This window comes from uncultured Chloroflexus sp., from assembly GCF_937951745.1.
GTDB lineage: Bacteria > Chloroflexota > Chloroflexia > Chloroflexales > Chloroflexaceae > Chloroflexus.
On sequence record NZ_CALFBQ010000073.1, the window covers coordinates 1 to 57,270 of the forward strand.

Consider the following 57,270-nt stretch of genomic DNA (forward strand, 5'->3'; position numbering starts at 1 on the left):
CGACCGCGTCTTTTTTGCCGAACTCAAAGCCCGCCTAACGGCAAACGACGCCCTGCAAGCCAGCGCTCGCATCAATCCACCCGAAAGTGTGCGATTACTCCACGATACTCTCTTCGATAGGGTACTACAGACCATGATTGAAAGTAATTTTGAGATGTTTCGACGTATCAATGACGATGAGTCATTTGCCCAAGCGATACGGGAGAAAATTTTTAAGATAGTATATCAAGAGTTACAACAACAGTATCAAAGACGGTAGAGGTGTAGCATTGCCACGCCTCTACCACGTTCACGCGGCTTTGAGGCGATCAATGTCGCCGGCGGTATGCGCGCATGGAAGGCCGCCGGCTATGCGATGATGGTTGGCCCGTAACCGGTAGCGACGCACGGTTGTGCGTTTCTACCGGTTGTGCGTCTCTACCGTTATCGAATACAGGGACGGAACTTATACCCGTACACCAAAACCCCATCCTCGCCGGTATCCATCAACCGGCGGGTGACCATCTCAACCGGCATGCCGATTGTGAGATCGGCTTCGTCGCAATCGGTCAATTGGGCAGTCACCATTGGTCCTTCTTCTAACCGAACCAGCGCGACCGGGTAGATGCCGAGGCTCTCATACCCCGACGGTACTTGCCGGATCACGCTGAAACTGTAGATTTCGCCGCGTCCGCTCAGTTGATACGGTTCCCAGTCATTCGGGTCTTCATCAAGGGTAGGCGGCTGGGATGGGAAACGCACCTCGCCGGTGTGGCGATGGCGTTGCCCTTCCAACCGATAGCGGGTCGTCCGTTCCCGCCAGTGTCGAGCAATATTCATGGTGCAAAACCTCCACCAAGTAAGATTGCAATCGTAGCTAGTCCAACGGTCGCACAGACAATAAGTATGCCAATGACGGCTAAAATGATGGCAATGTAGAGCGCCTTCTGGGCGGGCAAGTTCATGCCCGACTGAATAGCCAGATAGGTAAGATAGACGCCATAGAGAGTCAGTGCGAGCGAAATGATCCCGCCGATGAAGGGAATGACAGTGGCAATACCTTGACCGACTGCTAATGGTGAAGAGAAGAGGGAAAGTCCCCACGCCAATTCGCCAAAGCTACCCGTGCCGCCAAAAGCGCGACCAAGGAGATAAATGATACCCCACCCGATCAACGAACCGATAATGGTACTGAGGACAGCGCTGAGAATGATGGCGATCAGTTCGCTGATTCCGCCACCGCTTAACAGTGAGGAAAAGGCTACAATAACTCCATTGATCACGCTGGCAATAACGGCGTAGATCAATGCCCACACTAAATTGTCGCGCTCGTGACGCTCGAAGGCTTGTACCGACGGTTGAGTAAGGACTGCGATACTGCCGTTGACCATCTCCTGAATCACAGGAATACTCCTTTGGTTATCCAAAAAGGCGGAAAGCAGCCTTATTGTACCTTACGCAACTACCGGCGTAAAGGGGTAATCACGCTTCCCGAATCAGGACATGGCTCACCGCAGTTGCACCGATCCCGCCGAGTGACTGAGCTAACCCAACGCGGGCATTGCTAACTTGGGTCGCGCCAGCCGTACCGCTCAGTTGGCGGGCAAGTTCGATGATCTGATAAACTCCGCTTGCTCCACCAACATCGCCACGCGCCTTGTAGCCGCCGGCAGTAGCAATTGGCGTCTTGCCGGTTGGTGTGATCGCGCCTTCGGCAGCGTGGCGCGGGGCCGTGCCGGGTTCGTAACAGCCAATCGCTTCTAACGCCAAGGTTGCAGCAATGCCGTGCGGATCGGTCAGCTCCCACACATGCACATCGCCAACGCCAAGGTGGGCACGACCAAGGGCAATGTGGGCACTGGCGCGGGCCGCGCTTAGTTCGAGCGGGTTGCGCCGGCGATGCAAGGCCGGGGTGTCAGTGGCGACAGCAGCGCCGGCGATGCGGATGCGCGGGCCGTCAAGTTCGCGTGCCAACTGCTCGCCGGCAATGAGGAGAGCGGCAGCGCCATCGGCCAGCGTGCTGCAATCGAGCAGGTTGAGCGGCGAGGCGACCATAGCCGCTTTGCGATACTTGTTGGCATCAATGGTAAACCGGTAGAGCGCCAGCGGATTTTTTGCCCCGTTGGCATGGGCATTGATCGGGAATGGCGCGAAAGCGTCGGCAGTGTAGCCGTACTCGTGCATATAGCGGCGCATGAGCATCGCCCACTGCGCAGTAAGGGTGATGCCGTGCAACGCTTCCTCGTTGCTGTCTGCGGCCATAGCCTGCGCGGCCTCGATCACGTCTTCGAGGTGGTCGGTGACCTTCTCAACCCCGATCACCAGCGCAAGCGGCAGGCCGTGCTGTACCGCTTGCACCGCTTGGGAGAGCGCCATTGCGCTGCTAGCGCCAGCGGCTTCAATGCGGAAGGCCGGAATCGATGGCGAGAGGCCGAGCATGCTGGCGAGATACGCACCAAGCTGGCCCTGCCCGTAAAGTTCTTCGCTGTAGGCGCTGCCCACATAGAGCGCACCGATCTGGTGTGGCGCCAAACCCGGCGCGCTCGCGAACGCGGCTCGCGCCGCTTCACTGGCCAGATCGGCTAGATCACGCCCGTAGTGCTCGCCGACGGCAGTCGCGCCCATGCCGGCAATATAGACGTTGGTCATAGTGACTCCTTACTCTTACCTTCCCTATTCCTTACTTCCCTACCCCATCACCAACTTACCGCGCCACTTGGCATAGATCGCGTAATCGATCATCACAGCGCGCTTGAGGTAGGCTGCGGTCAAGGGCGCTCGCTCGCGCCGCTCCAGAATCGCGTCGGTGACTGTGAGCGCATAGGCGTCAGAACCGGCTCCGCTGCCGTAGCTGGTCACGAAGATGGTGTCACCCGGTTTGGCTATATCGAGAATGGCGCACAGACCGATAAGTGCTGCGCCCGAATAGGTGTTGCCGATCTGTGGACTGAGCAATCCCGGTGCGATTTGGGCGTCGGTAAAGCCGAGCCGTTTGGCAACTACTTGGGGGAATTTGGCGTTTGGCTGATGAAAAACGGCATAGGTAAAGTCAGCAGCCGTGCAGTTCAATTGACGTAACAATTCGGCGGCTGCCGATTGAATCTGGTGAAAGTAGGCCGGCTCGCCGGTGAAGCGATTGCCATGCACCGGGTAGGGCCGATCGGCGCGGCGGTAAAAGTCGGGTGTGTCAGTGACATACGAGAGGGTGGCGTCGATGGTGGCCAGCGCCTGCTCGGCAGGGCCGACGATCAACGCTGCTGCACCGGCTGAGGCGGTGTACTCCAGTGCGTCACCGGGCCGGCCTTGGGCCGTATCGGCACCAATTGCCAGCGCATAGCGCTGCATCCCGCTGCCGACCAACGCCATCGCTGCCGTCAGCGCCTCTGAGCCGGCTTTGCAGGCAAACTCCCAGTCGGCGGCGCTGACCCACGGGCCGGCACCGAGCGCATCGGCGACTACTGTGCCCGATGGTTTGACACTGTACGGATGGCTTTCGCTGCCGATCCAGACCGCACCGAGATCGGTAGCAGAAATGTCAGCGCGCGCCAGCGCGTTGCGCGCTGCTTCGATCGACATCGTGATGGTGTCTTCATCGGGACCGGGGACGCTTTTGGCTTCCACCGGTACCCCGTTTTGGCCATCGGTCCAGATGCGGGCAATCTCACGGGCCGCGATCCGGTAGCGCGGGATGTACACGCCGTAGCCGATGATGCCAACCGGTTGCTGAGGCTTCATCATAGAATGGTTCTCCACTTTTGTAAGACACATAGACCCATGCTCGGCGCAGTGCGACGAACTGACTGTCGACAGCAAACGGCTGCCAAATAGGCCCACGCTTTAGTTTGGAAGACAAAAATCTCGCCCCACTGCGCAGATCGTTCGCAGTAAGGCAACACTAGCGGCGGCCTGTCTCAACGACGAACAGGCCGCCGTAAGTTTGGGCATTAGTTCTTGGCGGGGTCGCCGACGACACGCCGGCCTTCGAGTTCGGCGATAATCTCTTCGGCGCGAGCCGGTTTGATGTTGCGCTCGGCCACCATGCGGCGGGCAACTTCATCGACCAGCGTGCCGGAAGCGCCGGCAGCCATCGCAATCTGGCGGGCATGCAAACCCATGTGGCCCTGCTGGATGCCTTCACACGCTAGCGCGCGCATCGCAGCGAGGTTGTTGGCCAAGCCGGCAGCGACGCAGACTTCGGCCAGTTCGTTGGCACTCCGCACACCGAGCAGTTTCAACGCGGCTTGGGCCGTCGGGTGTACTTTCGTGGCCCCGCCGACAATCCCGACCGAGAGCGGCATTTCGAGCGTGCCAACCAGATTGCCCTGCTCATCACGCTCCCAGTGCGAGAGCGAGGTATAGTGACCGTTGCGGCTCGCATACGCATGGGCGCCAGCTTCGACCGCACGCCAGTCGTTGCCGGTGGCGACGAGCACCGGATCAATGCCATTCATGATCCCTTTGTTGTGTGTCGCCGCTCGGTAGGGATCAACCGCGGCAAAGGCGTAGGCCCAAAGAATACCTTCCACCACCTCTTCGCCGGTGAGGCCGTCGCGGGCCAATGAGGCTGCCGGCACAACGCAGCGGGCACGCGCCAGTCGGCGATCGGTCAGATTCGAGAGGATGCGCAAATAGACGCGCCCGCCAGTCATCTCGGCCAAGAGCGGCGCTACCGCTTCGGCCATCGTGTTGACCGCATTGGCACCCATCGCGTCGCGGCAATCAACGATAAGATGGACGATCAGCATCGGCCCCATCGGGCTAGTGGGAAAGAAGCGCACCTCAACATCACGCGCGCCGCCGCCGAGCGTCACCAGTGAACGGCTTTGGGCATTGGCTAGTGCCAGAATTTCTTCCTTGCGAGCGAGAATCGTCTGGCGAGCCTGATCGGGATCGGCGACATGCACCAACTGCACCTGCCCAATCATCAGCGGTTCAGTGCTGCTGGTCTGAAACCCACCGCCATCCCGCACCATGCGAGCGGCATAGCTCGCACCGGCCACAATTGATGGCTCTTCCACCACCATCGGGATTAGGTAATCGCGCCCGTTGATGCGGAAGTTGGTGGCAATACCGAGTGGCAAATTATATGTGCCAACCACATTCTCGATCATCTTGTCGGCGCGCTCAATACTTAATGCGCCGCCACTGCCGCCATGCAGTGCACGTAAATCTTCATCAACCAGTCCGTCGAAGGACTTTACCATCTGGAGCCGCTCAAACGGATTGAGTTGGTAGAAACCTTGAAGTCGTGAATTTTTGGTCCCCATGAGAGGACACCTCCTTAACCGTACACGAGTGTTGGCATCTGCTTCCCTTACTACGATACCACGATGCTAGTGAAAAACGGTTAATAACAACTCTCAAAACCTATCATGCGCCTGTCTGGTGGCTGTCATAAGAGGACTTGAACACCATTACGGGGGTTGTGATACAATAAGCAACGTGATGTACAAACGTTTGTTCGTATTATTCATCTTGCTGTGGGTAAGCGCATGCGCTTCACCGACGGCGTTGCCGTTACCGACTGATGTCGTCGCGACGGCGGCGCTGGGCCAGCAACAGCTCATCGCCTTCTTGTACCGTGATGAGCAAGGGGTGAGGTTGGTCAACGGTCTGAGTGTCAGTACCGCTCGCCCCATCCCACTTGATCCACCCGACCAGCAAGTCTGGATCGGAGAGGTTGCGCTACCTGCCAATTTGGCGCTCACCGAGGCTGGCGATGTGCAATATGGGATGGTCATCGCGCAGGGAGATTGGCAGCCTACCGGCCAATATGGGCCGGGCGGGTTATGGCCGCACGCGCTGGCTTCGCCGCGCCTGCAACCTTTTACGCCGGAAACGGTGGCTCTCGCGGACTTGCTGAGTGATACCCGCTACGAAGGGCAAGTGGTTCGGCTGCGTGCAGCATTGATCGTTTCTACCGGCACCAGTTTGCTGGTCGAAGCGATCGGTCCCGGTGGCGTGCCGGCGGCTGATGCGCGGCAAGTGAAGCTTTGGCACGGCGATCGCGATCAGGCGTTGATCGAGCGCTTGCAGGTGAGCGGGGCTGTACGGTTTGGCTATGTTGAAGTGGTTGGACGGTGGCGGCAAGGGCGGGTTGAGCCATTATTGATTATCCTACCGTAAGCACAGCTCGTACCCGTTGTAATAACTGTTGCAGGGTAAATGGCTTGGTCAGTAAACGCTCGCTAGACACGCTGATTGGCTCGTTGCCGGCATACGCTGACACGTAAAGAACACGCATTCCCGGCCGTTGCGCAGTGAGGCGGCGATACAGCTCGTCACCGGTCATCATTGGCAGCGTGACATCGCTGATCAGCAGGTCAATCGCGCCTTCGTAACTGTTTGCTATCCCCATCCCGCGTTGTGGATCAAGCGCCTCAAGCACTCGATAGCCGTAAAGGCGTAGCGCACTCGCAATCAGGTGCAGGACTGCCGGCTCGTCTTCCACAACCAACACCGTCTCGTGCCCGATCAAGCGTTCACCGGTAAACGGCTCATGAGCGGCAATTGGTGCGACATCGGCAAACGCCGGCAGGTAAATGGTAAATATGGTTCCTTCTCCTAATACGCTCTGTACATCAATATGACCATAGTATTGCTTGACAATGCCGAAAACAGTTGCGAGGCCGAGACCGGTACCTTGACCTTGCGGTTTGGTCGTAAAAAACGGTTCAAAGATGCGAGGGAGAATAGCCGGGTCAATCCCGCAACCGGTGTCTTGCACCTGTAACATCACGTATCTGCCTGCAGCAAGGTTTGGCACGTGAGGGACGGCATTCTCATTAATCTGGACGAGCGCCGTGGTGATGGTCACCGTACCGTTGCCGCTGATGGCGTCGCGGGCGTTAATGACTAAATTGAGCAGCACCTGCTCGATTTGACCAGCATCGGCCATGATTGGCAAAAGGTTCGGACTCAGATGCAGATCAATCGTGATCCGTTTGTCAATGAGTCGGCGCAAAATACCGGCAAAATCGCTGATCACCTGATTCAGGTTAATCAGTTTTAGCTCCAGCCGTTGACGACGGCTAAAGGCCAGAATTTGGCGAGTCAAGGCAGTAGCACGGATGCCGGCAGCGCGAATCTGATCAAAATTCGCGTACAGTTCCCCTTCAGGCGGTGCTTCGAGCATGCCTATCTCGGCAAAGCCGATGATTAGTACGAGCAAATTATTGAGATCGTGGGCGATACCGCTAACTAACGATCCGATTGCCTCAAACTTTTGGGCTTGGAAGAGCTGTTCGGTAAGCTGCCGTTGCTCCTCTTCCATTTGCTTACGCGCAGTGAGATCAACATGCGCGCCGAGCATGTGGGTAGGTCGTCCGTGCTGATCGTAGATCAGCGCTGCTTGTGACTGTATCCAGTGGTAACTACCATCTTTATGCCGTAGACGAAACTCGAGGGTAAAATCGGGCCACGGTTGACGCAGGTAGCGGTTGATCGTGTTCAAGCATCGCTCGCGATCATCGGGATGCAGCCGCTCTTCCCATGCTTCAAAGGTATCGATAATCTCATGAGCTTCGTAGCCAAGCTGTGCTTTCCATTCCGGAGAAAAGAAGACCCGGTTCGTGGTCAGGTCCCATTCCCACAAACCAATATGGGCCGATTGCACCGCCAATCGCAGCCACATCTGGATGTTTACCAGCAGCGACTGCTGTAACTGATTAACCTCCAGTGCCAGCCGGCGGGCGCGGAGCAGGATCTCGATGCGGGCGTGCAATTCGACTTTCTGAATAGGACTAATGACCAGTTCATCGATGGTGCGCCAGAGGTGGCGTGTATGCAGTTGTACGTCACGCCGGCTGGTGATCAGCAAAAATGGAAGAAACAGCGGGTGATCGATGGAACGACGTTCCTGAATTGCCGCTTCGTAGCGATCAAGTATCTGCCCATCGATGATGCAGAGCTGGAACGGTTGCTGGAGATCGGCGATGCAATGACCTTCAATAATCTGATACCGCGATTGCAACCAATCACGGAGCTGGTTCTGATTGGTGGTGTTGGCGAGGAAGAGCAAAATCGTATTGTCCGCCATGCGGTGTATCCTCACGATTGGTCAGTCCATGTCGGCATGCCAATAAGAATACCACGCAGGTTGGTGAGCGGTTTACCGACCTTGATTCCGTAGCGTGAAATCGTGAACTCGCGCAGCGTCTTCTCAAAATCGCTCAATCGTTTCTTCAAGACGCCGATAGCTTTGCGTAATTCACCCTCTATTTCCAAAAAGCGTAAGAAAATGATGTTATCACCCAAGTAACTAGCACCAATGTCAGTGACTTGGAAATCGCCAACGATACTATTTGTGTCCATAATAAAAATAACAGTAACACCTTTACTCTGTAAATACTTGCCCAAGGCGTGTAGTTGACTGATAAGGTCTTCACCCTGCATACAGAGCCGATAACCGGTGACACTATCGATCATCACCATTGTTACCTGTTTGTGTTCCACCCAGAAACGCACGTATTGGGCAAATTCGTCCGGGTTATACTGCAACGGTTCGATCTTTTCGACCCTAAGCAGGTTGTTGGCCTGCATTGCCCGCACTGGGATATTCACCGCTTCGCAGCGTTCTACCATAATCTCGACCTCTTCCTCAAACGAGAAGACGATCGACTGCTCGCCGCGACTGGCAGCTTCTTTCATAAATTGAAAGCCGAGCGTGGTTTTTCCTACGCCTGATGGCCCAGTAATTAGCGTTATCGTGCCACGCTCGATCCCGCCGTTGAGCAACTCGTCGAGTTCCGGCACGCCAGATGGCATGAGGGTAAAGGAATGCCCTGTTACCAACGGGCTAGGAATGATACGCGGGAAGACAGACAGACCACGGCCAGTGAGCCGCATCGCGTGGCGGCCACTGCTGAACGATGAACCGCGCATTTTGCTGACGCTGAGATAGCGCCCGTTCTGCGTGAGTTCAAGCGTTATAATGCCATCGGCGATATACTGCAGATCATCATCGGGAAAAGCAGTACTATTTTCAGCCGAAAAGATAACCGTTGTTTGCTGTTCAGCCAAAAAGCGGAGGAAGGAGATAACCTGTTTGCGGAATTGGAAGAGGTCAGGGGTGAGGTAACGAAATTGCGTGATGGGATCGAAAAAGACCCGGCTTGGTCGTAACCGCTGCACGCTCTCGACAATCTGGCGTGTAAGCGGTTCACGCTCAACCTCGGCTGGCGAGAAAATATCGTAAATTTCGGTTTTGGCAAAGAAATCAGACGATGGGCTGAGGTCAAGAATGTGGACGTTACTAAGATCGATGCCAATATTTGCCGCATTACGACGAATCTTGCTTGCAGATTCTTCAAGACTAATGAAGAGCGCTGTTTCTCCCCGCGCAGCGCCAGTTGCCAAAAAGTGTAGGCCAAGCGTGGTTTTGCCGGTGCCGGGTCCTCCGCGCACGAGATACGCATCATGTGGAACCAATCCGCCACCGATCACTTCATCAAGTCCGGGGATACCAGTGGGGAGACGGTTCATTGCTCCTACGTCCATGAGTTGCCTCTGTAATGTGAGATTACTACGCTTATCCTAACGATCTGGTCAAGCTGCGTCAAGAATCTTGTTGGTAGTATGCCGATGTTTCTCTAATAGCCCAACAAGTGCTCTCCCCATGGCTATCAATGACGGCCTTGGCGGTAGCATTTGCCCCCTACCTTTAGAGCATGATTGCAGCGATCACGATGATGTAGCATACTTGCAAGACGGATTAGTATTGCGTGTTTGAAAGGAAACTGTGATGATGGAACGGTTGCAGCGGTTGCGTGCCACATTGGTCGAGCAAGCATTGCCGGCAATGCTGCTCACCGCGCCAACCAGCCGGCGGTATCTGAGCGGGTTTACCGGCAGTGCCGGCGCGTTGTTGATCAGCGCCGAGGCAGCTTTCTTGCTGACCGATGGCCGGTATACGGTGCGTGCTGCGGCTGAGGCGCCGGCATTTACCCTGCGCGAAGTGCGCGCAGCCGTGAAGCCAATGCCAAAATTGGTAGCTGAACTGGCAGCGGAATTGGGTCTGAGCCGGCTTGGCTTTGAGGCGGCGGCGATGACGGTAGCCGAGTATCAGCAATTTACAAAGGCGTTGGGTGAAGCGATTGAGCTGGTGGCTACTGAGAATCTGGTGGAAGAGTTGCGGATGGTGAAAGATACGGGCGAAATTGAACTATTGCGGCGCGCAGCGGCGATCACCGATGCGGCGTTGGCTGCGGTGTTGCCGGTGTTGTCGCCTGAGATGACCGAGCGTGAGGCGGCGTGGCGGATTGAGGTGGCATTGCACGAACGAGGCGCCGATGGGCCGTCGTTTCCGATTATTGTCGCCGCCGGTCGTAATAGTGCCCGTCCGCATCACGAGCCGGGCCACGATGTGTTGGGTGAAGGACAGCCAATCATTATTGATATGGGAGCGCGACTCGACGGCTATCACGCCGATCTGACCCGCACCATTGTGCTTGGTCAGCCTGACGACACCTTCCGCGCGGTGTATGCGGCGACGCTCGCAGCGCAACAAGCGGCGATTCGCGCGTTGCGGCCCGGTTTGCCGTGGGCTGAAGCCGATGCGATTGCCCGCCGGGTGATTGAAGAAGCCGGCTATGCCCATGGCATTGCTCACAGCCTTGGCCACGGCGTTGGGCTGGCAATCCACGAAGCGCCGTGGTTGCGAATTACGGTACCTGATGCGCCGCCAAGCCCGCCGTTGCAAGCTGGTATGGTGACGTCGGTTGAGCCGGGGATTTATCTACCGGAGTGGGGCGGGGTGCGGATCGAGGATTTAGTGTTAATTACCGCTGACGGGTGTGAGGTGCTGTCGCAGGCGCCGCGCTAGGAACAGCGTGGGCAGCGCGGTGCCCTTACAAGATGAGGGGTGCGTAGTGCTGTCGCAGGTGCCGCGTTCATCGTAGGGACAGTGCAGCGCACTGTCTCTACGATCATGCCCCCGCGACCGGATATGCGCGCATACCGGTTACAATTCATGCACCGTCACTTTGGTCATTTTATCGCCTTGTTGAATGGCGTACACCACATCCATTCCCGCCACAACCCGGCCAAACACGGTATGGCGGCCATTGAGGTGGGGTTGGGGAGTATGGGTAATGAAAAACTGGCTGCCATTCGTGTTTGGGCCAGCGTTTGCCATCGAGATAACGCCGGCCTCGTGCTTGAGCGGGTTGCCCATCACCTCATCGGCGAAGCGATAGCCGGGGCCGCCGCTGCCGCGCCCGGTTGGGTCGCCACCTTGAATAACAAAATCCTTAATGACGCGATGGAAGGTGAGACCATCGTAAAAGCCTTCGCGGGTGAGGAAGACAAAATTGTTGACAGTCATCGGCGCGTGTTGCGGGTAGAGATCAAGCTCGATCGTACCGCGGGTCGTCTCTATCGTCACCCGGTACGTCTTCGTGACATCAATCTGCATTGCCGGCGGGCTATTCCATTGTTTGGCCACGGATCTGCTCCTCGTTTGTACAAATCGTGAGATGATACGTATTGTACCATTGAATGAAAGATGGAATAGCTTGGCCATTCCTTCCATTCTTGACTCATAGCCCCATCTCACCCAACCGGCGTGTTGCATACGTCAATTCTTTGCCGGTCGCACTAGGCTGATGGGTCTGTTCGAGCGTGATAGCTTCGTTGAGCGCCAATGCTGCCAACTCCGTTTCCCCGGCGGCGCGCAGGCGCGCCGCCAGTTGGCGCAACAGATTGGCTGCCGTAGCGTAGTCGCCTTGTTGGCGGGCAAGGTTGGCGCGCTGGTGGAGGTGGGCGATGCTGGCGCGAGTAATGATCGGCAGGAAGGCAGGCGGCGGGTTGGTAGCTTGAAGCTCGTAGTGGGCGATGAGGTCGTGGTGTTGTTCGTGTTGGCCGCTGCTGACGCGGAGACGGGCTAGCCGGCGCTGACTGCCGGGCGGGCCGGGGGCGACGAGGAATTCGCATAGCAATCGCACTGCTTCGCCCCGGCGCAGATCACCAAGCGGTAGGGTCATACGCCGGCCATGCTCGGCGCTGAGCGGGGTAAGTACGCTAAGTTCGGGCGCGAGGCGGGTGATCCGGCGCAGCGTCACCGTCTGCGGCAGCGCCATCTGCATTGTGACCGCCTGCGCCGAGGTCTGGCGGGCGCTTTCCAGCTCGGCGGCGATGATGGTTGGGATATGACTCGCTTCATGCACGAAACTGGCTCTCCCACCACTCAGATCGGCAAGCTGGGTGAGTAACTCTTCCTCAAATGCACCACCTAGCCCAACCGTGCTTATCGTGATACCGCGCGCTGCTGCTTCCCGCGCTACAGCAACGCAAAGGGTCGTGTCGGTGGTAAAGCCATCGGTCAGCAACACGATCCGCCGCACTGCCGGCTCATCGGTCACGACAAACTGGGCAAGCGCCAGTTGTAACCCTTGGGCGAGATTGGTCGTTTCGCCGAGCCGCAACGCAGGCAAGCGGGCAATGGCGGCGACCAACTCGGCGCGGCGGTCGCCGGGGGTGCTCGGCGCAAGCACGATGGCGTCGCTCGCGCAGGCGATCAGTGCCAGCCGGTCGGTCTGATCCAGTCGTTCGATCAGGCTATGCAGGGCGCGCGCGGTATAGTCGATCGGGCTAGGGTAGCGGGCGCGCATTTCACTCGCAAGTGGCGTACCCAATTGCCACACCGGTACCCCGTCAACCAGCACCTCATATGCGCCGCTGCTGCGCACCAACTCGCGAAATTGGTCTTCATCGACAATTGGAATGCGCATCGAGCGGCTGGCGTCAGCCACAATTGCAAGCTGTAGCGGCAGGTCGCGATAGCTATCAGCGACAATTGCCAGATGGACATACGCCACTTGCGGTTGCGACAGGGCAGGCAAGACGACCGGTTCAGGAACGGAGCGCACCTGTAACGGCATACGCAGTTTCCTTAGCGGCAATCGGCTGGTAACGGCGGATCGCTGAAGACCAATTCCAGTACCGAGCCATTATTGTAGGTGGTGACGCGCCGGGTACGGGTAATAGACTGCAATTGATCCCTACCGGCGACCCGAATGCAGGAATCGACGCTAGTCGCCTCGATGGTTTCCCGGATACCGCCGCGAGTGACGCCAATAATAAATTCTTGGGCAATAGCAAGTTTGACCGGTTGCAAAAAGCCGAGTCCAATCAGGCTGATTGCCAGCATCGTGATTACGAAGAGCCAAAGAAAGCAGCCGCTGAGGCCACGCCGTTTGGAGGCAGGTGCTTGTTGTGCGGCTGGGGATCTACTAGGCTGACCGGCTGATGATTGCGCTGCCATACCTTCATTCCGTAACAATCAATCAAAAGCGTCTATTCGGTTCCCGGCAGTGGTTCGAGATCAACCAGATGGGCGCCAGCGGCAACGCTGGCACCCGCCTGATACGGCAACCGGCGCACAATGCCGGCATACGGCGCGACGACGGTGTGTTCCATCTTCATCGCTTCGAGCACCAGTAGCGGCTGGCCTTCGCGCACCTGCTCGCCGACGGCGACGTGCAGCCGCACGATCGTGCCCGGCATTGGCGCGTTGAAGCTGGCCGCATTCTGGTCACTGGTGCGAGTGACAGTATCGGCGGTGAGCGGCGCCGGTCGCGTGAGGTGATGACTCTCGCCGCGCCATGCAATGTGCCAACCTTGCTCGGCGCGGGCGAAAAAGAATTGCACCCGCTGCCCGTTGATCGTGAGGGCTAATTCGTGGTCGCCGTGGTGCGCTAAAGCGACCTGTGCGTTCCAATCTTGCCCGCTTACCTGCCAGCCATCTACGCGCGGCGTCACTCGTAACCGGTGCTCGCCGTGTGCGGTAAAGGTGAGCGGGATCGTATCGCCGCCAAGTCGCCAGACAGCGGCCAGCGGGTCGCGGGCCGGCGGTTCGGCGGTAACGGCGAGGATTGCTGCTGCAATCAACACCTCGCGCGGGGGCGGGCCGGGTGGCGGCACGATCCCTTCGTGTTCGACGAGAAAGCCAGTATGGGTCGCGCCATCGGCGAAAGCTGGATGCTCGGCAATCGCTTGCAACAGCGGCAAGTTGGTGGTGGGGCCGAGCACCGCCATCTCGCGCAGAGCGCGACGCAGGCGAGCCACCGCTTGCCGCCGGTCAGTCCCGGCCACAATGAGCTTAGCCAGTAGCGGATCGTAATGCACCGTTACCTCATCGCCGCTAGTCAAGCCAGCGTCAACCCGCACTCCCGGCCCCTGTGGCGGCACAAAGAGCGCTACTTTGCCAATTGCCGGCAAATAGGTACGCGGGTCTTCGGCGTATAACCGCACCTCGATCGCGTGTCCGCGCACGGCAACATCTTCTTGGCGGAAGGGGAGCGGCTCGCCGGCGGCAATCGCAATCTGCAAGTGAACCAGATCGTAGCCGCAGACCAGCTCGGTTACGGGATGCTCCACTTGCAGCCGAGTATTCATCTCAAGAAAGTAGAATTCACCATTAGGGGCGAGAATGAATTCAACCGTACCGGCATTGACGTAGCCGGCAGCACGGGCGACGGCGACGGCGGCATTGCCCATTGCAGCGCGCAGTGCCGGGGTGAGGGCTGGTGAAGGCGCTTCTTCAACCACCTTTTGATGGCGGCGCTGGATCGAACAATCGCGCTCGCCAAGATGCACCACGTTGCCGTAGCGATCGGCCAGCACCTGAATCTCGACGTGGCGCGGGCGCAGCACCAGCCGCTCGATAATTAGCCGGTCGTCGCCGAAGGCAGCGCGCGCTTCGCGGCGCGCGCCTTCGATCGCTGCCGGCACGTCGGCGACATCGCCGACCGAGCGCATGCCCTTGCCGCCGCCGCCAGCGCTAGCCTTGATCAGTAACGGCGGCCCGATCCGGCGCGCCTCAGCGATCAGGCGCTCATCGCTCTGATCTTCGCCATCGTAGCCGGGCACGACCGGCACCCCAGCAGCCTGCGCGAGCAAACGTGCTTCTGCTTTTCCGCCCATCGCCGCAATCGCTGTCGGCGGCGGGCCGATGAAGGTAATGCCGGCAGCGGCGCACTGTTCGGCGAGTTTCACACTCTCGCTAAGGAAGCCGTAGCCGGGATGAATCGCTTGCGCGTTCAGTTTTAACGCCGCCTCGACAATCGCCTCAGCGCGCAAATAGCTCTGGGCAGCGGGAGGCGGCCCGATCAGGGCAGCGGCATCGGCCATGCGCACGTGCAGCGCTTTAGCATCGGCTTCGGAATAGACAACCACCGGGCTAATGCCCAATTCGCGGCAAGCGCGGATGATCCGCACCGCAATTTCGCCGCGGTTAGCGATCAAGATGCGGTTGAACATGGGCGTAAGTTGGGCAAGACAGCTTCACCAAACGCTTTAATCCATTCCACCTGATTGCGACCGACATTATGCACATAGATCTCGTCAAAGCCGAGATCGATAAATTGTTGGAGGTGGGCGCGGTGCTGGTCGAGATCGGAAGAAATCAACACTCGCCCGCGAAAATCTTCGGGTCGCACCAGCTTAGCCATCGCAGCGAAATCTTCGGGAGAGCGAATATCTTGCTTGGGGAAGTTCATACCGCCGTTCGGCCATTGGTTCAGCGCATTCTGCAACGCCTCTTCATCAGTCGGCGCCCATGAGACATGCAGTTGCAACAGCTTCGGCATCTTATCAGGGTCTTTGCCAGCCTCGCGCGCGCCGGCGGCAAAATCGGCCAGAATCCGGCGCAGCTTGTCAGGCGCGGCCCCCGGCGTAATCAGGCCATCGCACGTCTTGCCGGCCCAGCGCAGTGTCTGCGGCCCAGTAGCAGCGATATAGATCGGCACCGGCTGCTCTGGCAATGTCCACAGCCGCACCTTATTCATCTGAAAATAGCGCCCGCGATAGCGAGTCTCTTTGCCGCTCAGCAGCTTCTGAATAATCTCGGTTGCCTCTTGGAGCATCTCAAACCGTACCAGCGGTTCAGGCCACACGCCGCCAACAACATTCTCGTTCAGCAATTCGCCACTGCCCAAGCCAAGCCAGAAGCGACCGGGAAACATCGCGCCAAGCGTAGCCGCCGCCTGCGCGATGACCGCCGGGTGAGTGCGGAATGAGGGACAAGTTACCCCCGGCCCAAAGCGGTGACTCGTCATTACGCCGAGCGCGCCCATCCAACTATAAACGAAGGCGTTATGGCCTTGGGCCGGCACCCACGGTTGGAAGTGGTCGGCGGCCATCACGCCGCGGAAGCCGTATTGCTCAGCGAGCCGGCAATGTTCGAGCAGTTCGTTGGGGTGAAACTGTTCTAGCGCTGCGGATAGGCCAATTGTTGCCACAATCGTTACCCTTATTGTTTCAGGTGAAGTCTAGCGCATAGTATACCACGAGGCGGCGTGCCGCCTTGTCACGGCGCTGGCATGGCGATCGTGACCAAGCGGTGAGTCAATTCGACGTTTCCTTCCACGATCACCCGATCTCCAATACACGATACTAATGTTAGTCGTTCATCGCCGGTAGGCAAAATGTATTGCACTTGGTCGGGAGTGACGCGCTCTTTGCGCGCCACCACATAGCGAAAGACGGTGCCGTCGGCGCTGTAGAGGAAGATCTCACTGCCAATTGCTAACCGTTCTACATCGGCAAAAGGCGCAGGAATATGCGGTGCTTTACGGAAGCGCAAGACGTGTCCCCACAACACGATGTTCTCGCCTTGACCCGGTTTGGCGCTGTAGAGGTACCAGCCAACGTCGTGATCGAGCACAATCGGCACATTGTGTTTGTCCAACCCAACCGGATATAGTTTACGATCGAGGTTAATGGCCGGAATGACCAACCGTGCCGGTGTGCGGTCGCCGGTAGGCAGCGGGGTAGGCGCAAGCGTTGCGGTTGGCATTGGGGTTGGGATAGGTTTGGCGGTAGGGGTGAATGTTGGCGCAACGGTAGCAGTTGCGGTTGGGAGCGCAGTTGAAGTGGCGGTTGGCGTTGCTGTTGGTACACTGGTGAGCGTGGCGGTTGCGGTAGGCGACGGTGCAGCGAGTGCCGCAGCATCGGTGGCGGCGGCGCTGCACGCCCCGAGCAAGCCGCCGGCCAGCAGGATCAGCAATAACATTCGTGTCACGGATCACCTCAGTCCAGTTCATCGTCCCTCTAGTAGCCTACCACAGGTCACTGTAGAGTGCGACAGTGCAACTGCCGCCGACAAACAGTGTGCGGGCGAGTGACCGTCTGTCATTGCGCGGGAGCGACGGCTGCCAGCCGCGCTGGGTACTGCTCGACCGCAGCAATCTCCGCTAGAGTAGAGGGGATGCCTAAGCGGATCCGTTCCGCGCGAGCAAGAGATTGCTGCGCCGGGTGAGGGCAGCGCCCTGCGCTGCCTCGCCCCGCGACTCGCAATGACCCAAGAATTATGGTGTACTATACCTTTGACAGAGTCATTGCAACAGCTTCACATGACACCTATGCGTACATTAACCGTCCACCAGTTGGGTCGCATGGATTACACCGCCGCGTGGGAGGTTCAGCGCCAGTTGGCCCGCCAACGTTCGAGCGGCCAGATCGGCGATGCCCTGCTGTTGGTTGAGCATCCACCGACAATCACGCTGGGAAACAAAGCCCGTCTTGACCACGTGCTTGCTCCGCCGGAGGTGTTGGCAGCGCGAGGGGTGGCACTCGTGCAAAGCGATCGCGGTGGTGAAGTGACCTACCATGCGCCGGGGCAACTGGTCGCCTACCCGATTTTCAAGCTCTCACAGCACGGCAGCGATGTCAGACGCTACGTGCGCGGCTTGGAAGAGAGTGTCATTCAGGTGTTGGCTAGCTACGGCATCACCGGCGAGCGGGTTGCCGGTTTGACCGGCGTGTGGGTGCGTGGCGGCGCAGCCAAAATCTGCGCGATTGGCGTCAAGCTCAGCGCGAGCGGGGTTACGACACACGGGTTGGCGCTAAATGTCGATCCTGATCTGAGTGGTTTTGATCTGATCGTACCCTGCGGTATCACCGACCGCGGCGTTACCTCGTTGGCCGCCGAGCTTGGCGTGGCGCCGCCGCTGACCGAGGTAGCTGAGCGGTTGATTACCCAGATTGCCGAGGTGTTTGATTTGCAACCGGTGTCAGGGACGACGTAAGTTATTTCTATTTCTCACTGCTCAGGCTAAAGACCGACCATACCGCTCGCAATCAGGTAATTTGCGGTACAATACAAGCGCCAATCGAAATAATGATCGTTGATCGTTCCTATGCGGCGATCACTGGAAGGCGAGAGCGCCAATGGCAGAACTGATTCCGTTGAGCGAGGTGGGAATATCTAACACCGCACCTGCCGCTACCAACCGGCCCCGCCGGCCCGAATGGCTTAAGGCTCGCGCCCCCGGCGGCGCTAATTATCACGATGTGCTGCGCCTCATGCGCGAGAAAGGTCTCAATACCGTCTGTGAAGAGGCGCGTTGTCCGAATATCGGCGAGTGCTGGAGCCATCGCACGGCGACGTTCTTGCTGCTCGGCGATACCTGCACCCGCGGTTGCCGGTATTGCGCGATCGGCAAGGGTAAACCCAAGCCAATTGACGAGAATGAACCGGAACGGGTGGCCGAGTCGGTGGCTCACCTGAAGCTGAAGTTTGCCGTGCTGACTTCGGTCAACCGCGACGATGTGCCCGATGGCGGGGCGCATATCTTTGCCCGCACGATTGAGCTGATCCGGCAGAAGGTGCCCGATTGCCGGGTTGAGGTGCTGATTCCCGATTTCGACGGCAATTGGGATGCGCTAGCGATGGTGTTAGACGCCGAGCCGGACGTGCTGAACCATAATATCGAGACGGTGCCGCGGCTGTTTCGTCGTTTCCGCCCGCGAGCCAAATTTGAGCAGAGCATCGAACTCTTGGCGCGGGCCCGCGCTGCTCGTCCGCATTTGGTGACGAAGAGCGGGATGATGGTCGGCGCTGGCGAGACGAATCAAGAGGTGTTCGAGGTCATTGACCGGCTGCGCGAAGCCGATGTCAATGTGTTGACCATCGGCCAATACCTTGCCCCCGACGCCAGCTACTGGCCGGTGCATCGCTACGTCACCCCTGCTGAGTTTGCCGAGTTCCGCTCATATGCATTGGCTCGTGGCTTCCGCCACGTCGAGAGTGGCCCGCTCGTGCGCTCCAGCTACAATGCCCATCTGCACGTCGGCGCGGCCCAGCATTAGGCTTAAACGCGAAGGCGCAAAACAACGTGATGAGCGACGGTTGTTGGTAAGGACAGTAGAGACATAAGTATGTGCTGGTCATTACTGTGTGTTCATCATAAACTCTTTGCACCTTTGCGTCTTTGCGTTTATTATCCTACCCATCATTACTATGAGGCCATTCCAGCGGCGTAGACGGTGGCAGTGCCGCTGTCAGAAATGAAAGGGTTGTTCCGTGAGCGAGCAAGTGTATGATTTGATTGTGCTTGGGTCAGGGCCGGGTGGTTACGTGGCCGCTATCCGTGCTGCCCAACTGGGCATGAAGACAGCAGTTGTTGAGGTCAATGCGCTCGGCGGTGTGTGTCTCAATATCGGCTGCATCCCAACGAAAGCGTTGCTCCACAGCGCCGATCTGCTCGAAGAGGTGAAAGAGGCCAAGCGGTTTGGCATCTTGGCCGAGAATGTCGGTTTCGAGCTGGCCGGCGCGATGAAGCACAAAGATACCGTCGTCAAACAGAGCACTGACGGCGTCGCCTTTTTGATGAAGAAGAACAAGGTTGACGTGGTGGCGGGTTGGGGCCGGCTAATCGGGCGCGGCCAAGTGCATGTGCAGTTGAACGAAGGCGGCGAGCGGGTGCTGGCGGGCAAGCAGATCATCGTCGCCACCGGTGGTCGTCCGCGTCCTTTCCCCGGTGTACCGTTCGATGGCGAGCGGGTGCTCTCTTCGACCGATATGCTCAACTTGAAGGCGGTGCCGAGGAGCTTATTAGCGATTGGCGCCGGTGCGATCGGGGTTGAGTTCGCCTCGATGTTCCGCTCGTTCGGCAGCGAAGTGACGGTAGTCGAAGCATTGCCGCGGATTGTGCCCAACGAAGACGAAGAGGTCAGCGCCGAGTTGACCAAAGCCTTTCAGCGCCGTGGGATCAAGACACTGGCTGGCGCCAAGGTCGAGAGCATTGATGTGGGCAGTGAGCAGGTGGTCGTGACAGTGATGGATAGCGCCGGCAAACCGCAGCAGATCGCAGTCGAGAAGCTGCTTGTCTCGATCGGTATCGCCCCTAACACCGAGAACATTGGCTTGGAAGAGGTTGGGGTGAAGGTTAACAACCGTGGCTTTATCGAGACCGACGGCTTCCTCCGCACCAGTGCCGAGGGCATCTACGCGATTGGCGACTGCACTACCAACACGCCGTGGCTGGCCCACAAGGCTAGTGCCGAAGGCATTCTGGCCGTTGAGCATATGGCTGGTCATCACGTCACTCCAATCGATTATGGCAAGATTGCAGCCTGCACCTACTGCAATCCCGAAATCGCCAGCGTCGGCCTGACCGAAGCCAAAGCTCGCGAGCGCGGCTATCAGGTCAAGGTCGGCAAGTTCCCCTTCTCTGCCAATGGCAAGGCCCGCGTGCTTGGCCAGACTCGTTTTGGCTTTGTGAAACTGGTCGCCGAAGCCCAGTACGGCGAAATCTTGGGTGTTCACATGATCGGCCCGCGCGTCACCGAAATGATCGCCGAAGGCGGCATTGCTCTCAGCCACGAGGCCACCGGCGAGAGCATGATGCAAACCATCCATGCCCACCCGACGCTCTACGAAGCGATCGGTGAAGCGGCCCATGCCTTGGTGCATGGCGCGCCGATCCATTTGTAGCATGTCGTTGACCACGGCGAGCGCCGAAGATGCGGTGTCAAGCTGTATCATCGGCGCTCGTTTCAGTTTATGATATGCTTTACTTTCCCTGTCATTGCGAGGGAGCGGCGGTATCCAGCACGGCTGGATGCCGCCCGACCGCAGCAATCTCCTGCTTCAGCGCGATGCATGGCTGAGCGGGGGCAATCCGTGCGTGAGGGAGATAGTGTTGCCGCTGATCGTCAATAGATCTTAAGCATGCGTTAAACCCTCTCGCCTCAATCGCCCGCTCGCCCTCACATCGCATTGCGGTATCATAGCCAGTGGCAGTCTCGCTGTCACTGGTTTCGTTCTCTTGCTCAAAACTAAACTAGAATGACGTTGTATGCGCCAACGAATATTCTTGCTAACGCTTGTCTTGATCCTCGCTGGCTGTGGTCGGTCATTCATTCCCGAACCGGTGCTTGCCCCACCTGATGCGCCGGTACACGTTCAGTACCTCTTGCCACCTACCTTCGCCGATGACTACGAAGTGTTGCCAGACCCAACCCCGTTTGCCGACGAACGAGGCTTTCTGGTTGCGCTACGCCCTCGGGGTGGTACAGCCACGATCACGATCGGCGGCGGTACCCCGGCCCGCGCCGTGTGGGAACAACATCAGCCGGTTGAGGGGAGTGATCGAGTAAAACCGTATCTCCTCCGTGGTGCTCGGGGGGTGAAGGTAGTCGATCCCGGTCTGATCACGATGGCATGGGTGGCTGATGGAGTGCCATACTACGTTTCAGTCACGACGGTCGATGACAAGACGGTAGAGATTTTTACGAATGCGTTGGCTGTTTACGATCTCAATGCATGGCAGAGCCGCGTGGCAAAGGGACGCAGCAGCGCTGCGCCCCGCACCCCGTGAACGGTATAGGTTCGGCGTGTGTTACCGTCTATTCCGTCGTATGCGGGGCATAGTACCTTGCACCTCGTGCCCTCTCCCCCTAGGGATGATGGCGAACATCGACCAGTAAATGCATCAGTGCTTCCCTCTCTCCACTAGGGAGCGGGGAAAGGGAATGATGGTCAGCAGTCATTATCCAAAGGCGACGTATAGGCAATGCCGGTCACCAATGGAGGGGTGCAGCACTGCTGCGCCCCACACCCGGGATAAGGGCGGAGGGTATGCCACCCATCCATCGTGTGCGGGGCACGGGGTGAGGTACCCAGCAGTCATTACGCGGAGGCGATGAGGGGGTTCAGATCACAAGCCGTTACCGAAGGCATACTCTCGCTATCATCTTACTTTCCTATAACCTATTCACCACCGTTTGCATCAGCTCCCACAGCGCAGCCACATCAGCATGCTCGGTTGGTTCAGCGCCGATGCTAATCCGCGCCATCCAACGGCCATCGAGGATGGCCGGCGTCAAGTAAGCTGCGCCACTAGCATTGATTGCGCCAATCCAACCCAAGGTATGGCGGTCAAGCACTTCACCGGCAAGACCCGGCGGCTCATGACGCACACAGACAGTCTGCAACGGCACCGGCGCCAGTCGCCGCCACTGCGGCGTTGCATCAATCTGCGCAGCCAGCCAGCGGGCGTTGGCAAGATCACGGCGCAAGCGGGCACGCAAGCCCTCGGCCCCTTCGCAGCGCAACAGGAAGTAGAGCTTGAGCGCGCGGAAGCGCCGGCCCAGCGGGATGCCCCAGTCACGGTAGTTGGTAACAGCGCCGTCGGCGCTTGTCTGCAAATAGCTAGGGTTGGTTGACATCACTCGAATCAGATGCTGCGGATCGCGCACGTAATAGAGAGAGCAGTCGAACGCCGCTCCTAGCCATTTATGCGGATTCAGCACCAGACTATCGGCCTGCTCGATCCCTTGCCAAAGGTGGCGACATTCGGGCAAGATCATCGCCGAGCCGGCCATTGCTGCATCAACGTGCAGCCAAACCCCTTCGCGTTGGCAAATTGCGCCGATCGGTTCAAGTGGATCGCAGGCAGTAGTCGCCGTTGCGCCGGTGCTAGCGACGACGGCGCACGGCGTTCGTCCAGCAGCCCGATCAGCAGCAATAGCGTCCTCAAGGGCATCAACACGCATCGCGAAGCTTTCGTCAACCGGGATGAAGCGCAGATTATCGCGGCCAAAGCCGGCCAGCAACGCCGCCTTCTCAACCGAACTGTGACTCTGAGTTGAGGTATAGACGACCAGTGGCTGCGGTAGCGCCTGCAACCCGCCACGCGCTTGGCTATGGTCGCTGGCCCGCTCGCGGGCGCAGAGCAGTGCCACCAAGGTACTGGTGCTGGCCGTATCCTGAATCACTCCGCGCCATGCCTCGCTCAACCCCAACAACTGCCGCATCCAATCGGTCGTCAGCTCTTCTAGCTCGGTGAGGGGCGGGCTTGCCTGCCAATTCAACCCCAACTGGCCCAAACCACCGCTCAGCATATCACCCAACAGCGAAGCGAGACTGGCGTTGGCCGGGAAGTAGCCGAAAAAGCGCGGGTGTTGCCAATTCGATAGGCGCGGCATGATGAGCTGCTCGACATCGGCCAAAATTACTTCTGGCGGTTCGGCTTGTTCGGGCGGGGCAGCCGGCAACTGGTTGCGCAATTCGCCGGGATGGGCCTGCGACCAGACTGGGCGTCTAGCGATGGTGGCGCGGTAATCGGCGATCAGATCAATGATTTGGTAGCCAAGGCGACGAAATTCATCGGGGTGCATGGCATATTCCTGTCCATCACAACGCGATCAATCGTGTGCAGCCGCACGGCGGTGCGGCTCCATAACCGGTGCCTCACAGTGCGATCCATTCTATAACAGCCGCGCGACGGTGCGGCTTCATGATGGCGCAACCGGCGATCTGTCACATTGACCGATATGATACCAAAAACAAACAAAGCCGCGCGTTGCGTGACCTTTCGATGTACCTGCCATCTGCGCCATTCGCTGGATCGAGCCGCTTGTAGCTCAGCGCAGGTGGTCTGGTCAGATTTCTTACTGAGCGGATACCCGCCAGCCGTGGTAGCAAAGCGACTGTGGTTGCTGGTTCATTAGTAGCAGAAAGGGGACAATAAAGCTCATTTCAGCCAGTGAAGTCTCTCAGCTTTTTGCAATGATATGGAGTGCTCATATAAATCTATAAACGTATGTGGTCTCCTCCCACCAACTCTTATCATACGGGATGTGTATCTACGAGGGGGTAGCGATCTTGGGCCCCGGCTCGATCAGCCTCGTAATGCACATCTGATCCGACCAAGCGGGTGGATGCGCTAGGAACAGCGGCGATCGCAACGTGATGGCTCAGCCTGCCTGCGGTGGCGCTGCCCGGCGTGGGTGCCCTCGTACAAAATGCAAACACCCGGCAAATATCGCCGGGTGTTTCTGATGGAACATTTTGTGGCTCCCCAACCTGGATTCGAACCAGGAACCCGCTGATTAACAGTCAGCTGCTCTACCATTGAGCTATTGGGGATTGATTTCGGTTGAGAGTATAGCACAGGTCGGTAAAACGTGCAAGTGGCTGGAGCAAGGATCCCTGTATGGTGTTTTATGGCTTCCTGATGCGACGAACATCAATGAGGTCGAGTGTTAGAAGAATGTTGGGATTCTGAGATGTTGGTAACACACTGGCGATTTTGCTGCACAGTGGTGGCGTTTCTTTGCCGGTGTGCTCGCTCTAGCATCCGTGATCAAAAAACATAACGCAGCCATAACGATCTACGGCTGCGCTTGTGTGTGGTAATATGCCGGCAGTTGATTACTCGGCGCCCTCGCTATGGCCGTTGCGCTCAGCTTCATAGCGCTCGGCCAGTTCGCGCAGGGCGGTAAACAGTTCAACATCGAGCAAGACCCCAGCCGGATAGCCCTTCTGGGTGACAATAATCGGCTGGTGGGTGGCCTGTGAGCGCTTGATCAGCGCGGCGAGCGATGATGCTGCCTTCGAGATTGGCACTACGCCTTGGCGAAGGTCAACATTGAGTAGGTTTTTGGTGATGTCGGACATTGGTCGCTCCATTCTACAAGTAGAAACTTGCTTTTTGCCTTTGATTCTCTCTTTGTGACCGGTCATGAGAGCCAATGCCGAGCAAAGTAGATGATGCATCTACCTTGTAGCTGCACACGCGGCAGACGAAACCGGTACAAATAAGGAATCAGATTCAGTATGCTTCTGCGACAGTATAGCGCATCATATACTAAATTTCAACTCTAGATTATTGTTAGGAATATGTCTATATCGCTGACCCTCAACCATGGCCAATTAGCCTTGCCGGTTTTTTTGCCTGATGCTACGTTTGGCACGGTGCGCGCCGTTGATAGCCGTGATTTGGTTGAGGCCGGCATCACGGCGTTGGTGATGAATGTGTTCCACCTGATGCAACGACCCGGTAGTTCGACGATCGCTGCGCTCGGCGGGTTGCACCGGATGGCGGCGTGGGATGGGCCAATTGTGACTGATAGCGGCGGTTTTCAGGCCTATTCGCTGATCCGGAATAATCCAAAGCAAGGCCGGATTTCGGATCAGGGTTTAGTTTTTCAACCGGAAGGCGCTGAGCGACGCTTTCAACTGACCCCTGAAAAGAGCATTCAACTGCAACTGAGCTATGGCGCTGATATTGTGATCTGCCTCGATGATTGCACGCATGTTGATGATTCGCCTGCCGAGCAGCGCCGTTCGGTCGAGCGGACGATCCGCTGGGCGCGGCGGTGCCGCGCGGAGTTTGACCGGCAAGTTGCCCAGCAAAAGCGCAGCGGGCCGCCGCCGTTGCTGTTTGCGGTGGTGCAGGGCGGCGGCGATTTGGCGTTGCGGGCTGAATGCGCAGCGGCGTTGCTTGAGATTGGGTTTGATGGCTTCGGCTTCGGCGGCTGGCCGCTCGATGCCCAAGGTCAGTTGCTGAGCGAGACGCTCGCCTTTACCCGCGCGCAGATTCCGGCCCAGTTTCCCATGCATGCGCTCGGCGTCGGCCATCCGGCCAGTGTGGTGGCCTGCGCGCGGATGGGCTACGATATCTTTGATAGCGCGCTGCCGACCCGCGATGCCCGGCAGGGTCGCTTGCTGGCCTTTACTGCTGACCCGCAGCGGCCCGGCTTTCGCTTGACCGGCGAGTGGTTTAGCTATGTCTACCTTGCCGATCGTAAGCATATCAAGGCTGATACGCCGATTTCGCCGGGGTGCGCGTGTTTTACCTGCCGTCGCTATAGCCTTGGCTATCTGCACCACCTGCACAAGCTGGGTGAGACGCTGGCGTTGCGATTGGCGACGATCCATAACTTGCATTTTATGGCGCAGGTGATGGAATTGATTCGGCGGGAACGGAGCGCAGCGCAACCGGGTGAGGTGTGATGAACTCGACAGCAAGCCACAAGCGTGGCTAAGGCATGGTACGAAGTGCCGCAAGCGAAGCAAGCACACCCTACTCCTTCCTCTGCGCTAACGGATGAACCATCGAAACACAGAGGCCCAGAGGTGTCAGAAAGAGCGACCATACCCTCCTCCCTCTATGCCCTCTGTGGTAAACTCCATGACGCGCTGCTAGGGGCAAGCAAACGTTCGCGTTCTCTGCGGTACAGACACGTATGGCACATTTTGACGATCAATTGATTGAACTGATCGCCGCCGTGCAGGCGAGCGCGCACTACCGTACCATTGATCCGCAGGTGATCGAACGGGTGGGCTGGTCGGCGTTGCAGCGTTATCCATCGCTGAAAGCGGCGATCAAAGCGACCAAGACCGAATTACACCAGATGATCGGCGCCTATGCCGATCGCGCGCCGCAGTATGCACAGTGGCTCGCTGAATTGCAATCAGCGCCAAACGAGGCAACCCGCCAAGCGGTGTGTCGGCGCTTGCTGTCCAAGCACGCCTCGACCCGCGAGCGCTTGCCGGCGCTAGCCCAGCTCTACCCGGCGTGTTTTGGCGGCCAACCGCCGCAGCGCGTGCTCGACCTTGGCTGCGGGCTTAATCCGCTCGCCATCCCGTGGATGGCCTTGTCCCCAACCACGTGGTACGCTGCTTACGATATTGACACCGCCCTCTGCGCGTTTTTGCACGCAGCCCTGCCGCTGCTCGGCGTGCAGGGAGCAGCCGGCATCTGCGATTTAATCGCGGGGCCGCCGCCAGTAGCGGCTGATGTCGCGCTCGTCTTGAAAACGATCCCGCTGCTCGAACAGCAACGGCGCGGCGCCGGCGCCGATCTTCTGCGCGCTATCCAAGCTCCCCGGCTCGTCGTTTCGTTCCCCACCCGCAGCTTGGGCGGGCGCAATGTGGGCATGGCGACGACCTACCGCGGCTACATGGACACCCTAGCCGCCGCCGAAGGGTGGTCGCCGCGCGTGATCGAATTGCCCAACGAACTCGTGTTTGTGATCGAACGTCACACCCCCTCGCGTTCGCGGATGTAGGCCAACAAATTGCGGCACGCCGTCTCGATCAACTGGTACACTTCCTCGAAGCGACCGTTGTAGTAGGGATCGGGCACCTCAGTGACCCCTAATTCCGGCGCAAAACTCAACAACAGTTTAGCCCGTTCGCGCGCTTTGGGGTGGAAACGGCCTATATCAGCCAGATTCTCGCGATCCATCACCAAAATGTAGTCAAACTGATCAATATCAGCCGAGCGCACCTGCCGTGCCCGCATCCCGGCGGTCGAAATGTTATGGCGGGCCAGCACCCGCTGCGTCCCCGGATGCGGTGGCTCGCCGACGTGCCAACCGCCGGTGCCGGCTGAATCGATCTCAAACTGATCGCTGAGACCGGCTTGCTCGACCAAATGGCGGAAGATGGCTTCGGCCATTGGCGAGCGGCAGATATTGCCCATACAGACGAACAGGACGCGGATTTTTTGTTGCATAGCTTCCTCGTGTTAGATGTTAGCCAACGCGGCCAAGATCGCATCGGCCACTTCATCAATCCGGCGCACATGGCGGAAATAGCCGACGTGCGGCCCGATCACCAACAGCGGCGTAGGCGCGGTGGTGTGGGTAGTGGTGGCCGCCTGTTCGATATTGCCATGATCCGACGCAATCAGCAAGCTGTCGGTTAGCCGGCGCGCGCGCAGCCAACCGGCCAGCAAACCATCAATACGGGTGAGCGCGGTAACAGCGCCGTCAGGGTCAAGCCGGCCATGGCCGGCGAGATCGGGCAAAAAGCTCTCGAAAAAGACCAGATCGTAGTCGCTCGCCAAACGCGCCAGCCGCTCACCGGCCTCTTGCGGGCTAACCGGCGCGATTGTCGCTGCCTCCGGATCGCGCGCTGCCAATCCCTCGCCGGTAATATCCCAACTCAACGCGCGCCCGGCCCGCAAATCGTCAAGGTTGCGCAGATAGAGACCGGCACCCTCGGCAGCGATCACACTCGCCGAACGGCGCAGCCGGCGGGCGGCTAGCGCCTGCCAGTAGCCAGCGGTGAAGACATTGGCAAACGCTACTCGCTTCCCCGCCGCTTGCGCGCGCCGGAAGAGCGAGCGTTCGGCCAATAGTGGGCGCAGCGCCACCGGCGGAAAATGCGGTTGGTGTCTCCCGTGCAGCGCCGGTGCGTTGACGCCAGCCAGCAAGGCGACGTGGTTAGTGCCGCTTTGCGGCAGACCTTCCACCCCTAGGCAAGCATCGAGCGGCGCAAGCAGCACTCCATCGCGATCGCCGATCTGCTCAACCGTCAATGGCCCGCCAAGCAACCCTTGCAGCGTCGGCATCGGCACATTCGCCAGCGGATTGGTTGGTGAAGATGGAGCTAATCCTACCCCATCCAGAAACACAAAGATGAATGCCATGCCAGAATCGTTCATTAAAATAAGGCAAACACCCTTTGCCCGGCTTGTGAAAATGTTGACAGGTTCACCATCATCGCCTATAATTGCCGCCATTGTAAAACAAGTCTCGACTTCCGCGACGGTCAACTCCACCGACTGGAACGGTACGACGGCCTTGGAGCACTTGCCAGCCTGCGGAGCCGGCGGCTCGCGCCAGCGTAGCGATCTGCACACAAAGCATTTTGCGCGACCTGACGTGTACCACCGCACGACCCGGATCGCGCTCTTTTTGCGCCGCCGCGGCAGTTGAGACAAACTAAATCTCTTTGAGGAGGCTTTGTAGCATGTCTGTCCAGCCCGACCCTGTGACCCGGCAGAACGAGGAAGATCTGGATTGGACCCAGTTGCTCGATGAGTATGATTATGCCCGTCCCCAGCGCGGTGAGCTGCGCGAAGGCTTGATCATGCACATCGAAGAGAGTGGTGTTCTGGTCTCGATTGGCACCAAGCGTGAAGGCGTGATTCCGGCTCAAGATTTGCGCCAGATGGGTGATGATTTCATCAACTCGCTGAAAGTTGGCGATACGGTTCAAGTGTATGTACAAGAGCCGGAAAACCGCGACGGTGACTTGATTCTCTCGCTTACGATGGTGCAGGTGGCGAAGGACTGGGAAGTAGCCGAGCAGCTCTTCCACGATGGTGGCATTACCCGCTGCAAGGTGATCGGTTTCAACAAGGGCGGTTTGTTGGTGCAGTTCAACCGCATTCGCGGCTTTGTGCCGGCGTCGCAGGTGGCGCAACTGCACGGGCGTACCGCTGCTGATGAGCGGCAGCAAGCGCTGCAAAAGATGGTCAATCAGGAGATTCCGCTCAAGGTGATCGAGGTTGATCGCGAGCGCAACCGGTTGGTGCTCTCTGAGCGGGCGGCAACCCAAGAGTGGCGCAAGGCGCAGAAGCATCGTTTGCTCACCGAGTTGCAGCCGGGTGATGTGCTGGTGGGGCGGGTCAACCAGCTTACCAATTTCGGCGCGTTTATCGATCTGGGCGGCGCCGATGGCTTGGCCCACATCTCCGAGTTGAGCTGGCAGCGGGTCAATCATCCGCGTGAGGTGCTCCAACCCGGCCAAGAGGTCAAGGTGGTTGTGGTCGAGATTGACCGCGAGCGCGAGCGCATCGGTCTGTCGATCCGCCAGTTGCAGAACAACCCGTGGGAAACAATTGACCAGCGTTATACGCTCGGCCAACTGGTGACCGGCCCGGTGACGAATGTGACGCCGTTTGGTGCTTTCGTGCAGGTAGAGGAGGCGGTTGAGGGCCTGATCCACGCCAGCGAGCTTGACGCCGATCCGCAGACGCAGCCGCGTGATGTGTTGCAACCCGGCCAGATAGTCACCGCGCGCGTAATTAGCCTCGATCGCCAGCGCCAGCGGATGGGGCTGTCGCTGCGCCGGATCAACGACAATGAGGTGGCTCCTGCTCCGGCTGAGACCGAGAGTGATCAGCCGGCGCAGGCATAGGTGTGGCACACGGATCGCGATTTGATAATCTTACATGGTAAAGCCGTTGCATTGCAACGGCTCCTAAAACCGGCATAGATTCCCATCCGTGCCGGTTTTGTCGTATGATAAGAGGCGGTTACGGTTCGCACGACCAACGAGGAGGTGGGCATGCGATTTCTCTCGGCGACTGATGTCGCACAGGCCGTGCCGATGACAGCAGCGATTGATGCGGTGGAGCAGGCTTTTGGCATGCTCGCGCGCGGCGAAGCTGACATTCCGCTACGTACCGCAATTGCAACCCCCGCGTATGCCGCGACAACCTTCTTTATGCCCGGGCGGCTGGGCGGCGATTCACCAGCGCTCGGCCTCAAGACCGTCTCGGTCTTTCCACAGAATATCTATCGTGCCGAACCAACGATCTACGCGCTCGTGACGCTCTTCGATCCGGCGAGCGGGCGACCGCTGGCGGTGCTCGATGGCACGTACCTGACCGCGTTGCGCACCGGCGCGGCGTCAGGGGTGGCGACCCGCTGGCTGGCCCGCCCCGATGCGCGCACGCTGGTGGTGTTCGGCGCCGGCGCACAGGCATTGCCGCAAGCGCAAGCCGTGCTGGCTGTGCGGCCCGCAATCAATAATGTCTGGATTGTCAATCGAACCCGTGATCGGGCAACCCTTCTTGCTGCGCGTCTGCGCGGCGAGGGTTTTCGCGGTGATATTCGGATTGCGACCGATCCAACGATGCCGCTTGCAGAAGCTGATGTGATCTGTACCGCTACGAGTAGCGCCACGCCGCTCTTCACCGCCAATCTCGTGCGGCCCGGTACCCATATCAACGCTATCGGCGCGTATCGCCCGGATATGGCCGAGATCCCGCCGGCGCTGGTTGCGCGCAGCCGACTCTTCGTCGATCAGCGCCACGCGGCATGGGCCGAAGCCGGTGATCTGATCCAAGCGCGTGCCGCCGGCCTCATTGATGAACAGCATTGTATCGGTGAGGTGGGCGAATTAGTGAACGGGATGGTTGCCGGACGCACCGCCGCCGATGAGATAACGCTTTTCAAGTCGGTGGGGAATGCAGTGCAGGATCTCGCGGTGGCGGCGTTAGCGTTGCAACGCGCTCATGAATTAGGGTTAGGGACTGAGGTCGCCCTCTGAGCTTTTGTTATCAATGGGTGCAGCATTATTCATCGAAATGTCATGTCTGTTGCGTACAACAATAAGTAAAATGCCGTGGATCGGGTCGCTATCCACGCTGACGTAAGGAGACACGATCGTGAAGAACATTTGTGTGGTAGGTACCGGGTATGTAGGTCTAACGACCGGCGTCTGTTTCGCCGATCTTGGCCACTCGGTTACGTGCATCGAGATTGATCTGCACAAGCTCGAACTGCTGCGCAGCGGCAAATCGCCGATCTTCGAGCCCGGTCTCGAAGAGTTGCAAGAGCGGAATATGCGCGCGGGGCGGTTGCGCTTTACTGATGATTATGCGGTCGGCATTCCTGACGCAGAGTTCATTTTCATTACGGTAGGGACGCCGATGGGTGAAGACGGGTCGGCTGATCTGACCTATGTCAAAGCGGCGGCGCGCAGTATCGGCAAGCATTTACGCTCAGGTTCGATTATCATTGACAAGAGTACTGTACCGGTAGGCACCGGTGATATGGTTGAAAACATCATCGCCGAGCACGCTGGCCCTGATGTCAAATTCGATGTTGTTTCAAACCCTGAATTTTTGCGTGAAGGCAGCGCGCTGAGCGACTTCTTCAAACCCGACCGGATCGTGCTGGGGGCAAAGAATCGCGAAGCGGCGCAGCGGGTGGCGGCGTTGCACGAAACCCTCGGCGCGCCGATTATTATCACCGATCTGCGCACGGCGGAGATGATTAAGTACGCCTCGAATGCGTTCCTCGCTACCCGTATCTCGTTTATCAACGAGATTGCCCAGATCTGCGAGCGGTTGGGCGCTGATGTGCGTGAAGTGGCCCGTGGTATGGGCGCCGACAAGCGGATTGGCCCCCACTTCCTCGAAGCCGGCATTGGTTATGGCGGCTCCTGCTTCCCCAAAGATGTGCTGGCACTTTACCACATGGCTGCCTCGTCCGGCTGCCACCCGCAACTGTTGCAGGCAGTGATGGATATCAATAGCGATGCGCGAAAGCGGTTTGTCAAGAAGGTCGAGACGGTGCTAGGCGATCTGACTGGCCGTCTGATCGGTGTGTTGGGGTTGTCGTTTAAGCCCAATACCGACGACATGCGCGAAGCGCCGAGCGTTGATATTATCAATGCGTTGCTCAAGAGAGGGGCGCGGGTGAAGGCTTACGACCCGGTCGCGATGCCGCGGGCCGAAGAGTTGTTGCCGACCGTGACCTTTACTGCGACCGCCTACGATGTAGCTAAGGACGCCGATGCTCTGTTGCTCGTCACTGAGTGGAATGAGTTTAAGCAGTTGGATTGGCATCGGATCAAGCGCTATATGCGCCAGCCGGTGGTGATCGACGGGCGCAATCTCTACGATCCGCGCGAGATGCGCAGTCTTGGCTTTACCTACTGGGGTGTCGGGCGCGGCGAGGCGCCAGTGGCGTTGTGGGAAGAAGCAACGAAGATTAGTGATTAATTGGGGGCAAGATCCCGCCGGATGTTATCATCGCGCAGAGCTGCACGTCAGTGCAGCTCTGTCCATGTTTGACCAAACATTCCTCCATTGCGTCGCCAAATCCAAATCGCGTTACAATACGCTATGTATCCGGTTCAGACGCATTGAGGAGGCTCGCGATGAGCGATAACCGCCGTAGTCGCATGATCACCGAAGGCCCGCAGCGTTCGCCCAATCGGGCAATGCTGCGCGCGGTCGGGTTTGGCGACAAGGATTTTACCAAGCCGATTGTGGGAGTGGCGAATGGCCATAGCACACTGACCCCGTGTAACTCAGGGTTAGGTGCGCTTGCTGCTCGCGCGGAAGAGGCTATTCGCGCCGCCGGTGGTATGCCGCAGATATTCGGCACGATTACCGTCAGCGATGGTATCTCAATGGGTACCGAAGGCATGAAGTATTCGCTGGTCAGCCGCGAGGTGATTGCCGATTCGATTGAAACGGTGGTCAATGCTCAACGCATGGACGGCATTCTCGCGGTGGGTGGCTGCGACAAGAATATGCCCGGTGCCTTGATTGCTATGGCTCGGCTCGATATTCCGGCTATCTTTGTCTATGGCGGCACCATTAAACCCGGCCATTACAAAGGCCGCGATCTAACCATTGTCAGCGCATTTGAGGCGGTCGGTGAATACAGCGCCGGCCGGATCGACGAGCACGAACTGCTTGAGATCGAGCGCCACGCTTGCCCCGGCGCCGGTTCGTGTGGCGGGATGTACACCGCCAACACAATGTCGTCGGCGATTGAAGCGTTGGGCCTGAGCTTGCCCGGCTCTTCGACGATGGCCGCCGAAGACGAAGAGAAGGCGATGAGTGCAGCGCGCTCAGGCGAGGTGCTGGTTGAAGCGATCCGGGCCAATCGCACTGCCCGCCAAATGCTCACCCGCAAATCGTTTGAGAATGCGATTGCGGTGGTGATGGCGCTTGGTGGTTCAACTAATGCCGTTTTGCATCTGCTGGCGATTGCCCATGCCGCTGAGGTGCCGTTGACCATTGACGATTTCGAGACCATTCGCCAGCGCGTGCCGGTGCTCTGCGATCTGAAACCGTCGGGCCGCTATGTGGCGACCGATCTACACCGGGTAGGCGGGGTACCGCAGGTGATGAAGATGTTGCTCAACGCTGGCCTCATCCATGGTGATTGTATGACTGTTACCGGCCAGACGATCGCCGAAGTGCTGGCCGATGTGCCCGACGAGCCGCCGGCTGATCAGGATGTGATCCGCCCCTTCTCGCAACCGATCTACGAGCAGGGCCATCTCGCCATTTTGCGCGGCAATCTGGCCGAAGAGGGTTGTGTCGCCAAGATTACCGGCATCAAGCAGCGCCGTATCACTGGCCCGGCTCGCGTCTTTGACGCCGAAGAGGAGTGTCTTGAGGCGATCTTGAGCGGGAAGATCAAAGCCGGCGATGTGGTCGTTATCCGCTATGAAGGGCCGAAGGGTGGCCCCGGCATGCGCGAAATGCTGGCGCCAACCTCAGCGATTATCGGCGCTGGGTTGGGTGATAGCGTCGGTCTGATTACCGACGGGCGCTTCTCTGGCGGCACCTACGGCTTGGTCGTCGGTCATGTCGCGCCGGAAGCGGCGGTGGGCGGCACGATCGCGTTGGTTGAAGAGGGTGATAGCATTACTATCGATGCTGATGCGCGCCTCTTGCAGCTCAACGTTTCCGACGAAGAGCTAGCCCGACGGCGCGCAGCATGGCAACCGCGTCCGCCGCGCTATACTCGTGGCGTGCTGGCCAAATATGCTAAACTGGTTTCCTCGGCTAGCCTTGGCGCGGTGACCGACCGGTTTACCGAGTAGAACAACCACAGGAGGAGCCAACCAACCGGGCGGCTCCTACCCATCACTCGTTGCATACCCGCCCCACCCAATCACCCCATTGGGCGCATAGCTTAACAAGGCGTGCAACGCCGGATCGGTGAGGTTGATTAAGGTGGGGGCAGTGCTGCACAGCATCGGCAATCCCAATGCCTTCAGCCATTCGTCGTCATCGAAAGCGGCGGGCGGGCGCGGGCCGGTGCGGTCGGTGATCACCGCGAGATCGCAGCGATCGAAGGGCAACCCTTCGCGCAACAGGCTATCAGTGGCAAACCCAATCACCAACGCTGCGCAAGTAGAATCGGCCAGCGCTGCGAGAACTGCAGCGCGATCAGCTTGGTCGATTGCACGGGCTTGGTAACGGGCGGCTTGCTCGGCGACGGCATAGCTGCGGTAGCATTCGCCGGTGACAGCGATAATCGGGATGCGTCCCAGTTGCGACCACGGCGGTTGCAGGTCGGGTGCGGCCCGCAGATCGGCCACCGTCACTGTCCAGCTCCGTTCGCCATACCCCAGCAGCAAGCGCCCGCCGGGCAATACCGTGGCCGGAAGATCGTGCCGGCGAGCATTGGCGATCAGTTGTAGCGCGGCGACCGGTAATGCCTGCGCTTGGCGGCGGTCGTGCAACGCCAGCAGCGGCTCGTCGGGATCCCACGTCTCGTCGCCGGTGATTTCGGCGTTCATGCCATCGATCACGTACTGGCATAATTCGGCGCCGAACTCCGGTTCGTTGGTGGTGAAGAAGGCGCTTAGCAGCACATCGTCTGATCGTGGTTGCGCGCTGACGTGCAGATGGGCAATGACCAGCCCGATCGCCAGCGCACCGCCTTTGATAGCGCTGCGGAGCCGTTCACTGTGGTCGGCGCTAGCAACGGCCCGCAAGACCACGCCGGGTTGCGGGCGGTAGATGTTGGGGCCGTGTAGTGCGGCGAGTTGTACGATGGTGATTGGTTGCTGCATACGGGTGTGTATTCCGCCAAAGTGCTACGCCGCCGAGCGATGGCAGGTTGCAATGCGGTTATGTTTGATCAACTATCCAATCCCTTTGCGCATCAGCGTTTTATCACTGTGCGCCTTTGCCCCCTTCACGCCTTATGATACCACTGTTGCACGAACCCTATTTGCCGCGCATTCGCCACGCCCTGCTCGCCGCCACGCCCGCCGGCGCGCGCATCGCGCTTGATGTTGGCTGTGGCGACGGCGCCAAAACTCAGTGGCTGCGTGAGCAATGTGCCGCTGATGCACTGCTGATTGGTATCGACCGCGATGTAACTGCGTTGCGGTCAGCATCGGCCTTGGCTGCCATTGCCGGCGCTGCCGAGGCGTTGCCGTTGCGCGATGGCTGCGTCGATCTAATCTGGTGTGTGGCTGCGCTGCAACTCTTTGCCGATCGGCAACAAGCCTTGCGCGAGTTGTGGCGGGTATTGCGGCCCGGCGGGATGCTGCTGATCGCGACGGCGGGCGAGTATTGGGTGCGCATGCACTGCCATCCGCCAGCGTTACTGGCCGCCCTGCCGTCGGTGTTGCCGCTCGCTCCCGCTGATGGCTTGGCCGATACGTGGACGCTCTTGCTGGCTGGCGCAGGTTTTGCCACGCCGCAAGTGCAGGCCTATCTGCTCGACGGCGCTGAACCGGCGCAGGCGGCGTTGATTGATAGCGCCGATTTAGCAGCGTATGCCGGTCTGCCATTAACAGCCAGCTCTATCACCGAACCCGACCCTCGCCTAGTGTTGTTTGTGGTCAGCGGGCGAAAGTGAGATGGCTCGGCACGCCGCTGCTACCTGATTTCATACAACCCGCGCAAGACCTCGGCCACGCTCCACGCTTGGGCGAAGCAGCCGCGCGGCTGGTGGGGCGGGTCGCCGTCGAAGATTTCGCTAATGGTGCCGATGCAGCCATCACTGAGGTGATCGAGCAGCGGCGTGAGCAGCCGTCGGGTGGTGGCTCGATTACCGGTGAGCCGATAGACGGCGCTAGCATACGGGCCGAGCAGCCATGCCCAGACCGTGCCTTGATGGTAGGCAGCGTCGCGCTGCAAGAGTGGTCCAGTGTAGCGAGGTGCGTAATCGGGATGGGCCGGATCGAGGCTACGCAGACCAACGCTGGTCAACAGGGCTTGGGTGCAAGCGCGGACAACTGCCTGTTGGCGGCCACGGTCGAGCGGGCTGTGCGGCAGACTGGCGGCAATGATCTGGTTGGGTCGGAGCGTCGCATCGAACCCGTTAGGAGTGTCGATCACGTCGTACAAGTATTGGCCGTTCGTATACCAAAATCGGTTGAAACCGGCGCGCGCCGCCGCTGCCATCGCCTGATACCGCTCGGACGGGCGGCATAGCCGTTGGGCAAAGCCGGCCATACTCTGCAAAGCGTTATACCAGAGTGCGTTGATCTCAACCGGTTTGCCAGAACGCGGCGTGACCACCCATCCCTGCACGCGCACGTCCATCCACGTCAATTGGGTGGTCGGTGTACCGGCCCGCAACAAGCCATCGCCACGATCCAACCCGATCCCATCACGCGTGCCGCGCACGTGCCAGTCGATGATCTCTTCAAGGGTCGGAAACAGTTCGGCGAGCAGACCATCGTCGGCAAAAGCGGCATGGTGGGCACGCACCGCTTCGAACAGCCAGAGGGTTGCATCCGCAGTGTTGTATTCGGGCGCTGCGCCTTCATCGGGGAAGCGATTGGGCAGCATACCGCGATCAACAAACCGGACGAAGGTGCGCAAGACATCCGCCGCAACCTCTGGCCGGCGAGTGGGAATGGTCAAGCCGGGCAAGCTGATCATCGTGTCACGGCCCCAGTCGGTAAACCACGGGTAACCAGCAATGATGGTGCGTCCGCGCATCCCGCCGGGCACTGGCCGCTCGACGATGAACTGATCGGCAGCCAGTGCGAGCTGGCGAACGAATGGGTCATCCGTCCAGTCAATTCGCTCTAACAACGCGGCTTCATAATCGGCGCGCAGCTTCCACGCTGCCTCGCTGTCGAGGGTAGCTGAAGGTTCGGTGGTGGCGACGACCAACAGCGACTCTCCCGGCGCGAGAGTGGTGGTCAGCCGGCCAACCCGGCGCAGGTTGTCGATCGCTGCTTGGCCACGTTCAGCTTCGATGGCTAGATAAAGATCGGTGAGCCAGCCGCCGAGCGGGGTGAAGGTTCCTCGATCGCTGAGCAAGCGCAGATGGCGACCGCCGGCCAGCGGCCATATCCGCAACCCGTTGGCGATTGGCTCGGCTTGCAAGGGAATGTCGCCTACTTGCGCCACTGCGTGATGGTCACGCGCCGTTGCCAAGGTGTCGAGCCGGAGGGAGAGCGGGGCTGAGGCGCGTAAGACGGTGTAGCGAATGTAGGTGGTGTTGGCGCCGGGCGCCATCCAGATCCGCTGTTCGAGCAGCGCATCGGCCAGCGCATACTCCCACACCGGCGTGGTTCCTTCCAGCCGCCAACGCTCGAGCCATAGGCAAGCGCGGGCGGACTGGCCGGTGCGCCGGTGGGTGGTGAGATCGAAGGTCTGGCCGAGATAGCTCACATACGCATCGAGCGAGGCTAACGTTAGCACCCGGCCAAGCGGCGGTTCGAGCGCAGCAATCAGCAAACCGTGATAACTGCGTGTAAGCGTTCCAGCGATAGTTCCAGCGGCATAGCCGCCAATCCCGTTCGTCACTAGCCATTCGCGCTGAGCGGCAAAGGCTGGTTCGGCACCCAAAGCGCGTCCGAAGCTAAACACAATGGCAGCTCCTTCCTGAGACGGTTCCATGACCATGGTACACTACTTGAAGGGTGGTGATTAGGGATATGGCCCCCTCCTAGCCTCTCCCCGCTAGGGGGAGGAGTCGGATCCCTCCTCCGCAGGGGGAGGGCCGGGGGGTGAGGGTACTAGCGACTGGGGAATGAGGAGCACATGGATACGGAGGGTGTTACACACCGATGAACATAAACATAGCTGTTCTTGCCGACATTCATGCGAATTTAGCTGCTTTTCGTGCAGTCATTGCCGATATTGAGCAGTGGCAGCCTGATACGGTCATCATCGCTGGTGACATCATCAATCGTGGCCCGCAACCACGCCCCTGCCTTGAGCTAGCCTTGCAGATGCAGCGGGAACGAGGCTGGCATGTGTTGCGCGGCAATCATGAGGGCTATATCCTCAGTTATGACCACGATCTGAGCATAGGCCATCCGCCGCAGGGCGGTAAGCGCGCATTACAGGGGCCGATTATCTGGACACATCAGGAAGTGGTTGATCTGTTGCCGCAGGTCAAGACGCTCCCCACGAGTTTGGCGTTAGAAACACCGGGTGGTACGGTAATGGTCTATCACGGTTCGATCCATCACGATCGTGATGGCCTCTTACCCTCGCACTCTCAGCTCGAATTGCAGACCAAGATCGATCCGCATGCTGCGGTGTTTTGCACAGCTCATACCCATATGCCTTTCACCCGGTGGGTTGAGCAGACGCTGGTGGTGAATGTAGGGTCGGTTGGGTTGCCCTTTGATGGCGACTGGCGGGCCGCTTACGCTCGTCTGACCCTCGACCAGCACGGTTGGCAGGCGCAGATTGTGCGGGTGACGTATGATCGCACTGCTACGCTGCACGCTGCGCGCGCGGTGATGCTTCCCGCTTGTGGGCCGATTGCCCAGATTATGGTGCGCGAGCTGGAAATGGCGCGCTCGTTTCTGTTCGATTTTGTGCCGGTGTATTACGATCCGGTGATCGCCGGCAAGATGAGCGTAGACGAGGCTGTCCACCGGTTTTTGGTTGACCTTGACCGGATGCCAGCTACGTCTCCTGCACTCGTAACGGCGCCGTCGCTTCTAATGCCTTAACCAGATTGCACAACATTTCGTTGAACGGCGTTGGCACGCCGAGCCGGCGTCCTTCGCGTACAATGGCGCCGTTAATGGTGTCAATTTCGGTGGGTGCGCCGCGCAAGATGTCTTGCAACATTGACGATCGGTTCGTAGCAGTCGCTTGGGCCACAGCCAGCGTTTCGGCAACGGGATCGGCTAAAGCCAGTGTAATGCCGGCGGCGCGGGCTACTGCCACCGCTTCCTCTACGGCTTGCCGGACAAGAGCGGATGCTGCTGGCACGCTTGCCAAGGCACCGTTGGGAACGCGCAGGATCGCGGTAAGCGCGTTGATGCCGACGTTCACAATCAGTTTCCCCCACACTAAGCTGTCCAGATTGGTTGCAACCCCAGCCGGCAAACCGGCGGTGCGAAACGTGTTGGCGAGTGCGTAGGCGATGCTGAGCGACGGTACCGCGCCAAAGGTGGTTGGCCCGCGACCGGCGAGGCGAACCCGTCCGGGGCCAAGCAGGGTTGCGCCGAGCGTGGTGACTGCTTGCCCGACGCGCAATGGGCCTAGCCGCCTGCTCAACACTTCGGCGTTCCCTAGCCCATTTTGCAAGGTGTACGCTACCCCGCCGGATTTCAAGAGCTGCGCGGCTGTCTCAGCGGCCCAAGCGGTCTGAGCGGACTTGACGGTAACAAGCGCGACATCAAACGGCTCAATACTCGCCGGGTCAGTCGTCGCTGGGATCGAACGGGTGGTTTCGCCGCCATCGTAGGCGCAGCGCAACCCGGATGCGTTGATCGCGCCAATGTGTTCAGCCCACGAATCTACGAGCATGATCGAAATGACAGGCGCGAGGTGGAATCCAATCACACTACCGAGCGCACCGGCGCCAATGATTGCAATCTTCATGGTGGACGACCTCTGTTATACTACTGTCACGACCATGGTAGCACAGCAGATGAGAAGGTGCGCTATGAAGCAGAGCTGGAGATGGCTCATCGCGAGTCTGGTCCTGTGGCTGGTTGGTTGTGGGGGAGTGGCAGCGCCGCCGACACCGACGCCGACACCCGATCCGCGCGCGTTGGCATCGGCCATTGGTCAAGCTACCCAAAATAGCCAGAGCGTCCATTTTCGGATTACCCTGATCGGTAAGCCGGTGGCGCTCGATGCGGGCGGGGTGACGACGCTGAATAGCATTGAAGGCGATTTGCGTCGCCCTGATGCTGTGCTCTCGGTTCTCAACATCACACTAGGCAATGCGATTGGCGAGATCCGGACGGTTTCGCTGGCTGGCAAGCAGTATACGACTAATCCGATTACGCGCCAGTGGATGTGTCTGCAACCCGGCTCGACGTTCGATCCGGCGGTCTTATTTGCTCCCGATATTGGGATCGAAGCGTTGCTGGCCAACCAATTTGCCGATGTGACGCTGGTGGGGATTGAAGACCTGAACGGTCGTCCGCATTACCACCTGCGTGGTACGCTGCCGGCTGAACAGTTGCGCGCGATTAGCCTTAATCTGCTGGGAGCGGGGCCGGTCACCGCCGATCTGTGGGCCGATCAAGCGACCATGCGCGCTAGCCGAGTAGTGTTGGTCGATACCGCAACCGATGCCGCCAATCCGAGCACGTGGACGCTTGAGTTTAGCGAGTACGACAAGACGGTTGATGTCCGCGAACCGGTGCAATGCCCATGACGAATCCTGCGTTGACTAAAGCCGAAGTGCGCGCGTTCGACCCTCGGATTACACTAGGATTGGTCTGCTTGGCCATCTTTATCGGCGCGGTTGACTTGACTGTCATTAGCGCGGTGTTGCCGAAGGTCATGATCGACCTGCGCCTGTCGCTCGATACCGAGCTTAACCGGGCGTCGTGGGCAGTGAGCGGCTATTTGTTGGCCTATACGGTGAGCATCACCTTTATGGGCCGCTTGTCGGATCTGCTTGGGCGGCGCATGGTCTATCTTGTTTGCTTGATCGTCTTTTTGATCGGGTCGGCGTGGGTGGCAGCCGCGCCCAATCTGACGATGCTCATCATTGGCCGGGTGGTGCAGGCGCTAGGTGCGGGGGCGATGGTGCCGGTTTCGATGGCACTGGTCGGCGATCTCTTTCCGCCCGGTCAGCGGGCGGCGGCGCTGGGGCTTATCGGCGCGGTTGACACTGCTGGCTGGATGGTTGGCCATCTCTACGGCGGCGTGCTGATGAGGATTTTTGACGATTGGCGGCTGCTCTTCTGGCTGAATCTGCCGATCGGGCTGGTGGCGTTGGGATTGACATGGTATGCACTGCGCCAGATTCCCACCCCGCCGCGAGCCGGTCATTTCGATTGGCTGGGCACGATGTTGTTGAGTGGCAGCCTTGTGGCGTTGAATGTCGGCTTGGCGGCCGGCAGTGAATTGGGTGCAACCGATTTCTACGGTGAACGGCTGGGGCCACCGCCTTACGCCGGGCTGCTGGTACTTGTGGCGCTGGTTTTGCTGGCTCTCTTCGTTTGGGCCGAGCGGCGCAGCCCTGATCCGCTGATCGGGCTGGAACTCTTTACCCGGCGCGATACGGCGATGGCCTGTGTGATCAATGTCATGGTCGGCTTTGGGCTAGCGATCGCGATCACGAATGTGCCGCTCTACATCAACACCTATTTGCTGCTCTACCACCCAACCGATAGCGATATTCTGCGGATTGCGGCATGGGATGCCGGCTGGATGCTTTCAGCCCTGACGTTGACCATGGCAGCGGCAGCATTGCCGGGTGGTTTGTTGACCGGACGCTACGGTGGGCAGTTGCCGGCGTTGCTCGGTTTGGGCCTTGCCTTGGTTGGCTCTACGCTGATGGCGTTTTGGGGGCCTGAAGCGACCTATCTGCGTATGGGTCTTGAGCTGGCATTGACTGGGATTGGCCTTGGCTTGGTAATCGCGCCGGTGGCCGATACGGTCGTAGCGGCAGCTGGTGAAGACCGGCGCGGCGCAGCGTCGGCGCTTGTGATCGCGTTGCGGTTGGTAGGGATGACGGTCGGTGTTGCGATTTTGACCCTCTGGGGTGTGCATCGTCAAGATGAGTTGCGCCGTGCTGGCGCCGATAACCCGCTGGCGATGACCGACCCGGCCCGCTTTCTGATGGAAATCGCTGCACAGGTGATCGGTGAGACGTTTTTGTTTGGCGTGGCGGCATATGTGGTCGGGCTGCTGGCGGCATGGTTTATGCGCCAAGCATCTGCCGATGCGGTTAGTAAGCAGTAACCCTTCTCGTTATGGAGTGTGTCAGTTTTCCTGCCGCATTTCATGATAGGCCCTCTGGGTACGTGATGTAGACTGCGGTGCTTCACGCTACCCGATCATTACCGGGTAGGAGTTGGGAAGCCGGGTTGGAGAGGTAAACTATCACATTGCCGTGTCACGCATTGCGAAAGAACTTGATCAACAAGAGCAGAACGGACACCCTCAATGCATGACGAAGAGATTCAGCGCCTTATTACGCAGCGGTTGCCGGCTGAAGTGCGGGCTGGCCCGGCTGAGATTCGCCGGTACAGTGACGAATTGATCATTATTTTGCCCATCGCTCGCCCGCTCGAAGAGATCCCACTCTTGCGCGAGCAGACCCGGCGCGACCGGATGCGGATTGCACGCGAGATCGAACGTCACAGCGGGGTGCCGGTGGCGTGGGGTATGCGCGCCGCCGACCACGAGGTACTCTTTACCACTCGCACGGTGCCGGTGATGACCCGGTTGGGCCGCGCTGAACGCGAATTACTCGATCTGTTGGTGGCGGTTGGCATTGCCGATACCCGCAGCAGCGCATTGGCCTATATTGCCCGCGCCTTTGCCTACGAACACCGCGAATGGCTGGCCGAAGCCCGCCTCGCCGTTGGCGAAATGGCTCGCGTGCGCGCCCGGCTCCAACTCACGCCTCGCCCCGGCCCGCCCCCCGTGCCGCCAGTGGCTGAAGGTGATTGATGCAAAACGAAGCTGCCGCCAGTCATCTACAACGATGGCTGGCTGGGCGGCTGGTACGGTTGATCCTTCCGCTAAAGCTATTCTGTGTCTGTTCGTGACTATTGACAACCCGCTTGACAAAATCCCTATCATGCTGCTAACCTTAAGGACGTCGGGGCGTGGCTCAGCCTGGTAGAGCACCGCGTTTGGGACGCGGGGGTCGTGGGTTCAAATCCCTCCGCCCCGACCACATTCGCCACGTGGCAACGACCGCCGGCCCTTCACCGGCGGTCTTCATGTGTGGAGCAGCTATGGCGACGGTTCTGATCGTCGAAGATGAAACGACACTGGCCGAGACTCTGCAGTATAACCTTGAACGCGAAGGTTATTCGGTAATTGTCGCGGCAGATGGGGTGCATGGTCTCGACCGCGCCCGCCGCGATCAGCCCGATTTAATTGTGCTGGATATTATGTTGCCCCGGCTCGATGGCTTCTCAGTCTGCCGCATCCTCCGCCAAGAGAGCGATGTGCCGATTATGATGCTCACCGCCCGCCAAGACGAGGTCGACCGGATTGCCGGCCTCGAACTCGGCGCCGATGATTACATCAGCAAGCCGTTCAGCCTCGGTGAGTTTCTGGCGCGCGTGCGCGCTATTTTGCGCCGCAGCGAACGCCAGCCCCACTCGATTGTTCGTGAGGTGCTAGAGGCCGGTGTGATCCGGGTTGATACTAGCAGCCGGCGGGCATGGCGCGATGGCCAAGAGCTTAACTTGCCCCAAAAAGAGTTCGATCTGCTTACGTGTTTGATGCGTAATCGCGGCATTGCCCTGACCCGTGATCTGTTACTCGAACGAGTCTGGGGGCAAGATTTTATCGGCGACAGCCGCACCGTCGATGTCCATATTCGCTGGCTGCGCGAAAAGATCGAACCCGATCCCGGCAAGCCGACCTATATTCAGACCGTGCGCGGCGTTGGCTACCGGTTTGAGCCGCCCGCCGAGCAGGTGTGACCGGGGTTGCGCAGCTCGATGGAATGTGGCGGTGAAGCTGCCGCATGCGCGTATCGTTCAGAGGGCGGGCACCATGGCAATCGCAGCAATCTCGCCGGGATTACTGCGCGAACTCCGCCCCTCACGATGACATCCATGAGTGTGACCAGACCGGCTTTCCAAACTCGGCAGCGTACAGCTAACATCACAGAATCTGCATGACCCTGCTTGAATTGACGCTAACGGTGGCTACGGTAGTGCTGGCGGTGAGCTTGATCCTCAGCGTCCGCCGTTGGCGTCGGTTCGAGCGTAAGCTGGCCACAAGCGCCGCTACGTCGTCTCTTGCCTCGCCTGAGCCGCAACAGGATTACCTGATGATTTCGTCTGACCCTGCGCCGGAAACGCAGACTGATCCCGTTCCCGCACTACTCGTTCCCCACCACCAGCCCCTATTCCTTGCGCTGGCCCGAGCTGTTGATGCCGGCGTGATTGTGGTTGATGCCGAGCGCCAGATCGTATTTCACAATGAAGCGGCGATCCATCTGCTAGCTGGGCAAGGGAGCGCAACCGACAGCGGCTTAATTACGCTCTTGCGCGATCACCAAGCCGATCGGTTGGCGCGCGATGTGATCGCCGATGGTGAACGGCGGGAATTGACGATTCGCCCGCTGGCGACCGGTCGCACCTTGCATTTGCATTACGAGCCGCTGATCGTCCAAACTGGCCCGCCGGAAGGGGCGTTAATCGTTATTCGCGACCTGACCCAGATTAGCATGCTCGAACGGGCGCGGCGCGATTTGGTGGCGAACGTCTCGCACGAGTTGCGCACCCCGCTTGCTTCGCTCAAGTTGCTGGTGGAGACATTGCAATCGGCGCCGCCGCCCGATATTGCCGGAAGGATGTTGGGGCAGATGGCGCAAGAGATCGATGCGGTGACGCAATTGGTTGATGAATTGCACGAACTCTCGCGGCTTGAGTCGGGACGGGTGTCGCTCAAGTTAGCGCCGCTAGCGGTTGGGCCGGTGATCGAGCGAGCTGTGGAACGCATCCGGCCACAGGCCGATCGGAAACAGCAGACCATTTGCATCGAGTCGGCGCATGATTTGCCACCAGCGCTGATGGATAGCGACCGGATTGGGCAGGTGTTGCTCAATTTGCTGCACAATGCAGTGAAGTTCACCCCCGAAGGCGGCACAATCTCGGTTACGGCCAAGGTGTTGTATATCGCGGTTGACGATCCGCCTTCGCGCGAGGATCGTCCGCCGCATCCCGCCGGCACGTGGGTGCTGATTAGCGTCAGCGATACCGGCATTGGCATTCCAAGCCGCGAGTTGCGCCGGATTTTTGAGCGTTTCTACAAAGTCGACCGGGCGCGCACCCGTCACGCTGGTGGCACCGGCTTGGGCTTGGCGATCGCCAAGCATCTGATCGAAGGGCACGGTGGCCGGATCTGGGCCAGCAGCCAAGAAGGGCACGGATCGACCTTCTGGTTTACGCTGCCGGCGGCGTGACGGTCACGCACTGCGGACAAAGAACCATACCGTCAACCCGATACTAATGACCACCACGGCTATGCGCACCCGGCGGGCATCGATCCGGCGGGCAATCGCCGCGCCGCCATAGCCGCCGGCGATCGCGCCAATCGTCATGATCAGGGCCGGCAGCCACGCGATCAAGCCGGTTGTAACAAAGGTCGCTACGGCAATCCCGTTGACCAGCGCCGCCTGCAACGTTTTGAGTGCATTCATGCGGTGAATGTTATCGTAACCAAGCAGAGCTAGCGCAGCTAGCGTGAGAATGCCCAATCCGGCACCAAAAAAGCCACCGTAAATGGCAATGGCAAGGTAGATAACGACAACCAGCCAGCGCTGGCCGTTGCCTTTGCCGACCGTCCGTTGCGCAAGGCGGGTAATCTGCGGGCTAAAGGTGAAGACCAGCGTGGCGAAGAGTAGCAGATATGGGATCAGCGCGGTAAAGCGCCGCTCATCGGTGTAGAGCAACAAGATTGCGCCGAGCAACCCGCCGAGCAGACTTAAGCCGCTAAAGAGCCAAATATCGCGTTGTTGGCCGCGCAGTTCACGCCGGTATGCGCCGATGCTGGCCAGCGTGCCCGGCCACAGCGCCAGCGCGTTGGTGGCATTAGCCACAATTGGCGGCACGCCGGCCACCAAAAGCGCGGGGAACGAGAAAAAACTGCCGCCGCCGGCAATCGCGTTCAGTGCGCCGGCCAGCAGTGCGGCGGTGAAGATAAGGAGCAGGTCGAAGAATTCCATTTGCACTAACCCTTTTAATTCATCAGATCATCAGATGTTTTTGTAGACAAAAAATCATGCGTCACTGGTGTGGTGACTTAGCGTTGCTTCGTGACGAGCTAGAATCTGGCGGGTCACGGCGACCGCCGCTGCGGCATCACCTGCTGCAATCGCCGCGACCAGATCGACGTGGGAGCGGTCATCAGCGGCTGGCGCGGCGGCGTCCCACAACACGCCGAGCGCGTCGTGGAGCGTGACGGCAAACATCCGGTACAGATCGCTGAGCATCGGGTTGTGGGTCGCGCGGGCAATTGCGCAGTGCAACTCGATGTCGGCAGCAAGCGCAGTGGCGGTATCGCCATTAGTCAGCGCCGCCGAGCGCGCCGCCAACCAGCGCTGGATTTCGGCCAGATCATCGTCGTTGCGCCGTTCGGCGGCCAATGCCACGACTTCCAGCTCTAATGCTCGTCGCACCTCATGCACCTCTTGCACTTTTGCCTGCCGCAGCCGCGCAGCCAACGGTTCGGCGATGGCCGTGGCGCGCACGTAGGTGCCATCGCCTTGGCGCACTTCGAGCAAGCCTTCGTGGGCTAGCGCCCGAATCGCCTCGCGCACCGTGGAGCGCCCGACGCCGAGCTGCGCCATGAGTTGGGGTTCGGGTGGCAACCGACTGCCGACCGGGTATGCTTGTGTCTTGAGTTGCTGTCGCAGGTAGTCAATGACCTGTTCAACTAACCGTTGCCGAGAAAGGGACATAAGCACCTCTGCGAAAAAATCATATCATCTGATGTGTTAGTTTACGCTCCTCGGTAGGTGTTTGTCAACTAGCATAACTTGCTCATCAGATGCATTGCGGCTACAATACAAAGCATAGCGCAACGCTGCGGCTAACCGTCCGCTGTGGAGCAAGCCTCATGTCCGAATTACGGCAGAATATTGCCACCCGCGAATGGGTGATCATTGCCAGTGAACGTGCGCGCCGTCCTAATGCCTTTACCGAAACCCGCCAGCAGCCGCTCACTGCCGAACGTCCGCCCCATGATCCGCACTGCCCCTTCTGCGTTGGTAATGAAGAACTCGATCTTGAAGTTGAGCGTTATCCGGCGACAGGCTCGTGGCAGTTGCGGATTGTGCGCAACAAGTATCCGGCCCTGCATGATCACGGGCCGGTGGTGCGCCATTTTGACGGAGTGCGGCGCACGATCAGCGGTTATGGCTATCACGAAGTGCTGGTCGAGCACCCGAATCACAACACGACGCTCGGACTCATGACCCATGATGAGGTACGGTCTGTGCTGGCCGTCTATCTGAGCCGTGGGCGAGCGATGAGCACTGATCCGCGGATTGAGCAGATTGTCATTTTTAAGAATCACGGCGAACGGGCCGGTGCCTCGTTGCAACATCCGCACAGCCAGATAATGGCTGTGCCGGTAGTACCCAGCGACATTCGCCACCGGATCGAAGAGGCGCGCCGGTTTTTTGATGATACTGGCCAGTGTGTGTTTTGCACGATGCTGGCCGATGAAGTGGCCCGCAATGAGCGGATAGTCTATGCGAATGATGAGTTTGTCGCGTTTGTGCTCTACGCTGCTTCTTCGCCGTTTCACCTCTGGATTTTGCCGCGCAAGCATCGGGCGAGTTTTTTCCATCTTGACGAATCTGAACTTGGTGGCTTAGCCGACGTGGTGCGCGAGGTCTTTCACCGGCTCTACTACCGGCTCAACGACCCCGATTTTAATCTGGTGCTCCGCTCGACGCCAGCCAAAGAGCCAGAAAACGGCTATTTTCATTGGTATCTGGCTGTCGTGCCGCGCCTGTCGTACATGGCCGGGTTTGAGATGGGCAGCGGCATTTTTATTAATCCCAGCATTCCCGAAGCGTGCGCGGCGTTTTTACGTGAATGAGGCAGATACGCTGGCAATTTGTGTGATTTCTAGTACATATTTGCAATTCGATAGCTTGCCTATTATTGCTGCAACAATAATTCAAAGATCGGTTATACTAACGTTTAACTACTTGGAGACAAGAGGTTCAGGCTAAGGTGCCAGTTGTTGCCCATGCCAAAGGAGTTCTGCTGCTATGACCGGCGCATTCCCACTTAGCGACGAAACAATCAAAGCCCTTGCGCCGTGTGATTTGCCGTTCTTGCGCCACGATCCCTTCGTGCGCAGCGTGAGCAGCATCAGCATCACCGCCTTGCCGGAAAACGTGCAGCCGGTGGTGCGGCGTCTGTATGATACGTTGCTCGCTATTTTTAGCCGATTTGACCAGATGCGTCGGGTTAAGCTCGACGAATTGCGCCAGTTTTTGCACGAGACGGGATGGCACGATTTGATGCATGAACTGCGTGGTATTTCGCTCAGCCGGCACGATCCGGTGTTAGGGCAGGTGATCCACGATATTCGCGGCGGGTCGTTGCAAGCATTGGCGCTGCAATTGCAACTGATCGAATTCGAGCAGGCGCAGCCTGTTGATGTTGAACGAATCTATCTGCTGGTGCGCGATCACCTCAAGATTATGCGCAACTGCGTGCCCGATCTCGATCCGGTGCGCACGGCGCGCGATATTGAATTGCGCACTCATGGCGTTGATCTGTTGCTAGAAAAGTGGCAGCAAGCCGATTATCGCTTGCCCGACGGCACGGCCCAGATTGTGGTGGATGCGCGCTACAACGGTGTCGTCGCTGACCGCTGCGTCGAGTTCTCGGCCCTCGATCGGGTGATCTACAACCTGATCAATAACGCAACTCGCCACAGCGCCGATCACCGGGTGATGGTCGGCATTTACCCCCTTTTCGATTGCTCGTCGCCAAGTTTGCGCTTTGTCGTAGCAAACCGGATCGATCCGCTGCAACGCAGCGCGCTCGATCAGCGCTTTGGCCAGCAGTGGAGCAATCTGTTCCGCGGCGGCTTTACGTTCAGCAGCGATGGTAGCAAGGGGCACGGCTTTGGTTTGGCGATTTGCGCCGAGCTAGTGGCGAATGCGTATGGTCTGCCCAATGGGCTCGCGGCAATTGCCGGTAACTATGTTGGTGCGATTCCTCATGGCGATCTGTTTGTGGCTTGGTTCCACTGGCCGATCGCAGCGCCCTAAGCGCATCCGTGTCAATGGTTGAGCCTAGAGCCTGTTATGTACGTTCGACCATAACGGGAATGAACCGCTTCCGTATGAGGAGCGCACTGGCCAGCACATGCACTCCGGCGAACGCACGCCATTCATGGACGAGCGCGGTGCGCTGAGTAGAGACGGTGCATTGCACCGTCTCTACTGGGAGACGGTGGGCCACGGCGGCAGATCGGTGGGCAGCATGCGCGTTGGAGCGACGTTGCATTGCAACGTCGCTACGCCCGTGTGAATGCTCCAACGCCATCCATTCACAACCTCACGCAGCGAGTGGTCGCGCTGCGGGGCGTCTTTAGTTATGAAGGTCAGGTAGAGAGCGATGAAGGCTCACATCGCGTGGATAGGGTTGGTGTGTCATGCTGAACGCATCCCACGTTTATCTCCGAAGTGCGTAACAGGCTCTAGACAATGGCGTCTAGGCTCGTTGGGTTTGTTCCCCCCTCCCGTTTACCGGATCGGTTTTCTGGAAATGCACGATACTGCCGACTGCAACCCGCTGGCCGACGGCTTACGCGGCTCGCGACTAGTGCAGGCGCTGTGGGCCGTGATGCTGTTCAGTGGCTTAACGCCGGCCACGTGGAACGGGCAGGAGATTGCCGATCATCACATCTTGCCGCGCCTGCTCAACCTCTGGCAGCGTGAACCGGCACTCCGCCACGGCGCTATCGATTGGTGTGCCTTCAGCAGTGTACCCAGTGACATCGTAGCGATTCGCCGCATGCTCGGTAAGCGTAGTCTTGTCGGGGTGGTCAATCTTGGCGCATTACTTAGCTGCCTTGTCATCGCACAACAACTCGGCGCTGAACTGCTTGGTCTATTCCCGCTCAGTCGTGAGCGCCGCGGCGTGAGTGAGGAATTACGGTTGGCAGCATTTGGGGTTTGTTACTTCGAGGAAAAAACCGCGTCACGAGGTAGAGGCGTAGCCCTGCTACGCCTCCGCGACGGCTTACGGCTTGACCCGCGGCCCCATCTGCAATTCGCATAAGAACGGCGGTTGGTTATCGCCGCTATGGTAGGGGTAGAGCTGATCGCCAACCCGCAATAGAATCCGCAAGCCGTCAATTAACACCTGAATGTAGGCCATGCCGGGCCGCGGGCAACCGAGCGAACCATCAGACCACGTCACTGCCTCGACCGAAGCTACCTCAATCGCAGCGACATCAATCCCCAACCGCTGGGCCAAATCTTGCTTCGCCGCATCGATTTGGCGTTGGACAAAGCCATCAAACGGCGGCGTCAGCGGCTGAGCATTCGGTGCGGGAGCCGGCGGAATCGACATAGGGGTCTCCTTGATCGGTAAAACTGTTGGCACCAGCGTTGCCGCCGGCGCAGCAGTGGGCAGCAGAGCAGCCGGTGTCTCGGTAGGGGCGGGAGCCGGCGATTCGGTTGGACTATCAGGCAACCGCGTCGCCGTTGGTTCAACGTTCGCCGGCGGAGCAGCATCGCGCGTGGCTGCTGGCGGCTGAGTGGGAACAGGCTGATCAGGCGTGGCGGTAGGTTGGGCCGGCGCTGACGTGGTAGCGGCACTACAGGCGGTAAGCGATAGCGAAGCGATGATTATGATCAAGAGTAACGTGCGCATAGGCAATCCCTTGCAATCAGAAAACTGCTCTGATGAGATGACGCGAAAAGGAGGCAGAGAGTTCCCAGCGGCAGCAACAACCTAAGCAAATGAAACCACTTTAATGATCACTGATGCGCTTAAGCTACATTCCATTGAGCTGGGCAGGGTAAGATCACCGTCGCCAATTGATAACGTCTCATCTTATCAAATTATCATTGTAGTGATTTGCTTTCAGGTGAGGCCTAAAATCGATATATTGAAATGCTATCTCAATGAAAATTTTGCAAAAAATGTTACCGTTTTCAAACCTTTCGTAGTGTATACTCCCTACTACCGGCACTCAGATAATCCACCGAAAGGAGGCACGACCTTCATCACCCACCGCTCTGGCGAGCGGCACAGAGAGCGCTTACGTTTTGGCATTCGCGTGTTTGTAGCTTGCGGAGTTTGTGCAATGACCGTTCCATCCCACCACGACCTGATTACCGGACTTCAACAACGCGACCCGCAGATCGTGAGCTGGATCTATGAAACTTACGGGCCCCGCGTCTATCACTACCTGTGCCGCCGCTTGGGTGATGCCGAATTGGCCCGTGACGCCCACAGCGAGGTCTTTATCCGCCTGCTCGAACGGGCCACCCACTATGAAGACCGCGGTCTCCCCCTCACCGCGTGGCTGTTTCATCTTGCCCGTGATCAGGCCGCGAATATCCGCCGCCGGGCCGGACGTTTCGTACCGCTTGAAGCGGGCAACACCGAGCACGACGGCGACCCCGAAACTCTCCTCGCCCCACAGTGGGACTGGGAGCACCTTCAGTACGTGCTGGCTGCCCTGCCCGACCACTACCGGCGCGTGCTCTGGCTCCGCTTCGGCTATGACCTGTCCCTCGAAGAAACGGCCCGCCAACTCGGTTGCACTGTCTCCGCCGCCAAAGCCCTCCAGCACCGAGCAATGATCCTTGCCCGCAAACTGGTGCGCGAGCAGCCAGAGCTGATCCCCAACCCGCGCCGGACGTATCAGCCACCGATGGCGTAGTAATGAGGGAGGGGGAACAGGGAGATAGGGGGCTGGGGGAAGGCGGGCAGGCACGCTGCGCTCGCACCACGAACTCTTTACGCGGAGAGAGGCAGCGGTGATGCGCCCTACCCCACCCCAAACATTTTGCAAAAACTGTTACCGTTTTGCCCTGTGTACTGGCGTATACTACGGAGTACCGGCGATTAACGCACTGCGTTATCAAGACAGGAGGCACGTATCCGCGTAACCCACCCCGATGGGTACATGTTGGCATTCACGTGTTTGTAGCTTGCGGAGTTTGGGCAGTGATCGTTCCATCCCACCACGACCTGATTACCGGACTTCAACAACGCGACCCGCAGATCGTGAGCTGGATCTATGAAACTTACGGGCCCCGCGTCTATCACTACCTGTGCCGCCGCTTGGGTGATGCCGAATTGACCCGTGACGCCCACAGCGAGGTCTTTATCCGCCTGCTCGAACGGGCCACCCACTATGAAGACCGCGGTCTCCCCCTCACCGCGTGGCTGTTTCATCTTGCCCGCGATCAGGCCGCGAATATCCGCCGCCGGGCCGGACGTTTCGTACCGCTTGAAGCGGGCGACACCGAGCACGACGGCGACCCCGAAACTCTCCTCGCCCCACAGTGGGACTGGGAGCACCTTCAGTACGTGCTGGCTGCCCTGCCCGACCACTACCGGCGCGTGCTCTGACTCCGCTTCGGCTATGACCTGTCCCTCGAAGAAACGGCCCGCCAACTCGGTTGCACTGTCTCCGCCGCCAAAGCCCTCCAGCACCGAGCAATGATCCTTGCCCGCAAACTGGTGCGCGCGTGGCGTAACGGAGCGCGGGGGATCAGCGACGCCGGTCTCTCTTTGAGTACGGATAAGGAATCGCTAGGCTGATATACGACAGGTATTTGTCAAAGACTCATATGACAATTCTTTCTCATTGCTTGGCAATTCGAGGTGGGGGTCAGCATCAGCAGGTTTATTTGATTTTACCTTATTGACAACAAACCTCTCAAAGTTCTTACCCTCAGGATCTGGATGCCCATCGGTACGCGGATAATGGATTGGCAGCGCTGGCACAGGATCGCGCAGCAAAGTCATGAGATTCGGTAATGTTCGGCAATTTGCGCAACGGTTTATCGTAGCAGCGCTTCATCTCGCCTCTCTCCTACCCCAGCGGGGCAAGGCTAGGGGTGAGGGTAAGTCGTTCACCGCAGAGAGCGCCGAGGGAAAGGGGAAGAGGTAACCCAAAACTCTTTGCACTTTTGGCGTCCGTTGCGCCTTTGCGCTTGAATACGCTGCGCCTTGGCGTTGTCTCCCTCACCCCTCAAAACAATACACCCCAAACGGCGCTAACCGCAATTCCTCGCCAGTGCCGCGCCGCTCGCGGCCAAGCGGGAAAAGACCGAGAATGTCGCCGCCAAGTCCGCGAGTAGTGATCAGACGGCTCGGCAATGCGCCGAGATTAACCACACCAACCAGACTGCGCTCGCTAAGGGTGCGACGGATGGCGAGCACATCGCCGGGTATGGCGCTGAACGGCTGCCAGTCGATCGCGCCGTGGCGGAGCGCCGGTTCACGCTGCCAGAGGTTGAGCAGGCGCGGCAAGATGTGATGATCGGCAATCTCCTGCCCATTCCACATTGCCGGCGTTAAGCCGCTGAACAGCATCACAGCCCACAGCGCCTGCACTAGTCGCGAGCCGCGTAAGCCGTCGGCCAGCGGGTTGCAGTCGGCAGTATCGTGCATTTCCAGAAAACCGATCCGGTAAGCGGGAGGGTAGAGTTCGGCATAATCGGCTTGATAGGCGCACCATTCAGCCGGCGTGATCCGGCGCATGGCAAGGTGAATCAGCATATGATGGCTGGGATAATCGAACCAGCCGCTGGCACATTGGGCCGAACGCGGCCCGGATAGGGTGCAGAGTATAGTCAAATGAGGGCGCGCGGCAGCGATTTCGCTCACGGCTTGGGCCATGAACACCGCGCCGGCGCTGGCCCGCAACGGTGGCCGGCGGATCCACGCTGGCGCAGCCGGGTACGGTGCCACTACCCGCAACCCGTCAAGTGCAAAACGATCGATCTGCTCGATCACCCATTGCTGCCAGTACAACCGCCAGTCGTTGCGTGTCCAATCAAAATGGTAGCCGCCAGCCAACAATGCTACGCCGGGATGGCGGGCGGCTGCCGGGGAGTCGGACGGAATGCCGATCGCAAACGCGCCGACCTCGTCGCGCACAAACCATTCGGGGTGTTCGTTAAGGTAGCGAGAGTCGGCGGCGCAGCCTTGCAACGCCACATCGAGCAACACTCGCATCCCCTGCCGGTGGGCAGTCTCAATTAGGTGGCGAATAGCCGGTTCCTCGCCACAAGCCGGATCGATCCGTTCAAGATCACCGATCAAGTGCGGTCGCTCGCCAACCGTGTGCCACGGTAACAGACAGAGCGAATCAACCCCCAGCGCTGTCAATTCCGGTAGGTGAGCGCATAAACCATCGGCGCCGCCATAGTGGCGCAGATCGGCGACGTACAGTACGGCATCGCGCAGCCACGCCGCCGGCGGCTGTGGCAATGGCGTCAGCGCACGGTAAACGGCCAGCGCTGCCGGCCACGGTTGGGATACCAACGCGATGTGTTGCTGCCCGACCGCCAACCGCTGGTCAGAACGCAGCCAGCTCGCGATAGCGACCTCATACGCTAACGATACCGCTTCGTGACCGCCTTGCACGTAAGGCAGCGCCGCTTCATCGTCGCCGGCATACCAGCACAGCAGGGTAAGCGGTCGTTCGTCGTTCCACAACGCCATCACCCCCGGCCCCTGCGTTGGCGCCGGCTCGAAGGCACTGCCGCCCCGCAAACCCGGCGCAAAAAAGCGGCGCGGGAGAATGGTGCGATCTTGCGTCGCCGCAATGGCGAGCGGTGCGCGAGGCCGCACGCTGTTGCCCGGCGCCTCGAAGAGACAATGACTCGGTTCGCCTACACGTGCGTCCGGTATCACCAAACGCACACCGTATAGTCGCAGATCATCGCCACTGACATTCTCAATCTCGATCCAGCGCTTGATAGCATCGCACCCGATCTGATAATGGTCAAAGATTTTGAGCGGGCCCAGCCCGACGATGACTGTCATCACCATCTGATCATCGTCGGCGCTCACCCGGTGCCACAGATAGCGGGCAAAGGTACGGCTGGTGATCCAGTTCGCTGGATCGCCCAAAGCGACATCTACCCCGGCAACCGCCGGGCCATGCCCCAAAACATTCAAACTGTCATGGCGCTGGAAATGGATGAGTGCGCCGCTGTCGGTTGACCAGCCAAGCGTGTAGTCGTTGGTTCGTAGAATGATTTGATCGGGCTGTTCAGAGAGTTCGTAGCTCATGCGACCGATGGGCTAAGCGCGTGGGGCAAAGGGGCGCATTGCCCGGGCTGCTTGCAGTAATCTCCTGTCTGAGTAACGCACTGATTTTGCCGACAATGTGAAGTGCCATCTATTATTATTTAACTACCGCATTTACGGGGTGTCCAGCCGAATATGTGCTCGATCTGGCGGCGATACGCGGTCTTGATCTGAGACGGAGCGCACCGGATGTACTGCTCTGCACGTTCTTTCTTCTCACCGCTGAGATTGTTTAGATGTTCAATGATTTCATCCACATGAGTAAACGTAGGGTTGAGCGCCGTCCAGATAACTGCGTCAAGATTGCGCGCCTGCGCCCAGTCGGGCAGCTCGGGTATGGCCGCTGGCGCCGCTTCGCCGTGCCGCCACGATCCAATCCTCTTCTCCCAGTTTTTGGTTGGTATCCTCTCACGATCGCGCAGCGCCTTTTTCGCTGCTTGCAGCTCGGTGGGAAGCATTAGCGTCCACAATACCCGCACAGGTGTCGCATCAGTCTTGATCACAAGCGTGACGCGGCCATCTTCTGATTCACGGGCGAACTCGACAGGAACTAGCGGCCCATCTTCCAACCAGCGGCCCTGTATCGGCAACGAGCGGGGATCCCAGATAAGCGATCCCCATCCAAGACACGCGATTCGCATTCCATACCTCCAAGCCCATCGTTCTGACCGATTATAACACGAAGGCGATGCACGATGATGAGATTGCGGTAATTTATCAGCGCACTATGCCAGACGCGGCCCTCTGTTCACAACAGGCCAGCGCCAAGGGTTGTGCGGCAGTTGTCAAATCTTCTCTTACCATCAACTGTCGCGTATGGTATACTTACAGTGTAAATAAACATCGTTTATTTTAAGGACTATCATGCCTCGCCCACCCAAATCCCAACAAACCCCCAACTTACCGGAGGTCATCAAACAAACGGCTTGGCAGCAGATCGCAGTTCATGGTGCGCCGGCGCTGAGTCTGCGGGCGATTGCACGCGCATTGGGGATCACAGCACCGGCGATCTACAACTACTATCCTGACCGCGACACCCTTGTCACGGCGCTAATCATCGATGCGTACACCTCGTTTGGCGATGCCCAATTAGCTGCGCGCGACGCGGTTCCATCTGATAACCTCGTTGGCCGGTTGTGGGCTACCGGCATCGCCTACCGGCAGTGGGCGATCACCTACCCGGAACGGTACCAACTCATCTTTGGCACGCCGATTCCCGGCTACGTTGCGCCGATCGAGCAGGTGCTGCCGGCGGCGGCGCGCGCGTTGAGCGCGCTGGTGAGCGTGATCGAGGCGCTGCGACTGGCGGGCCGGTTACACGCGCCACCGCTTCCAGAGATACCTCCGGTTTATCAGCCGATGTTCGCGCAATGGCAGCATTACGGCGGCGATTGTGATCCGCAGAGTTTTGCTCTCGCAATGTTGATCTGGGCGCGGGTGCATGGGCTGGTCTCACTTGAGATTGGTCGTCAAATTCCGCCGTTTGGTGCTGATGGCGCCGCATTGTACCGGTATGAAATGGAGTGTATCCTGCAACAATTTGTTTGCTCGTGAAAGGAACATCGCAATGCAGGTCGTCGTCCTAGATGGCTCCGCCGCTGAAGATGAGGTTGGTCAGCAGATCAGACAAACGCTGCTGGATCGATGTGCAATGCAAGGCTATACTGTCCAGACTTTTACCCTCCGCTCGTGTAAGATCGGTAATTGTGCCGGTGATTTCTTTTGTTGGGTGCGTTCCCCCGGTCAATGCATGGTCGCCGATGATAATCGCACGATTGCGGCTGCCATTGTTGCGGCTGATGTGATGGTCT

Annotated in this window: 52 protein-coding genes, 2 tRNA genes and 1 pseudogene (1 of these 55 only partly in view); 29 read left to right on the forward strand and 26 right to left on the reverse strand. The window is 59.0% G+C overall.

Features of this window, described 5'->3' with window-relative positions; genetic code table 11:
• On the forward strand, positions 1–259 hold a 259-nt coding region (locus Q1A59_RS15960; RefSeq protein WP_298405633.1), incomplete at its 5' end, for a hypothetical protein.
• A 164-nt stretch (positions 260–423) separates the two neighbouring features.
• Here the strand turns inward: Q1A59_RS15960 and Q1A59_RS15965 are convergent.
• From Q1A59_RS15965 to Q1A59_RS15985, 5 genes are all read right to left on the reverse strand, one after another.
• A complete protein-coding gene (locus tag Q1A59_RS15965; protein ID WP_298405635.1) occupies positions 424–819 on the reverse strand; it encodes a Zn-ribbon domain-containing OB-fold protein in 396 nt (131 codons plus the stop codon).
• Positions 816–1,382 carry a Yip1 family protein gene (locus Q1A59_RS15970; protein WP_298405638.1) on the reverse strand — a complete coding sequence of 189 codons (567 nt, stop codon included), beginning with the start codon at positions 1,380–1,382 and terminating at the stop codon, positions 816–818. Before Q1A59_RS15970 ends, Q1A59_RS15965 begins: the two co-directional genes overlap by 4 nt.
• Positions 1,383–1,461: 79 nt before the next feature.
• Entirely contained in the window at positions 1,462–2,628 is a 1,167-nt protein-coding gene (locus Q1A59_RS15975; RefSeq protein WP_299645229.1) for a thiolase C-terminal domain-containing protein, read from the reverse strand.
• Positions 2,629–2,667: 39 nt separating this feature from the next.
• Positions 2,668–3,717, reverse strand: a complete 1,050-nt coding sequence (locus Q1A59_RS15980; RefSeq protein ID WP_298405643.1) for a hydroxymethylglutaryl-CoA synthase — start codon at positions 3,715–3,717, stop codon at positions 2,668–2,670.
• Between the two features lie 206 nt (positions 3,718–3,923).
• Positions 3,924–5,246 carry a hydroxymethylglutaryl-CoA reductase, degradative gene (locus tag Q1A59_RS15985; RefSeq protein WP_298405646.1) on the reverse strand — a complete coding sequence of 441 codons (1,323 nt, stop codon included), beginning with the start codon at positions 5,244–5,246 and terminating at the stop codon, positions 3,924–3,926.
• 178 nt (positions 5,247–5,424) lie between these two features.
• Here Q1A59_RS15985 and Q1A59_RS15990 point away from each other — a divergent pair, with 178 nt between their 5' ends.
• Positions 5,425–6,105 carry a hypothetical protein gene (locus Q1A59_RS15990; RefSeq protein WP_298405650.1) on the forward strand — a complete coding sequence of 227 codons (681 nt, stop codon included), beginning with the start codon at positions 5,425–5,427 and terminating at the stop codon, positions 6,103–6,105.
• Here the strand turns inward: Q1A59_RS15990 and Q1A59_RS15995 are convergent.
• Both Q1A59_RS15995 and Q1A59_RS16000 read right to left on the reverse strand, forming a co-directional pair.
• Entirely contained in the window at positions 6,092–8,017 is a 1,926-nt protein-coding gene (locus tag Q1A59_RS15995) for a hybrid sensor histidine kinase/response regulator (RefSeq protein WP_299645230.1), read from the reverse strand. The two genes, Q1A59_RS15990 and Q1A59_RS15995, sit on opposite strands and share 14 nt — an antisense overlap.
• 11 nt (positions 8,018–8,028) lie before the next feature.
• Entirely contained in the window at positions 8,029–9,462 is a 1,434-nt protein-coding gene (locus Q1A59_RS16000) for an ATPase domain-containing protein (RefSeq protein ID WP_298405656.1), read from the reverse strand.
• A gap of 259 nt (positions 9,463–9,721) precedes the next feature.
• Here Q1A59_RS16000 and Q1A59_RS16005 point away from each other — a divergent pair, with 259 nt between their 5' ends.
• Positions 9,722–10,801, forward strand: coding sequence for a Xaa-Pro peptidase family protein (locus Q1A59_RS16005; protein ID WP_298405659.1), 1,080 nt, complete (start codon positions 9,722–9,724; stop codon positions 10,799–10,801).
• Positions 10,802–10,939: 138 nt separating this feature from the next.
• On the opposite strand, the gene Q1A59_RS16010 is transcribed toward Q1A59_RS16005, so the two are convergent.
• From Q1A59_RS16010 to Q1A59_RS16035, 6 genes are all read right to left on the reverse strand, one after another.
• Positions 10,940–11,422, reverse strand: coding sequence for a peptidylprolyl isomerase (locus tag Q1A59_RS16010; protein ID WP_366144867.1), 483 nt, complete (start codon positions 11,420–11,422; stop codon positions 10,940–10,942).
• A gap of 94 nt (positions 11,423–11,516) precedes the next feature.
• Positions 11,517–12,857, reverse strand: coding sequence for a VWA domain-containing protein (locus Q1A59_RS16015; protein WP_299645231.1), 1,341 nt, complete (start codon positions 12,855–12,857; stop codon positions 11,517–11,519).
• 11 nt (positions 12,858–12,868) lie between these two features.
• Positions 12,869–13,240 carry a hypothetical protein gene (locus Q1A59_RS16020; protein ID WP_298405664.1) on the reverse strand — a complete coding sequence of 124 codons (372 nt, stop codon included), beginning with the start codon at positions 13,238–13,240 and terminating at the stop codon, positions 12,869–12,871.
• A gap of 32 nt (positions 13,241–13,272) precedes the next feature.
• Complete coding sequence (locus Q1A59_RS16025) at positions 13,273–15,237, reverse strand: acetyl-CoA carboxylase biotin carboxylase subunit (protein WP_298405667.1); 1,965 nt, start codon at positions 15,235–15,237, stop codon at positions 13,273–13,275.
• Entirely contained in the window at positions 15,219–16,217 is a 999-nt protein-coding gene (locus Q1A59_RS16030) for a TIGR03557 family F420-dependent LLM class oxidoreductase (RefSeq protein ID WP_298405670.1), read from the reverse strand. The genes Q1A59_RS16025 and Q1A59_RS16030 overlap by 19 nt, the downstream gene beginning before the upstream one ends.
• A 68-nt stretch (positions 16,218–16,285) precedes the next feature.
• Positions 16,286–16,990: a sortase gene (locus tag Q1A59_RS16035; protein ID WP_298405686.1), complete on the reverse strand. Its 705-nt coding sequence runs from the start codon at positions 16,988–16,990 to the stop codon at positions 16,286–16,288.
• A 349-nt stretch (positions 16,991–17,339) separates the two neighbouring features.
• Between Q1A59_RS16035 and lipB the strand changes: the two genes are divergently transcribed.
• The 4 genes from lipB (at position 17,340) to Q1A59_RS16055 (ending at position 21,581) form a co-directional block, all read left to right on the forward strand.
• A complete protein-coding gene (lipB, locus tag Q1A59_RS16040) occupies positions 17,340–18,005 on the forward strand; it encodes a lipoyl(octanoyl) transferase LipB (protein WP_298490579.1) in 666 nt (221 codons plus the stop codon).
• 142 nt (positions 18,006–18,147) lie between these two features.
• On the forward strand, positions 18,148–19,068 hold the full coding sequence (gene lipA, locus Q1A59_RS16045) for a lipoyl synthase (protein ID WP_299645232.1): 921 nt from the start codon (positions 18,148–18,150) through the stop codon (positions 19,066–19,068).
• A 214-nt stretch (positions 19,069–19,282) separates the two neighbouring features.
• Positions 19,283–20,695, forward strand: a complete 1,413-nt coding sequence (gene lpdA / locus Q1A59_RS16050; RefSeq protein ID WP_299645233.1) for a dihydrolipoyl dehydrogenase — start codon at positions 19,283–19,285, stop codon at positions 20,693–20,695.
• Between the two features lie 364 nt (positions 20,696–21,059).
• Positions 21,060–21,581, forward strand: a complete 522-nt coding sequence (locus tag Q1A59_RS16055) for a hypothetical protein (protein WP_298490580.1) — start codon at positions 21,060–21,062, stop codon at positions 21,579–21,581.
• Between the two features lie 385 nt (positions 21,582–21,966).
• On the opposite strand, the gene Q1A59_RS16060 is transcribed toward Q1A59_RS16055, so the two are convergent.
• The 3 genes from Q1A59_RS16060 to Q1A59_RS16070 form a co-directional block, all read right to left on the reverse strand.
• Positions 21,967–23,382 (reverse strand): aminotransferase class V-fold PLP-dependent enzyme, encoded by a 1,416-nt coding sequence (locus Q1A59_RS16060; protein ID WP_298405084.1) that lies wholly within the window; start codon positions 23,380–23,382, stop codon positions 21,967–21,969.
• Between the two features lie 676 nt (positions 23,383–24,058).
• A tRNA-Asn gene (locus Q1A59_RS16065) sits at positions 24,059–24,133 on the reverse strand.
• A gap of 285 nt (positions 24,134–24,418) precedes the next feature.
• Entirely contained in the window at positions 24,419–24,664 is a 246-nt protein-coding gene (locus tag Q1A59_RS16070) for a type II toxin-antitoxin system Phd/YefM family antitoxin (protein WP_298405082.1), read from the reverse strand.
• A 222-nt stretch (positions 24,665–24,886) separates the two neighbouring features.
• Between Q1A59_RS16070 and Q1A59_RS16075 the strand changes: the two genes are divergently transcribed.
• Positions 24,887–26,002 (forward strand): tRNA guanosine(34) transglycosylase Tgt, encoded by a 1,116-nt coding sequence (locus Q1A59_RS16075; RefSeq protein ID WP_298405080.1) that lies wholly within the window; start codon positions 24,887–24,889, stop codon positions 26,000–26,002.
• A 233-nt stretch (positions 26,003–26,235) separates the two neighbouring features.
• Entirely contained in the window at positions 26,236–27,060 is an 825-nt protein-coding gene (locus Q1A59_RS16080) for a 16S rRNA methyltransferase (RefSeq protein ID WP_298405078.1), read from the forward strand.
• Here Q1A59_RS16080 and Q1A59_RS16085 read toward each other — a convergent pair.
• Together Q1A59_RS16085 and Q1A59_RS16090 are read right to left on the reverse strand one after the other, a co-directional pair.
• A complete protein-coding gene (locus Q1A59_RS16085) occupies positions 27,033–27,509 on the reverse strand; it encodes a low molecular weight protein-tyrosine-phosphatase (RefSeq protein WP_298405076.1) in 477 nt (158 codons plus the stop codon). The two genes, Q1A59_RS16080 and Q1A59_RS16085, sit on opposite strands and share 28 nt — an antisense overlap.
• 12 nt (positions 27,510–27,521) lie before the next feature.
• Positions 27,522–28,427: a metalloenzyme gene (locus tag Q1A59_RS16090; RefSeq protein WP_298405074.1), complete on the reverse strand. Its 906-nt coding sequence runs from the start codon at positions 28,425–28,427 to the stop codon at positions 27,522–27,524.
• Between the two features lie 323 nt (positions 28,428–28,750).
• Here Q1A59_RS16090 and Q1A59_RS16095 point away from each other — a divergent pair, with 323 nt between their 5' ends.
• The 4 genes from Q1A59_RS16095 (at position 28,751) to ilvD (ending at position 34,363) form a co-directional block, all read left to right on the forward strand.
• Positions 28,751–29,923, forward strand: a complete 1,173-nt coding sequence (locus Q1A59_RS16095; RefSeq protein WP_298405072.1) for a 30S ribosomal protein S1 — start codon at positions 28,751–28,753, stop codon at positions 29,921–29,923.
• 150 nt (positions 29,924–30,073) lie between these two features.
• Positions 30,074–31,060 (forward strand): ornithine cyclodeaminase family protein, encoded by a 987-nt coding sequence (locus Q1A59_RS16100; RefSeq protein WP_298405070.1) that lies wholly within the window; start codon positions 30,074–30,076, stop codon positions 31,058–31,060.
• Positions 31,061–31,178: 118 nt separating this feature from the next.
• The gene (locus tag Q1A59_RS16105; protein WP_299645234.1) at positions 31,179–32,519 is read left to right on the forward strand and encodes a UDP-glucose/GDP-mannose dehydrogenase family protein; all 1,341 of its coding nucleotides are present in this window, start codon (positions 31,179–31,181) and stop codon (positions 32,517–32,519) included.
• A gap of 158 nt (positions 32,520–32,677) precedes the next feature.
• Positions 32,678–34,363, forward strand: coding sequence for a dihydroxy-acid dehydratase (gene ilvD / locus Q1A59_RS16110; RefSeq protein ID WP_298405067.1), 1,686 nt, complete (start codon positions 32,678–32,680; stop codon positions 34,361–34,363).
• Between the two features lie 36 nt (positions 34,364–34,399).
• On the opposite strand, the gene Q1A59_RS16115 is transcribed toward ilvD, so the two are convergent.
• Positions 34,400–35,341, reverse strand: coding sequence for a DUF4938 domain-containing protein (locus Q1A59_RS16115; protein WP_298405065.1), 942 nt, complete (start codon positions 35,339–35,341; stop codon positions 34,400–34,402).
• A 146-nt stretch (positions 35,342–35,487) separates the two neighbouring features.
• Between Q1A59_RS16115 and Q1A59_RS16120 the strand changes: the two genes are divergently transcribed.
• Positions 35,488–36,138 (forward strand): class I SAM-dependent methyltransferase, encoded by a 651-nt coding sequence (locus Q1A59_RS16120; RefSeq protein ID WP_299645235.1) that lies wholly within the window; start codon positions 35,488–35,490, stop codon positions 36,136–36,138.
• A gap of 20 nt (positions 36,139–36,158) precedes the next feature.
• On the opposite strand, the gene Q1A59_RS16125 is transcribed toward Q1A59_RS16120, so the two are convergent.
• A complete protein-coding gene (locus Q1A59_RS16125) occupies positions 36,159–38,108 on the reverse strand; it encodes an amylo-alpha-1,6-glucosidase (RefSeq protein ID WP_298405062.1) in 1,950 nt (649 codons plus the stop codon).
• A gap of 200 nt (positions 38,109–38,308) precedes the next feature.
• Here Q1A59_RS16125 and Q1A59_RS16130 point away from each other — a divergent pair, with 200 nt between their 5' ends.
• Entirely contained in the window at positions 38,309–39,208 is a 900-nt protein-coding gene (locus tag Q1A59_RS16130; protein WP_298405060.1) for a metallophosphoesterase, read from the forward strand.
• Here Q1A59_RS16130 and Q1A59_RS16135 read toward each other — a convergent pair.
• Complete coding sequence (locus Q1A59_RS16135; RefSeq protein WP_298405057.1) at positions 39,162–40,088, reverse strand: ketopantoate reductase family protein; 927 nt, start codon at positions 40,086–40,088, stop codon at positions 39,162–39,164. The two genes, Q1A59_RS16130 and Q1A59_RS16135, sit on opposite strands and share 47 nt — an antisense overlap.
• 64 nt (positions 40,089–40,152) lie before the next feature.
• Between Q1A59_RS16135 and Q1A59_RS16140 the strand changes: the two genes are divergently transcribed.
• From Q1A59_RS16140 to Q1A59_RS16165, 6 genes are all read left to right on the forward strand, one after another.
• Positions 40,153–40,875, forward strand: coding sequence for an LppX_LprAFG lipoprotein (locus tag Q1A59_RS16140; RefSeq protein ID WP_298405055.1), 723 nt, complete (start codon positions 40,153–40,155; stop codon positions 40,873–40,875).
• Positions 40,872–42,413 (forward strand): MFS transporter, encoded by a 1,542-nt coding sequence (locus tag Q1A59_RS16145; protein ID WP_298490582.1) that lies wholly within the window; start codon positions 40,872–40,874, stop codon positions 42,411–42,413. The genes Q1A59_RS16140 and Q1A59_RS16145 overlap by 4 nt, the downstream gene beginning before the upstream one ends.
• Before the next feature lie 204 nt (positions 42,414–42,617).
• The gene (locus Q1A59_RS16150) at positions 42,618–43,127 is read left to right on the forward strand and encodes a hypothetical protein (protein WP_298405049.1); all 510 of its coding nucleotides are present in this window, start codon (positions 42,618–42,620) and stop codon (positions 43,125–43,127) included.
• A 152-nt stretch (positions 43,128–43,279) separates the two neighbouring features.
• Positions 43,280–43,356, forward strand: a tRNA-Pro gene (locus Q1A59_RS16155).
• A 61-nt stretch (positions 43,357–43,417) separates the two neighbouring features.
• Entirely contained in the window at positions 43,418–44,116 is a 699-nt protein-coding gene (locus Q1A59_RS16160) for a response regulator transcription factor (RefSeq protein WP_299645236.1), read from the forward strand.
• A gap of 197 nt (positions 44,117–44,313) precedes the next feature.
• Positions 44,314–45,606 carry a cell wall metabolism sensor histidine kinase WalK gene (locus tag Q1A59_RS16165; RefSeq protein ID WP_298405043.1) on the forward strand — a complete coding sequence of 431 codons (1,293 nt, stop codon included), beginning with the start codon at positions 44,314–44,316 and terminating at the stop codon, positions 45,604–45,606.
• A 3-nt stretch (positions 45,607–45,609) separates the two neighbouring features.
• On the opposite strand, the gene Q1A59_RS16170 is transcribed toward Q1A59_RS16165, so the two are convergent.
• Entirely contained in the window at positions 45,610–46,368 is a 759-nt protein-coding gene (locus Q1A59_RS16170; RefSeq protein WP_298405041.1) for a sulfite exporter TauE/SafE family protein, read from the reverse strand.
• A gap of 54 nt (positions 46,369–46,422) precedes the next feature.
• Positions 46,423–47,103, reverse strand: coding sequence for a FadR/GntR family transcriptional regulator (locus Q1A59_RS16175; protein WP_298405038.1), 681 nt, complete (start codon positions 47,101–47,103; stop codon positions 46,423–46,425).
• Between the two features lie 158 nt (positions 47,104–47,261).
• Between Q1A59_RS16175 and galT the strand changes: the two genes are divergently transcribed.
• From galT to Q1A59_RS16190, 3 genes are all read left to right on the forward strand, one after another.
• Positions 47,262–48,251: a galactose-1-phosphate uridylyltransferase gene (galT, locus tag Q1A59_RS16180; RefSeq protein ID WP_298405034.1), complete on the forward strand. Its 990-nt coding sequence runs from the start codon at positions 47,262–47,264 to the stop codon at positions 48,249–48,251.
• 175 nt (positions 48,252–48,426) lie between these two features.
• Positions 48,427–49,440, forward strand: a complete 1,014-nt coding sequence (locus Q1A59_RS16185; RefSeq protein ID WP_298405030.1) for an ATP-binding protein — start codon at positions 48,427–48,429, stop codon at positions 49,438–49,440.
• 499 nt (positions 49,441–49,939) lie between these two features.
• Entirely contained in the window at positions 49,940–50,455 is a 516-nt protein-coding gene (locus Q1A59_RS16190) for a hypothetical protein (protein WP_298405027.1), read from the forward strand.
• On the opposite strand, the gene Q1A59_RS16195 is transcribed toward Q1A59_RS16190, so the two are convergent.
• Positions 50,417–51,052, reverse strand: a complete 636-nt coding sequence (locus tag Q1A59_RS16195) for a hypothetical protein (protein WP_298405024.1) — start codon at positions 51,050–51,052, stop codon at positions 50,417–50,419. The two genes, Q1A59_RS16190 and Q1A59_RS16195, sit on opposite strands and share 39 nt — an antisense overlap.
• A gap of 436 nt (positions 51,053–51,488) precedes the next feature.
• Here Q1A59_RS16195 and Q1A59_RS16200 point away from each other — a divergent pair, with 436 nt between their 5' ends.
• The 3 genes and pseudogenes from Q1A59_RS16200 to Q1A59_RS16210 all read left to right on the forward strand — a co-directional run.
• Positions 51,489–52,070: an RNA polymerase sigma factor gene (locus tag Q1A59_RS16200; RefSeq protein WP_298490686.1), complete on the forward strand. Its 582-nt coding sequence runs from the start codon at positions 51,489–51,491 to the stop codon at positions 52,068–52,070.
• Between the two features lie 287 nt (positions 52,071–52,357).
• Positions 52,358–52,765 (forward strand): RNA polymerase sigma factor, encoded by a 408-nt coding sequence (locus Q1A59_RS16205; RefSeq protein ID WP_299645237.1) that lies wholly within the window; start codon positions 52,358–52,360, stop codon positions 52,763–52,765.
• 12 nt (positions 52,766–52,777) lie between these two features.
• Positions 52,778–52,957: pseudogene (locus tag Q1A59_RS16210) on the forward strand (hypothetical protein); the annotation flags it as partial.
• Between the two features lie 426 nt (positions 52,958–53,383).
• Here Q1A59_RS16210 and Q1A59_RS16215 read toward each other — a convergent pair.
• The gene (locus tag Q1A59_RS16215) at positions 53,384–55,441 is read right to left on the reverse strand and encodes an alpha-amylase family glycosyl hydrolase (protein WP_298402284.1); all 2,058 of its coding nucleotides are present in this window, start codon (positions 55,439–55,441) and stop codon (positions 53,384–53,386) included.
• Between the two features lie 119 nt (positions 55,442–55,560).
• The gene (locus tag Q1A59_RS16220; RefSeq protein WP_298402282.1) at positions 55,561–56,100 is read right to left on the reverse strand and encodes a hypothetical protein; all 540 of its coding nucleotides are present in this window, start codon (positions 56,098–56,100) and stop codon (positions 55,561–55,563) included.
• 223 nt (positions 56,101–56,323) lie between these two features.
• Here Q1A59_RS16220 and Q1A59_RS16225 point away from each other — a divergent pair, with 223 nt between their 5' ends.
• Entirely contained in the window at positions 56,324–57,013 is a 690-nt protein-coding gene (locus tag Q1A59_RS16225) for a TetR/AcrR family transcriptional regulator (protein WP_298402280.1), read from the forward strand.
• 13 nt (positions 57,014–57,026) lie between these two features.
• On the forward strand, positions 57,027–57,270 hold the 5' end (the start) of the coding sequence (locus Q1A59_RS16230; protein WP_298490684.1) for an NAD(P)H-dependent oxidoreductase. The gene runs 1,058 nt beyond the window's last position; only the first 244 of its 1,302 coding nucleotides appear in the window; the start codon lies at positions 57,027–57,029; its stop codon lies off the right edge, out of view.

Excerpts from the sequence above, each read along its gene's own strand:
- Q1A59_RS16150 (WP_298405049.1), top strand. The coding sequence starts at position 42,618 with ATGCATGACGAAGAGATTCAGCGCCTTATTACGCAGCGGTTGCCGGCT.
- Q1A59_RS16085 (WP_298405076.1), bottom strand. The coding sequence starts at position 27,509 with ATGCAACAAAAAATCCGCGTCCTGTTCGTCTGTATGGGCAATATCTGC.
- Q1A59_RS16135 (WP_298405057.1), bottom strand. The coding sequence starts at position 40,088 with ATGAAGATTGCAATCATTGGCGCCGGTGCGCTCGGTAGTGTGATTGGA.
- Q1A59_RS15990 (WP_298405650.1), top strand. The coding sequence starts at position 5,425 with ATGTACAAACGTTTGTTCGTATTATTCATCTTGCTGTGGGTAAGCGCA.
- Q1A59_RS16185 (WP_298405030.1), top strand. The coding sequence starts at position 48,427 with ATGACCGGCGCATTCCCACTTAGCGACGAAACAATCAAAGCCCTTGCG.
- Q1A59_RS16190 (WP_298405027.1), top strand. The coding sequence starts at position 49,940 with ATGCACGATACTGCCGACTGCAACCCGCTGGCCGACGGCTTACGCGGC.
- Q1A59_RS16170 (WP_298405041.1), bottom strand. The coding sequence starts at position 46,368 with ATGGAATTCTTCGACCTGCTCCTTATCTTCACCGCCGCACTGCTGGCC.
- Q1A59_RS16175 (WP_298405038.1), bottom strand. The coding sequence starts at position 47,103 with ATGTCCCTTTCTCGGCAACGGTTAGTTGAACAGGTCATTGACTACCTG.
- lipA (WP_299645232.1), top strand. The coding sequence starts at position 18,148 with ATGGCAGAACTGATTCCGTTGAGCGAGGTGGGAATATCTAACACCGCA.
- galT (WP_298405034.1), top strand. The coding sequence starts at position 47,262 with ATGTCCGAATTACGGCAGAATATTGCCACCCGCGAATGGGTGATCATT.
- Q1A59_RS16220 (WP_298402282.1), bottom strand. The coding sequence starts at position 56,100 with ATGCGAATCGCGTGTCTTGGATGGGGATCGCTTATCTGGGATCCCCGC.
- Q1A59_RS16000 (WP_298405656.1), bottom strand. The coding sequence starts at position 9,462 with ATGAACCGTCTCCCCACTGGTATCCCCGGACTTGATGAAGTGATCGGT.
- Q1A59_RS16055 (WP_298490580.1), top strand. The coding sequence starts at position 21,060 with ATGCGCCAACGAATATTCTTGCTAACGCTTGTCTTGATCCTCGCTGGC.
- ilvD (WP_298405067.1), top strand. The coding sequence starts at position 32,678 with ATGAGCGATAACCGCCGTAGTCGCATGATCACCGAAGGCCCGCAGCGT.
- Q1A59_RS16075 (WP_298405080.1), top strand. The coding sequence starts at position 24,887 with ATGTCTATATCGCTGACCCTCAACCATGGCCAATTAGCCTTGCCGGTT.
- Q1A59_RS16160 (WP_299645236.1), top strand. The coding sequence starts at position 43,418 with ATGGCGACGGTTCTGATCGTCGAAGATGAAACGACACTGGCCGAGACT.
- Q1A59_RS16200 (WP_298490686.1), top strand. The coding sequence starts at position 51,489 with ATGACCGTTCCATCCCACCACGACCTGATTACCGGACTTCAACAACGC.
- Q1A59_RS16225 (WP_298402280.1), top strand. The coding sequence starts at position 56,324 with ATGCCTCGCCCACCCAAATCCCAACAAACCCCCAACTTACCGGAGGTC.
- Q1A59_RS15985 (WP_298405646.1), bottom strand. The coding sequence starts at position 5,246 with ATGGGGACCAAAAATTCACGACTTCAAGGTTTCTACCAACTCAATCCG.
- Q1A59_RS16145 (WP_298490582.1), top strand. The coding sequence starts at position 40,872 with ATGACGAATCCTGCGTTGACTAAAGCCGAAGTGCGCGCGTTCGACCCT.
- Q1A59_RS16195 (WP_298405024.1), bottom strand. The coding sequence starts at position 51,052 with ATGCGCACGTTACTCTTGATCATAATCATCGCTTCGCTATCGCTTACC.
- Q1A59_RS16140 (WP_298405055.1), top strand. The coding sequence starts at position 40,153 with ATGAAGCAGAGCTGGAGATGGCTCATCGCGAGTCTGGTCCTGTGGCTG.
- Q1A59_RS16130 (WP_298405060.1), top strand. The coding sequence starts at position 38,309 with ATGAACATAAACATAGCTGTTCTTGCCGACATTCATGCGAATTTAGCT.
- Q1A59_RS15965 (WP_298405635.1), bottom strand. The coding sequence starts at position 819 with ATGAATATTGCTCGACACTGGCGGGAACGGACGACCCGCTATCGGTTG.
- Q1A59_RS15980 (WP_298405643.1), bottom strand. The coding sequence starts at position 3,717 with ATGATGAAGCCTCAGCAACCGGTTGGCATCATCGGCTACGGCGTGTAC.
- Q1A59_RS16100 (WP_298405070.1), top strand. The coding sequence starts at position 30,074 with ATGCGATTTCTCTCGGCGACTGATGTCGCACAGGCCGTGCCGATGACA.
- Q1A59_RS16020 (WP_298405664.1), bottom strand. The coding sequence starts at position 13,240 with ATGGCAGCGCAATCATCAGCCGGTCAGCCTAGTAGATCCCCAGCCGCA.
- Q1A59_RS16095 (WP_298405072.1), top strand. The coding sequence starts at position 28,751 with ATGTCTGTCCAGCCCGACCCTGTGACCCGGCAGAACGAGGAAGATCTG.
- Q1A59_RS16005 (WP_298405659.1), top strand. The coding sequence starts at position 9,722 with ATGATGGAACGGTTGCAGCGGTTGCGTGCCACATTGGTCGAGCAAGCA.
- Q1A59_RS15995 (WP_299645230.1), bottom strand. The coding sequence starts at position 8,017 with ATGGCGGACAATACGATTTTGCTCTTCCTCGCCAACACCACCAATCAG.
- Q1A59_RS16165 (WP_298405043.1), top strand. The coding sequence starts at position 44,314 with ATGACCCTGCTTGAATTGACGCTAACGGTGGCTACGGTAGTGCTGGCG.
- Q1A59_RS16070 (WP_298405082.1), bottom strand. The coding sequence starts at position 24,664 with ATGTCCGACATCACCAAAAACCTACTCAATGTTGACCTTCGCCAAGGC.
- Q1A59_RS16035 (WP_298405686.1), bottom strand. The coding sequence starts at position 16,990 with ATGTTATTGCTGATCCTGCTGGCCGGCGGCTTGCTCGGGGCGTGCAGC.
- Q1A59_RS16090 (WP_298405074.1), bottom strand. The coding sequence starts at position 28,427 with ATGGCATTCATCTTTGTGTTTCTGGATGGGGTAGGATTAGCTCCATCT.
- Q1A59_RS16080 (WP_298405078.1), top strand. The coding sequence starts at position 26,236 with ATGGCACATTTTGACGATCAATTGATTGAACTGATCGCCGCCGTGCAG.
- Q1A59_RS16115 (WP_298405065.1), bottom strand. The coding sequence starts at position 35,341 with ATGCAGCAACCAATCACCATCGTACAACTCGCCGCACTACACGGCCCC.
- Q1A59_RS16025 (WP_298405667.1), bottom strand. The coding sequence starts at position 15,237 with ATGTTCAACCGCATCTTGATCGCTAACCGCGGCGAAATTGCGGTGCGG.
- Q1A59_RS15975 (WP_299645229.1), bottom strand. The coding sequence starts at position 2,628 with ATGACCAACGTCTATATTGCCGGCATGGGCGCGACTGCCGTCGGCGAG.
- Q1A59_RS16215 (WP_298402284.1), bottom strand. The coding sequence starts at position 55,441 with ATGAGCTACGAACTCTCTGAACAGCCCGATCAAATCATTCTACGAACC.
- Q1A59_RS16060 (WP_298405084.1), bottom strand. The coding sequence starts at position 23,382 with ATGCACCCCGATGAATTTCGTCGCCTTGGCTACCAAATCATTGATCTG.
- lipB (WP_298490579.1), top strand. The coding sequence starts at position 17,340 with ATGCGTACATTAACCGTCCACCAGTTGGGTCGCATGGATTACACCGCC.
- Q1A59_RS16015 (WP_299645231.1), bottom strand. The coding sequence starts at position 12,857 with ATGCCGTTACAGGTGCGCTCCGTTCCTGAACCGGTCGTCTTGCCTGCC.